Annotated in this window: 38 protein-coding genes and 1 pseudogene; 14 read left to right on the top strand and 25 right to left on the bottom strand. The window is 46.0% G+C overall.

From position 1 onward, the window contains the following. Positions 1 to 999: 999 nt before the first annotated feature. Together R8O11_RS20945 and R8O11_RS20940 are read left to right on the top strand one after the other, a co-directional pair. Positions 1000 to 2571, top strand: a complete 1572-nt coding sequence (locus tag R8O11_RS20945; protein ID WP_064354390.1) for an ABC-F family ATP-binding cassette domain-containing protein — start codon at positions 1000 to 1002, stop codon at positions 2569 to 2571. After that, positions 2568 to 3725 carry an MFS transporter gene (locus tag R8O11_RS20940; RefSeq protein ID WP_213900090.1) on the top strand — a complete coding sequence of 386 codons (1158 nt, stop codon included), beginning with the start codon at positions 2568 to 2570 and terminating at the stop codon, positions 3723 to 3725. Before R8O11_RS20945 ends, R8O11_RS20940 begins: the two co-directional genes overlap by 4 nt. 74 nt (positions 3726 to 3799) lie before the next feature. Here R8O11_RS20940 and fis read toward each other — a convergent pair whose 3' ends face one another. The 9 genes from fis to R8O11_RS20895 all read right to left on the bottom strand — a co-directional run bounded on the left by fis (position 3800) and on the right by R8O11_RS20895 (position 13594). Continuing rightward, positions 3800 to 4096 (bottom strand): DNA-binding transcriptional regulator Fis, encoded by a 297-nt coding sequence (gene fis, locus R8O11_RS20935; protein WP_000462885.1) that lies wholly within the window; start codon positions 4094 to 4096, stop codon positions 3800 to 3802. Positions 4097 to 4119: 23 nt separating this feature from the next. Continuing rightward, entirely contained in the window at positions 4120 to 5088 is a 969-nt protein-coding gene (gene dusB, locus R8O11_RS20930) for a tRNA dihydrouridine synthase DusB (RefSeq protein ID WP_005382505.1), read from the bottom strand. Between the two features lie 139 nt (positions 5089 to 5227). Next, entirely contained in the window at positions 5228 to 6115 is an 888-nt protein-coding gene (gene prmA / locus R8O11_RS20925; protein WP_005382507.1) for a 50S ribosomal protein L11 methyltransferase, read from the bottom strand. Between the two features lie 165 nt (positions 6116 to 6280). Then, complete coding sequence (accC, locus tag R8O11_RS20920) at positions 6281 to 7624, bottom strand: acetyl-CoA carboxylase biotin carboxylase subunit (RefSeq protein WP_005382509.1); 1344 nt, start codon at positions 7622 to 7624, stop codon at positions 6281 to 6283. A gap of 14 nt (positions 7625 to 7638) precedes the next feature. After that, complete coding sequence (accB, locus tag R8O11_RS20915; RefSeq protein ID WP_005386355.1) at positions 7639 to 8100, bottom strand: acetyl-CoA carboxylase biotin carboxyl carrier protein; 462 nt, start codon at positions 8098 to 8100, stop codon at positions 7639 to 7641. A gap of 61 nt (positions 8101 to 8161) precedes the next feature. Next, on the bottom strand, positions 8162 to 8611 hold the full coding sequence (gene aroQ / locus R8O11_RS20910; RefSeq protein WP_005382360.1) for a type II 3-dehydroquinate dehydratase: 450 nt from the start codon (positions 8609 to 8611) through the stop codon (positions 8162 to 8164). A 303-nt stretch (positions 8612 to 8914) separates the two neighbouring features. Further along, complete coding sequence (gene acs / locus R8O11_RS20905) at positions 8915 to 10867, bottom strand: acetate--CoA ligase (RefSeq protein ID WP_005386359.1); 1953 nt, start codon at positions 10865 to 10867, stop codon at positions 8915 to 8917. Positions 10868 to 11104: 237 nt separating this feature from the next. Continuing rightward, positions 11105 to 11734, bottom strand: a complete 630-nt coding sequence (locus tag R8O11_RS20900) for a 3'-5' exonuclease (protein ID WP_005382363.1) — start codon at positions 11732 to 11734, stop codon at positions 11105 to 11107. A 33-nt stretch (positions 11735 to 11767) separates the two neighbouring features. Continuing rightward, on the bottom strand, positions 11768 to 13594 hold the full coding sequence (locus R8O11_RS20895) for a DUF294 nucleotidyltransferase-like domain-containing protein (RefSeq protein ID WP_318194405.1): 1827 nt from the start codon (positions 13592 to 13594) through the stop codon (positions 11768 to 11770). 233 nt (positions 13595 to 13827) lie between these two features. Between R8O11_RS20895 and R8O11_RS20890 the strand changes: the two genes are divergently transcribed. Beyond that, the gene (locus tag R8O11_RS20890; protein ID WP_053307400.1) at positions 13828 to 15015 is read left to right on the top strand and encodes a 3-phenylpropionate MFS transporter; all 1188 of its coding nucleotides are present in this window, start codon (positions 13828 to 13830) and stop codon (positions 15013 to 15015) included. Positions 15016 to 15150: 135 nt separating this feature from the next. After that, positions 15151 to 18582 (top strand): PAS-domain containing protein, encoded by a 3432-nt coding sequence (locus R8O11_RS20885; RefSeq protein WP_213885815.1) that lies wholly within the window; start codon positions 15151 to 15153, stop codon positions 18580 to 18582. Positions 18583 to 18672: 90 nt separating this feature from the next. Here R8O11_RS20885 and R8O11_RS20880 read toward each other — a convergent pair whose 3' ends face one another. From R8O11_RS20880 to R8O11_RS20860, 5 genes are all read right to left on the bottom strand, one after another. After that, the gene (locus R8O11_RS20880; RefSeq protein ID WP_213885816.1) at positions 18673 to 20058 is read right to left on the bottom strand and encodes a class II fumarate hydratase; all 1386 of its coding nucleotides are present in this window, start codon (positions 20056 to 20058) and stop codon (positions 18673 to 18675) included. Positions 20059 to 20075: 17 nt separating this feature from the next. Continuing rightward, on the bottom strand, positions 20076 to 20453 hold the full coding sequence (locus R8O11_RS20875) for a hypothetical protein (RefSeq protein ID WP_005382370.1): 378 nt from the start codon (positions 20451 to 20453) through the stop codon (positions 20076 to 20078). 199 nt (positions 20454 to 20652) lie between these two features. Beyond that, positions 20653 to 21135, bottom strand: coding sequence for a hypothetical protein (locus R8O11_RS20870; RefSeq protein WP_005382371.1), 483 nt, complete (start codon positions 21133 to 21135; stop codon positions 20653 to 20655). Positions 21136 to 21243: 108 nt separating this feature from the next. Further along, positions 21244 to 22971, bottom strand: coding sequence for a sodium:solute symporter family protein (locus tag R8O11_RS20865; protein WP_005382372.1), 1728 nt, complete (start codon positions 22969 to 22971; stop codon positions 21244 to 21246). A gap of 12 nt (positions 22972 to 22983) precedes the next feature. Then, positions 22984 to 23247 carry a DUF4212 domain-containing protein gene (locus R8O11_RS20860; RefSeq protein ID WP_005382373.1) on the bottom strand — a complete coding sequence of 88 codons (264 nt, stop codon included), beginning with the start codon at positions 23245 to 23247 and terminating at the stop codon, positions 22984 to 22986. 520 nt (positions 23248 to 23767) lie between these two features. Here R8O11_RS20860 and R8O11_RS20855 point away from each other — a divergent pair. Then, on the top strand, positions 23768 to 25519 hold the full coding sequence (locus R8O11_RS20855) for a potassium/proton antiporter (RefSeq protein WP_005382374.1): 1752 nt from the start codon (positions 23768 to 23770) through the stop codon (positions 25517 to 25519). Here the strand turns inward: R8O11_RS20855 and R8O11_RS20850 are convergent. The 4 genes from R8O11_RS20850 to aspA form a co-directional block, all read right to left on the bottom strand. After that, positions 25516 to 26145 carry a response regulator gene (locus R8O11_RS20850; protein WP_005382375.1) on the bottom strand — a complete coding sequence of 210 codons (630 nt, stop codon included), beginning with the start codon at positions 26143 to 26145 and terminating at the stop codon, positions 25516 to 25518. The two genes, R8O11_RS20855 and R8O11_RS20850, sit on opposite strands and share 4 nt — an antisense overlap. Before the next feature lie 194 nt (positions 26146 to 26339). After that, complete coding sequence (locus tag R8O11_RS20845) at positions 26340 to 28172, bottom strand: protein-disulfide reductase DsbD (RefSeq protein ID WP_318194404.1); 1833 nt, start codon at positions 28170 to 28172, stop codon at positions 26340 to 26342. 161 nt (positions 28173 to 28333) lie between these two features. Beyond that, a complete protein-coding gene (locus R8O11_RS20840; protein ID WP_213885817.1) occupies positions 28334 to 29641 on the bottom strand; it encodes an anaerobic C4-dicarboxylate transporter in 1308 nt (435 codons plus the stop codon). 176 nt (positions 29642 to 29817) lie between these two features. Then, on the bottom strand, positions 29818 to 31269 hold the full coding sequence (gene aspA, locus R8O11_RS20835) for an aspartate ammonia-lyase (protein WP_005382379.1): 1452 nt from the start codon (positions 31267 to 31269) through the stop codon (positions 29818 to 29820). A 430-nt stretch (positions 31270 to 31699) separates the two neighbouring features. Here aspA and R8O11_RS20830 point away from each other — a divergent pair, with 430 nt between their 5' ends. Then, positions 31700 to 32218: an FxsA family protein gene (locus R8O11_RS20830; protein WP_137282424.1), complete on the top strand. Its 519-nt coding sequence runs from the start codon at positions 31700 to 31702 to the stop codon at positions 32216 to 32218. 70 nt (positions 32219 to 32288) lie between these two features. Here the strand turns inward: R8O11_RS20830 and trmL are convergent, their stop codons facing one another. The 4 genes from trmL to R8O11_RS20810 form a co-directional block, all read right to left on the bottom strand. After that, on the bottom strand, positions 32289 to 32768 hold the full coding sequence (gene trmL, locus R8O11_RS20825) for a tRNA (uridine(34)/cytosine(34)/5-carboxymethylaminomethyluridine(34)-2'-O)-methyltransferase TrmL (RefSeq protein WP_025768811.1): 480 nt from the start codon (positions 32766 to 32768) through the stop codon (positions 32289 to 32291). 136 nt (positions 32769 to 32904) lie between these two features. Continuing rightward, positions 32905 to 33513, bottom strand: coding sequence for a superoxide dismutase (locus tag R8O11_RS20820; protein WP_005382382.1), 609 nt, complete (start codon positions 33511 to 33513; stop codon positions 32905 to 32907). A gap of 174 nt (positions 33514 to 33687) precedes the next feature. Beyond that, positions 33688 to 35082 (bottom strand): envelope stress sensor histidine kinase CpxA, encoded by a 1395-nt coding sequence (gene cpxA, locus R8O11_RS20815; protein ID WP_054579327.1) that lies wholly within the window; start codon positions 35080 to 35082, stop codon positions 33688 to 33690. After that, positions 35082 to 35771 (bottom strand): response regulator, encoded by a 690-nt coding sequence (locus tag R8O11_RS20810; protein ID WP_005382384.1) that lies wholly within the window; start codon positions 35769 to 35771, stop codon positions 35082 to 35084. Before R8O11_RS20810 ends, cpxA begins: the two co-directional genes overlap by 1 nt. 190 nt (positions 35772 to 35961) lie before the next feature. Here R8O11_RS20810 and R8O11_RS20805 point away from each other — a divergent pair, with 190 nt between their 5' ends. From R8O11_RS20805 to pfkA, 3 genes are all read left to right on the top strand, one after another. After that, positions 35962 to 36474 (top strand): CpxP family protein, encoded by a 513-nt coding sequence (locus tag R8O11_RS20805; RefSeq protein WP_047104268.1) that lies wholly within the window; start codon positions 35962 to 35964, stop codon positions 36472 to 36474. A 111-nt stretch (positions 36475 to 36585) separates the two neighbouring features. Further along, a complete protein-coding gene (gene fieF, locus R8O11_RS20800) occupies positions 36586 to 37494 on the top strand; it encodes a CDF family cation-efflux transporter FieF (RefSeq protein WP_025768809.1) in 909 nt (302 codons plus the stop codon). A gap of 283 nt (positions 37495 to 37777) precedes the next feature. Beyond that, entirely contained in the window at positions 37778 to 38740 is a 963-nt protein-coding gene (gene pfkA / locus R8O11_RS20795; RefSeq protein WP_005381521.1) for a 6-phosphofructokinase, read from the top strand. A 92-nt stretch (positions 38741 to 38832) separates the two neighbouring features. Here pfkA and R8O11_RS20790 read toward each other — a convergent pair whose 3' ends face one another. Continuing rightward, on the bottom strand, positions 38833 to 40215 hold the full coding sequence (locus R8O11_RS20790) for an MATE family efflux transporter (RefSeq protein WP_318194403.1): 1383 nt from the start codon (positions 40213 to 40215) through the stop codon (positions 38833 to 38835). Positions 40216 to 40455: 240 nt separating this feature from the next. Here R8O11_RS20790 and R8O11_RS20785 point away from each other — a divergent pair, with 240 nt between their 5' ends. From R8O11_RS20785 to R8O11_RS20775, 3 genes are all read left to right on the top strand, one after another. Next, on the top strand, positions 40456 to 40746 hold the full coding sequence (locus tag R8O11_RS20785; protein ID WP_005381516.1) for a co-chaperone GroES: 291 nt from the start codon (positions 40456 to 40458) through the stop codon (positions 40744 to 40746). 77 nt (positions 40747 to 40823) lie between these two features. Next, positions 40824 to 42470, top strand: coding sequence for a chaperonin GroEL (gene groL, locus R8O11_RS20780; RefSeq protein WP_318194402.1), 1647 nt, complete (start codon positions 40824 to 40826; stop codon positions 42468 to 42470). 313 nt (positions 42471 to 42783) lie between these two features. Next, complete coding sequence (locus tag R8O11_RS20775) at positions 42784 to 43347, top strand: VC2662 family protein (protein WP_318194401.1); 564 nt, start codon at positions 42784 to 42786, stop codon at positions 43345 to 43347. 100 nt (positions 43348 to 43447) lie between these two features. Here the strand turns inward: R8O11_RS20775 and R8O11_RS20770 are convergent, their stop codons facing one another. Together R8O11_RS20770 and epmB are read right to left on the bottom strand one after the other, a co-directional pair. Continuing rightward, positions 43448 to 43945, bottom strand: coding sequence for an MgtC/SapB family protein (locus R8O11_RS20770; protein WP_005381504.1), 498 nt, complete (start codon positions 43943 to 43945; stop codon positions 43448 to 43450). Positions 43946 to 44040: 95 nt separating this feature from the next. Beyond that, positions 44041 to 45063: an EF-P beta-lysylation protein EpmB gene (epmB, locus tag R8O11_RS20765; RefSeq protein ID WP_053307395.1), complete on the bottom strand. Its 1023-nt coding sequence runs from the start codon at positions 45061 to 45063 to the stop codon at positions 44041 to 44043. 32 nt (positions 45064 to 45095) lie between these two features. Here epmB and efp point away from each other — a divergent pair, with 32 nt between their 5' ends. After that, a complete protein-coding gene (efp, locus tag R8O11_RS20760; RefSeq protein WP_005381500.1) occupies positions 45096 to 45662 on the top strand; it encodes an elongation factor P in 567 nt (188 codons plus the stop codon). Between the two features lie 266 nt (positions 45663 to 45928). Further along, positions 45929 to 46957 (top strand): annotated as a pseudogene (locus R8O11_RS20755) (SPFH domain-containing protein); the annotation flags it as partial. Between the last annotated feature and the right edge of the window lie 47 nt (positions 46958 to 47004).

Below are 47004 nucleotides of genomic sequence, written 5' to 3'. Positions count from 1 at the left end.
GGTAGTTCAGTTGGTTAGAATACCGGCCTGTCACGCCGGGGGTCGCGGGTTCGAGTCCCGTCCACTCCGCCACTTATATTAAGCCTCAGTCGAAAGACTGAGGCTTTTTTCGTTTTGGTTACCCGACTTACCTTAAACCCACTTTCATATTGAAACCTTGCATCGAGAGGCCGGCTTCCCTCTGGCGATGCTTTCTAAGCCCTGTTATGAGTGAAGTGGAACTCAGTTTTGTGTGGTTTCTGCAGTCTCGAGCGCTAGTTTTGAGCCCCTGTGCTTAACTTACCAAAGCTTCCTTTATTATTACCTGGAGAATTTATTCACTAGGTTATGTTATTTTCGGGGGAGATTTCTCTGCTTTAGATGTTTTGATTTAGCCATAGGCGCTTATTAATATAAACTCAGCGCATTTAAAACTTTCCAAACATGGATTTTGTTTTGTCGATCTATTTAAGCCAGTGTCTTAAAGTGTATTCGCTACTTCTTCCCTCTAACCCTCTCCAACCTACAAAGCCACCACTACATTCGTATAACGTGAGCGGTATAGGTGCTCTCATAGCTGTGTTTGCTGAGTAAGTCGTTCACCTAGCACATTGACTGAGGAAAAGTCTTCTTTCAGTGGACCTTCGTGTAAGTCACGATAGTTTTAATAATTATCTGGTACTTTTTATTCTAAAGGTGTACGCTTCACATCGAATATTTTTTCGACAGTAAATCATGTTATATCTCTTGTTTAAAAGCTTTGTAAGAAGGCTGAACTCCATGCAAAAAACGCGATGAAGTGTTGCTCGGAGTCTTAAATTAATCTTCATCAGGTGTTTTATGTGTGGGTAGCTTCGCTGAAGTTATACGCAGGCGTCTGTACACCTGATAAAAGAGAAGAGATGGCCGGTGATATTTCATCATCGGCCTTTTTGTATCTGTTAAGCAGCTACAAAGCATTATCCAGTATTGAAATAAGGGCCGGTATTGATCACCGGCCCTTTTTATTTGGTTAAAAGCATGAGTATTTTACAAGTTAAAAATTTGTCTTATCAGATCGCTGATAAGAGTTTATATAACAACGCGACATTTCGAATTAACGTGGGAGAGAAAATAGGTATCACTGGAGCGAATGGCGTTGGAAAAAGCACCTTATTAAAACTGCTTATTGGTGAATTATCTGCAGATAAGGGCTGCATTGACTGGTTACCAAACCTTGAGGTGGGGTATTTAGAGCAACATTTTAAGATGGATAATGCGCTGACGGTTTATGAATGCTTAAAGAGTGCTTTTGAGAACTTATACGCTGCCGAGCAGAAGCTTTGGACTTTGTATCAGGCGATGACCGAGTCTCACTCTACATCTCTTTTAAGCCAAGTCGCTCGGCTACAGGCATATTTAGAAGATGAAGACTTCTATGCAATTAATACCAAAATTGAACGAGTTGCTGTAGGTCTTGGTATTTATCAATTTGGCTTAGATACACCGCTTGTCTCGCTAAGTGGCGGTCAAAGACACAAAGTCCTTTTAGGCAGGTTGTTACTTCGCAACCCCGATGTGTTAATTCTTGATGAGCCGACAAACTATCTTGATGCTCCGCACATTGAATGGCTAGTCACGTTTCTCAATGATTACATTGGCACAGTTTTACTGGTTTCTCATGATGTTGATTTCCTTAATCAAGTAGCGACCAGTATTTGTGATATTGATTATCAAACGGTTCGAAAATACAGCGGTACTTATGTCAAAGCAATGCAGCAAAAGCAGCACGACGGTGCTTTATTAGAAAAGCAATATAAGGCTCAGCAAAGTGAAATTCGAAAGCTAGAGCAATTTATTGCCAAAAATGGTGCAGGAGTTAACGCGAGTCTTGCTAAAGGGCGTAAGAAAAAACTGGATAAAATCGAACGTATTCAACTGAATAATGTAGAGAAAGTATCGACGTTTGACTTTGCTTACCAGCCCATTGAGCAACCGAATGTGGTTGAGGCAAAAGCGTTGATGATCGGTTATCAGCAGCCTCTGCTTCCAGTATTTGATATCACGTTAGCGCGCGGGGAAAAGTTGGTTGTTGCTGGCTTTAACGGCGTGGGTAAGTCGACCTTACTTAAAACCCTGATGGGGGAGATCGAGCCACTCTCTGGTGAGGTGGTATTGGCAAAAGGTGCAATGATTGGTTATTTTTCTCAAGATTTGTCTTGGCGCCATCCTCAGAACACGCCTGAACAGGAGCTGTGCTCTTGTGCGCCAACAATCTCAAGCAAAGAGTCACGCAAGCTATTAGCTCGCTTTGGGATCTCGGGGGATAAGACGCAGCGCCACTTAGATACATTGAGCGGTGGTGAGCAAACTCGGGTGAAACTGTGTTGTTTATCGGTTCAGAAATGCAATGTTTTGCTGTTGGACGAACCAACAACACATTTGGATAGCAGCAGTAAAAATGCGCTTAAAGAGGCTCTCCAGCGCTTTTCCGGTAGCGTGATTGTGGTATCTCATGAGAAGGCATTTTTGCAATCTTGGCCTGATAGAGTTTTAGATATTTCGTTGCTCACTTGTGCTGAATCGGAAACAGAACAGGAGGTGGAGCTATGATGCAGTCCATGGTCCTATTTCTCGTTGCTTTTCTTGTTGGTGTTGATGAGTTGATGCTTGGATCTATTCTTGAACCCATCGGAAATGATTTAAGTGTTCAACCGAGTCAGGTTACCTTATTTATTACGGCATATAGTTTAGCCATAGCAATTTGCGCTCCTTACTTGGGCCGTTTATCAGACCGAGTTGGGCGTATTCGTATCATGGTGCCTGCTTGCTTTGTATTTGGGGTTGCGTCTATTACGACGGGCATAGTTCATGATTTTGAACTTGCTATTGCAACTCGAGTGATCACTGGTATTGCAAGTGCAGGCATGTTGCCAATTGCATTCGCGTTAGCGGGAGACGCGAAGGGTAATAGAGCGATGCGTCAAATTGTGATGGTTCAGGCGGGATTAACGCTAGGTATGATAACTAGCCCTGCGATCGGAGCATTGTTGACCCAGCTTTTATCATGGCGTGCCGCTTTTATTATTTTGGGCGTTGCGGCTCTTCTTGTCAGTGCTATGAGCGTAGTGTTCATGAATGACCAGCATGATGAGTCCAAAATGTCAGATGCTCTGCCACCTATAACAGGTGTAATTCATGTTCCTGGCGCGTTGAGGGCGATTTTAGCGATGTGTTTAGGTCTAGGGGGAGGTATTGGTGTATTTAACCTGATAGGCCTTCATATTCGAGATACCAGCGATTTGGCGCTCGGTTGGGTGGGCGCTATTTATGCAGCTCTAGGGATCGTGAGTGTGGTTGGAAATATGTGCGTGGCGAGAGCTTCTCGCTGGCTTGGTAGCTCTCGAGCCGTTATGCGAGTGGCTTTAATGGTGTGCATACCTTGCAGTGCATGGGTGTTCTCAAATGAGATGAGTACGGTGACCGCTTATCTTCCAGCTCTAGTGCTCTGGTCTCTTGCTGGAGGGGTTGGTTCTCCGGCATTACAAGCACATATCGCAAGCTTATCTGATGAATATCGAGGTGTGTTAATGTCTTTTGGAATGAGTATGATGCACTTTGGTGTCGCGATTTGGTCTGCCTTGGCGGGCTTCGCGTATTCTGTAGGCAATGAATGGGTCGCTTTCGTGGCTTTCCTATTGTTTGGCTCAGCAGTAGTTATCTTAAAGCCAGTTGGTAATACTGAACAAAGTGAGCGTTATTCGTAGTGTTTTAGTAGATAAAGAAAAGCCGTTACCTAAAAAGGTAACGGCTTGTTCCAAATACTTTTTGAAAAACGGTCTTAGTTCATGCCGTATTTCTTAAGTTTCTTGCGAAGAGTACCGCGGTTGATACCCATCATAGTTGCTGCGCGAGTTTGGTTACCGCGAGTGTACTGCATGATAGTATCTAGTAGTGGCTGTTCAACTTCAGCTAGAACTAATTCGTATAGTTCTGTTACTTCCTGGCCGTTTAGTTGAGCAAGGTAGTTTTTAAGAGACGCTTTAACAGAGTCACGTAAAGGCTTCTGAGTAATCTGGTCTTGTGACGTTACTGTAGTTACTGTTAATGCTTCTGAAGTCAGATTTTGTTCGAACATATTCGGTCTAGCTCTTCTCTTAATTATGATGCAACGTTATCAAAATAACCTTCTAACGCCTCAATTTGCAGCGGAGCTGCGTCGATAGCGTTGAAGGTACGGCGAAACTCACTTGCCTGTTCATGCTCTTTCAGGTACCACCCAACGTGCTTGCGCGCGATACGTGGACCTAAGAACTCCCCATAAAACTCATGCAGAGCATTTACATGACCAAGCATAATGGTTTTCACTTCCTCAGTTGGAAGTTCCTCCATTGTGGTGCCGTTTTCCAAATAGTGATGGATTTCCTGGAAAATCCAAGGACGACCCTGGGCAGGGCGTCCAATCATTAAAGCGTCCGCACCGGTGTACTCCAGTACAAATTTGGCTTTCTCCGGGCTATCGATATCACCGTTCGCGATAACCGGAATTGAAATCGCCTCTTTTACCGCTTTAATGCTGTCATATTCGGCCTCACCTTTGTACATACATGCTTTCGTTCTGCCATGCAGAGCAAGAGCTTGTATGCCGCAGTTTTCGGCTAATTTAGCGATCTGGACACAGTTCTTGTTGTCTGTATCCCAGCCAGTTCGAGTCTTTAACGTTACAGGAACGTCCACTGCATTCACGACCGCTTTCAAAATCTCTTCGATAATGTTTGGGTATTGAAGCAGAGCAGAGCCCGCTAGCTTCTTATTCACTTTTTTTGCCGGGCAGCCCATGTTGATGTCGATGATTTGTGCACCGTTCTCAACACTGAATTGAGCTGCGTCCGCCATAAGCTGTGGATCGGAACCCGCAATCTGTACAGAGCGAATGCCCGATTCGCCCTCGTGTACCATGCGCTGTTTCGACTTTGACGTTCCCCATAGTTTTGGGTTAGCAGACATCATTTCACTGACGGCCATTCCCGCACCATAGCGAAGACACAACTCGCGAAACGGTCTATCCGTTACACCAGCCATAGGGGCTACGATTAGATTGTTCTTAAGTTGATAGTTTCCGATTTTCAAAACGTCATCACAGTTCTGTACCAGCAAGGGCGCGCATTTTACGCATTTTTTCACTGCGTGAAAAGACTAATATTTGAGCATTTACAAATTGTTTTTGTAAATTGTATGAATTTCAAACAATTAGCTCTGAAAACCTTGTCTAGCCTTGCTTACGACCAGAGATGCGACACCATTCACTTTGCTCAACAATCGGGTCAATGTGAAGCTCGTCACGGTAATAGTTCGCAACATCTTCAGCTTGAGTGTCTAATACGCCGGACATAGCGAGGTCGCCATTTGGCTTAACTAGTCCTTTGATGATAGGTGCAAGTTCACGTAAAGGTCCCGCAAGGATGTTGGCCACAACGACGTCAGCGACGAGACCTTCTGGTTGATTTTGCGGTAAGTAAACTTCTAGTTTGTCTGCAACGCCATTACGCTCAGCATTGTCTTTTGAAGCAAGCAGGGCTTGAGGATCAATGTCGATCCCTATCACTTTTTCAGCGCCCAGTTTGATCGCTGCGATCGCAAGAATACCTGAGCCACAACCGAAGTCGATAACGGTCTTACCGCTTAAGTCCATGCTTTCTAGCCACTCAAGACAAAGTGCTGTTGTAGGGTGAGTACCCGTACCGAATGCAAGGCCTGGATCCAACATAACATTAACAGCGTCAGGATCTGGAATGTCGCGCCAGCTTGGACAAATCCATAAGCGTTCACCAAATTTCATTGGGTGGAAGTTTTCCATCCATTCGCGTTCCCAGTCTTTATCTTCAAGCTGTTCTACTTTGTAAGCAAAATTGTCAGCCAGCATATTGCTCGCTTTAATTTGGTCGATGATGAAGTTAGTGTCTGCTTCTGCATCATACAGTGCCAGAATATCAGTATCGCCCCATAAGCGAGTTTCGCCAGGTAGAGGTTCGAATACAGGTGTATCCTGCGCGTCTAAGAATGTAACAGACAGCGCGCCAGTCTCTTCCATTAGCATATCGCCGATTTGCTCAGCGTTTTCATTGGTCGCGTTGAGTTTGATTTGAATCCAAGGCATTGGTTTTTGCTCTTAAAGTGAATGAAGTGGCGCAGAGTTTACCAGAACTCTACGATTTGTTTGAGTATATACCCAAATAAGCCGATTTATATGTTGAGCCCTTCGCGTACATATAAAACAAAAATGCCCACGGGAGTGGGCATTTTTTAAGACGTTTGCTTAGGCTTATTGTAAGCCAAGCTTCTTCTCTAGGTAGTGGATGTTTGCACCACCGTGTTGGAAGTTTTCGTCATTCATAATGGAGAATTGCAGTGGCACGTTAGTTTTGATGCCTTCGATGATCATCTCACCCAGTGCGTTCTTCATACGTGCAATCGCTACATCACGGTTCTCACCGTAAGTGATCAGTTTACCAATCATTGAATCGTAATGAGGTGGTACTGTGTAGCCTGTGTAGATATGAGATTCCCAACGTACACCCATACCGCCAGGAGCGTGGAAACGCTCGATCTTACCCGGAGATGGTAGGAAGCGCTCAGGGTCTTCTGCGTTGATACGACACTCAATCGCATGGCCACGGATCTTAATATCATCTTGAGTGAATGACAGAGGCTGACCCGCTGCAACGCGAAGCTGTTCTTTGATTAGGTCGATGCCAGTAACCATCTCTGTTACTGGGTGCTCTACCTGAATACGAGTGTTCATTTCGATGAAGTAGAACTCACCGTTCTCGTATAGGAATTCAAACGTACCTGCGCCGCGGTAACCGATCTCGATACATGCACGAGTACAGCGTTCACCGATGTACTTACGCATTTCTTCGGTGATACCAGGTGCTGGAGCTTCTTCCACTACTTTTTGGTGACGACGTTGCATTGAACAGTCACGCTCACCAAGGTGGATTGCGCCGCCTTGACCGTCAGCAATAACCTGAACTTCAACGTGACGAGGGTTTTCTAGGAATTTCTCCATGTAAACCATGTCATTGTTGAACGCCGCTTTTGCTTCAGCACGTGTCATTGCAATAGCTTGGATAAGGTCTTTCTCTGCGCGAACAACACGCATACCACGACCGCCGCCGCCGCCAGATGCTTTGATGATTACTGGGTAACCAATGCGCTTAGCAAATGCTTTGTTTTTCTCTTCGTCATTGTCTAGAGGGCCGTCAGAACCCGGTACACAAGGAACGCCTGCTTTCTTCATTGCATTGATAGCAGATACTTTATCGCCCATTAGGCGGATAGTGTCTGCCTTTGGGCCAACGAAGATGAAACCACTGCGCTCAACTTGCTCTGCGAAGTCTGCGTTCTCAGACAGGAAGCCGTAACCTGGGTGGATAGCCACAGCACCAGTCACTTCTGCTGCAGAAATGATGCGTGGAATGTTTAGGTAGCTGTCGATACCACGAGCAGGGCCGATACATACGGTTTCGTCTGCGAGTAGTACGTGCTTAAGATCGCGATCCGCTGTTGAGTGAACAGCGACGGTCTTAATACCTAATTCTTTACAAGCGCGAAGAATACGAAGTGCAATTTCACCTCGGTTCGCGATGACTACTTTGTCTAGCATAAGGCAAGCCCCGCTTATTCGATTACAACAAGAGGTTGGTCGAATTCAACTGGTTGGCCGTCTTCAGCTAGGATTGCTGTAACAACGCCAGATTTGTCCGCTTCGATTTGGTTCATCATTTTCATTGCTTCAACAATACATAGAGTATCGCCAGCATTTACTTTCTGACCCACTTCTACGAATGCTTTAGAGTCTGGGCTTGGAGAGCGGTAGAAAGTACCAACCATTGGAGAAAGAACTTGGTGACCTGCAGGTGTTGCTGCTGGAGCTTCTGCTGCTGGCGCTTCCGCTACTGGTGCCGCTGCTACTGGAGCAGGTGCCGCCGCTGGAGCTGCTGCGTAGTGAATTGGTGCTTGAGGAGCTGCAGTGCCATGACGGCTGATGCGCACTGACTCTTCACCTTCAGAGATCTCTAGCTCAGCAATGCCAGACTCTTCAACTAACTCAATTAGCTTCTTGATTTTACGAATATCCATCTTTTCTTTCTCTTTTATCTTGTGATTAAGACAACCCTCGTAGGGTTGCAGAGTGTTAGGGTTACTTTGCCTGTAGCTTATTGATCGCTGCAGACAGAGCAAATTCATAACCTTGTGCGCCTAAACCGCAAATCACACCCTCTGCTTTATCTGACAGATAAGAGTGATGACGGAATGGTTCACGTGCGTGCACATTTGATAAGTGCACCTCAATAAATGGGATGGCGACGCCAAGTAATGCATCTCGCAGCGCCACACTAGTATGAGTGAAAGCCGCTGGATTGATGATGATGAAGTCAATCTTGCCATAGGCAGCGTGAATGGCTTCAATCAGTTCGTACTCACGATTTGATTGTAGGTGTTCCAGTTCTACCCCAGCGTTATGGGCTTGCTCTGTAAGAGTATCCACAACTTGAGCTAAGGTACTGTGACCATAGTGTGTCGGTTCGCGCAGACCCAATAGATTAAGATTTGGTCCGTTTAGAACAAGAATCCGTGACTTTGCAGACATTGTGTTGCTATCTTCCCTTATCGTGAGTGGAACGTTTATATTCCCAAATATACGATAGTTCAGCACGATTTTTTTGTTAAAACCGAGCAAATTTTAAAAAATCGACCAAGATTATAGCTAATTCATAGCAATTAGCAGCAATTTACTGGTCTAATCTCCTAATAGCCACTCTCGTTTCTGTAACCAAGTTAACAAAAACAACATAATTGCCATATTTTTTTTGTGGCCAATTTGTGCACTAAAGCAAAAAACCGCCATGAGTGATGGCGGTTTTTAAAGTGCTTTTAAAACAGTTGGTTGAATTTATGCCAATTCTGCTTTCTCTGCGATAAGCTTGTCTACCACGCTCGGATCGGCAAGCGTTGACGTGTCTCCGAGGTTGCTTGTATCGCCCGTTGCAATCTTACGCAGGATTCGACGCATTATCTTACCAGAACGAGTCTTCGGTAAGGAATCCGTCCAGTGCAGTACATCTGGTGTTGCAATTGGACCAATCTCTTTACGCACCCAATCTTTCACTTCTTTGTGTAGCTCTGCTGACGGGAATTCACCATCGTTCAAGGTAATGTAAGCGTAGATAGCTTGGCCTTTGATATCATGCGGAATGCCCACAATAGCGGCCTCAGCAATTTTATGATGTGCGACAAGAGCCGATTCTATTTCAGCGGTACCCATGCGGTGACCCGACACGTTTAGTACGTCATCAACACGGCCCGTGATCCAGTAGTAACCGTCTTCGTCACGACGAGCTCCATCACTAGTAAAGTACATTCCCTTGAAGGTTGAGAAGTAGGTCTGTTCAAAGCGTTCGTGGTCGCCATAAACAGTACGCATCTGACCTGGCCATGAATCAAGGATCACCAAGTTACCTTCTGCTGCGGTTTCTTCAATGATGTTGCCCATGTTATCAACCAGTGCAGGTTGGACTCCGAAGAATGGTCGAGTTGCTGAGCCTGGTTTTAAGTCTGTTGCGCCTGGTAGTGGTGCAATTAAGATACCGCCGGTCTCTGTTTGCCACCAAGTATCAACGATAGGCGAGCTCTCGTTACCAATCGTTTTGTAGTACCACTCCCACGCTTCAGGGTTGATAGGCTCACCTACTGAACCCATCACACGTAAGCTTGAACGAGATGTCCCTGCTACCGCTTCGTTACCTTTTGCCATTAGTGCACGAATAGCGGTTGGCGCAGTGTAGAGAATGTTCACTTGGTGCTTATCAACCACTTCACTCATACGAGCCGTGCTTGGGTAGTTTGGAACACCTTCAAACAGAATGGTTTTGGCCCCGTTCGCTAGTGGACCATAAATTAGGTAAGTATGGCCTGTAATCCAGCCCACATCCGCGGTACACCAGAAGGTTTCACCTGGTTGATAATCGAAGACATATTTAAAGGTCATTGCCGCGTAGACGAGGTAACCGCCTGTAGTATGTAGTACGCCTTTAGGTTTACCTGTCGAGCCAGATGTGTAGAGGATGAACAGCGGGTCTTCGGCTTTCATCTCTTCTGGTGGGCAAACGTCAGAAACGTTGGCTGTTGCTTCGTGCCACCAAACATCACGGTGTTCATGCCATTCAACATCACCACCTGTACGTTTAAGCACGACGACTTTATTGATGGTTTTTACGTCTGGGTTGGTTAGTGCTTCATCCACGTTCTTTTTCAGTGGAACAGCGCGTCCGCCACGTACGCCTTCGTCTGCGGTGATCACGACTTTAGCGTCAGAGTCGATGATACGGCCGGATAGTGCTTCTGGTGAGAAACCGCCAAATACTACGGTGTGAACCGCACCAATACGGGTACAAGCGAGCATAGCCACTGCAGCTTCTGGCACCATTGGCATGTATAGACACACCACGTCGCCCTTGCGTACGCCTTGCTCTTTCAATGCGTTGGAGAATTTACACACTTCTTTGTGCAGTTCGTTGAAAGTGAGTGTTTTGTCGTCGGCTGGATCATCGCCTTCCCAAATGATGGCGACGTCATCCCCGTGTTCTGCAAGATGACGGTCAATACAGTTAGCCGAGACGTTCAGTGTGCCATCTTCAAACCAGCGAATATCAACATGGCCAGTGTCGAAAGAAGTGCTTTTTACTTTGGTGAAAGGTTTGATCCAATCAACGATTTTGCCGTGTTCGTTCCAGAAGCCCTCTGGATCGGTTACCGACTGCTGATACATGGCTAAGTAAGTATCATTATCCGCGTGTGTATGAGTTTTAATATTTTCTTTTACCGGATAAACGTGGGCTTCGCTCATGGCTTCTCTCCTTGTGCCTTATTTCTCGGCCTTACACCAATCTAGATAAGATTTTGAATATATTTTTGTAGGGCTGTTTTTTGGTTCTAAATAACTTGGTCGTGGTAATGACGACGTTGTGCTTATAACTGTCAGTCACCGCGCGTATTTCCACAATTAGACTTTAGGATGAGAGTGATAGAAGCGCCGGGAAATCGCTGAAACAAAAGTATTTCTGGGAGCTAGGTCAACTGATTTTTATGTATACGGTGCGGTTAGGTTGGGTAAATCGCCTTTCGTTAAGCGGACAAAGACCAAAGCGGCAGAAATCGCGTCTTGCAAGGCGTCGTGTTTGTCTTGGATAGGAAGTTCGAGGTGTTTACAAATGGCATCCAGACTTAAGTCGAAATAGGCATTCGGCAAATGTCGTTCCAACTTATCGTGATAAATCTGACTGACCTCGATGAGTGGGTTAGGAAGTGGGAAGCCAAGTTGCCTCAGACAAGCAAGGTCTAAGATCTTTTTATCGTAACGAATGTGATAGCCCACAAGTGGTCGGTTGCCGATAAAGTCGAGCAGCTCGAGCAGCGCCTCTTTTTCACTGATGCCATCGACTAAGTCTTGGTGGCGAATTCGATGGATCTTGACCGAGCCAGAGTCGAGCGATTGCGGCGCGCGTAAGCGGACTTCAAATGGTTGACTGGTGATGATGCGGTTGTCGATGATCTTGGTGGCTGCAATAGTCACCAGCTCGGCGCGATTTGGGTCAAGGCTGGTGGTTTCGCAGTCAAGAGAGACGTATTCTGTTTTATCTGGCGTGCAAAACAGCGACTGATAAGGCGAGCCTTTCAATTTGTAATGCCAGTATTTGCGTTGTAACCAGTTCATTGCTTACGCCTCTGTGATTTATGAAAATCAGGGTTAATCACGAATTTGATAATGGAAGCCTAAAAATTGCTTAAATTTCTTCACCACATGTAAGCTGTGGCGAAGCAAATCACGCTCAGTTCTATCCAGTTGTTTAATATCAATGTTATTCAACGCTTCTTGCTTTTTGAGTTGCTGATTGAGGCGAAGTTTAAAGAACAATTTCAGTGCTTCGTTGAGATTATCTGCCGTTTCGGATTCTAAGATGCGCTTATTTCTCAGAGCTTCAATGCGCTCAAACGTGTTCTTCTCCTCAATGGCATATTCCAAAGACAAGGTGCGAATGCCGTGTACAATTGGGAAAATACCGCCGCGTTTAATGTCCAATCCGTCTTTAGCACTTTTTACGTTGCCAAATAGAGTTAGGGGCACAGAAAACTGCAAGGCAGGGCGAGTAAAATCAGACAATATCAACATGCGATCTTTCATTGTGTCACGAAGATGCGCCGCAATTGGAGCCAGCAGCTCGCAATTCCCAGCAACAGCATGGGCGTCACTGAAAATGGCTAAGTCCATGATTTGTTCTGGTTCGGCTTTAGCTATCCAGTGGTTTAGGGTGCTTATCCATTCTTGCTGTGTTTTGACCCACTTCGGGTTGTTAACCATCACTTTGCCAAGGCAAAGTGGATAACCGAGCTGTTGTAGGGTGTGTGTGAAGGATTGCATCACTTGTTCGCAATGAGGCCATTCCAGACCATCTTGAATAATCAGGGCATTGTCTTGATCGGTTTTGAGAATTTGCTCTCCTCGGCCTTCAGAGCCGAGTACGATCAAGCAACAATGGTCGTGCAAGGCTGGTGGTATCACTAACTCGAACGCTTTCTCGATAATTTGTTCGTTTACGGCTGAGATAAGCTCCATGATGAAGCGAGTGCGGATGCCGTTTTTCAATAAGCTCTCGACCAATTGACGTTGGCGGTTTGAGGCCAAAGCGAGCTCTTCCACGCTGCTTGCTCGAGCAATACTGAGCGTTAACACGTGAGAGTGGGTTGAGAACGCGCTGAGAATTTGGGTCATATCCAGCATGCCGACGGCTCTGTTGCCTTCACATACCATGAGGCGTTTCATTCTATTTCTGGTCATTGTGATCATGGCGTTGAATAGAAAGTCACCATCATCAACGTGATAAACAGGAAAGCTCGCGATCTCACCCACTGGTGTGTCGAGCGCGCAACCATCTATCATCACAGAATGCAGCATATTAGTACGAGTCACTATTGCGTACGGGTGGGCTGATGGCCATTTTTCCAATCGTGGATCATCGCCATGGAGTTGAACCAATGCAGCGTCAATCCCATTTTCTTTTAAGGCACGCGTTACCTCGTGAATTGGTGTATTTGGTTCAAGGATCATCGGTGGGTGATAAATGCTGCGGTCAACTTTAGTGAGAATAAACTCCGCTAAGTTTTGCTGTTGATGGGCCGCTTCGATGAGCTCTTGCCGTTTCGATAAATTGTTATCGAAATAGGCTGCAAACTGGCCATTTTCGTTGTAAAGGGCAAGGAAAACTTCTTTCGGCAGTAGGTAAGAGAGCGTGTCCTCAAGCGCGATGTAGTGATGACGTACCTTGTCTTCAAGTAACGAGCGTACATCGAACATATCGTCGTTGGCATAATGTGCGAACACTTCCTGTTGATCGTTGGAGCGCTCTTCTACCGCGCCTTTGATCAGAATATGTAAGTGGGGGTTCTTCTGTCCGCAGGATAAAATAACATCTCGAGCTCGATAGTAGGCGACGTCCAGAGAAGATCGCAGTCGCGTTTGTTGTGCTTCAGTTAAGCGATCGAACGGTGGAGATTGCATGTTTAATTTGTCAGGCATGAGAACACCCAATAATGATGGAAGGAACACTCTCTAAGTCTGACAAATTTCTTACCGGAAGCCAGACGACTTTGGTCTAAATTACGATGTTTTCGCTTGAAGATGCCAAATGTCGCAAAGTTAGTATTCCATCGAGGAAACGATAAGTTTCTTATTCTTCCCTTTTTATAATACGCATGGCGATCCATAATTCCCGGCTCGAACGTTGGTGTTCCCGTTTTAGGATATTAGTAATGTTGAAACCTTCTCCGTATGGCTGGATTTCCCAGTACTTTCTCGGATTCTTCTTTGCGTATGGCGTGTATCTGCCATTTTGGTCACTTTGGTTTAAGGATCAGGGCGTATCTTCGACAGATATCGGTTTGCTGGTCGGGTTAGGCCTTGCGACACGTTGTGTTGCCAATATCGTGATCACCCCACGAGTACACAAAGTCGAACATCTTATGCCTGCTTTACGTTGGTTGAGTTTCGCTGCCCTCCTTTTTGTTGGATTTCACTTTTTTACGGGTGGTAGCTTTTGGTTAATGGCACTAGCGACAGTGTTGTTCAATCTTTGTTGTGGACCGATTATTCCGTTGTCGGACGCGATGGCAAATTACTACGCTCGCCTGAAAATGCTCGATTATGGCCGCACGCGGCTATGGGGTTCGATCGCCTTTATCGCAGGCTCGACGGCAGTGGGCTACCTGGTGGCTGAATTTGGCTCCGATATGATCTTGTACACTGCGATGTTCGGCGTGTTTATCTCGTTGCTGTTTGCTATGCGACCGACTAACCCAATGCCTGTAACGCACGGTGGGCAAAGCGCAGAACGTCCAAAGCTGACCGCTCTTTTGACCGACAAGCCGATACTAAAATTCTTAGTGTTGGTGTCACTAATTCAGGGCAGTCATGCGGCTTACTACGGCTTTAGTGCGATTCACTGGAAGGCCGCTGGTCACTCGGAAGATGTCATTGGCTACTTGTGGAGCTTAGGAGTGGCCGCAGAAGTGGCAGTGTTTGCATTGAGTAAGCGCTTATTCGTAGGTTGGTCAATACGCGCGCTGTTTATTGCTGCTGCCGTTGGTGTAATGATGCGTTGGGGTATTACGGCGTCGACAACATCAATTATTGCTTTGGTGGTTGTTCAACTATTGCATGGTGTGACTTTCGCTACCGCACACATTGCCGCGATCCAATATATCCAAAACTCCGAAGAAAATAAGATCGTAGCGTTGCAAGCGTTGTATAACGCGATTCCGTTGGGCGCATTTATCGCGTTAATGACCGTATTGAGTGGCTGGGGTTATGAGCACTGGGGACCGCTTGTGTTCTGGGGCATGGCCGCGATGGGGTTATTGGCTCTGTTCATCAAGCTTGATTCGCAAGACCCACATCAGGTGGTTGATGTATCAGACAAGCCACTTGAAACACAGAATTAGACTTATGTAACAAAGGTTAAAAACTAAGCTTTGTCTCCGTTATCAAAGCAGTGTTAAATGAAACCTCTCCCTCATGGAGAGGTTTTTTTATTCTCTTGCTTTAAAAGTAGCAAGAAAGGCAAGAAAGGATATCGGATGCAAGGATGGCTGGTGGTTCCCGTTTCTTTAGCGTATTTGGGAGCTTTATTTATCATCGCGTGGTACGGCGACATTCAGAAAAGGTGGCTAGCGCGCTGGCGGCCTTGGATTTATAGCCTTTCCATTGCGGTGTACTGTACATCGTGGACCTTCTACGGCACGGTCGGGCAGGCCAGCAGTAATCCTTGGTCTTTCTTACCCATCTATATTGCTCCCATTTTAGTGTTTACCATCGGATGGCGCGTTTTAGCTCGGCTTATTTTGATTGCTAAACGGGAACACATCACGTCGATTGCTGACTTTATCGGAGCACGCTACGGTAAATCCCAAGGTTTGGCCGTGGTTGTTACGCTCATAGCGGTTGCGGGAATTTTGCCGTACATCGCTTTACAGCTGCGTGGTATCACTATGGGGCTTGAAATTATTGCTCCGGAGCTGGCTACTGATTTTGGTTATCAAAACGATAGCGTGTCGTGGTTTGTTGTGGTCGCATTGGCGATTTTTACGATGCTATTCGGTACCCGCCACATTGATAACACGGAACACCATCGTGGGATGATGATGGCAATTGCCTTCGAATCCATTATCAAACTGCTGGCTTTTTTAGTGGTTGGTGTCTTCATTGTTTGGTTGGCGATGAACACCGAGAATTTGAGCTTAATTGATGTTGCCGCACAGACGTATCAGTCACCAAATATCCCGACTATATTGATTCATACTGTACTCACGATGCTGGCGATCGTTTGCCTTCCGCGACAATTCCATACGATGGTGGTGGAAAATGAACGTGCTCAAGATTTGCATGTGGCTCGTTGGTTGTTCCCCATTTATCTGATCTTAATGGGGATTTTTGTTTTACCTATTGCGTGGGTAGGGCAAGGTCTCTTGAGTGGCGCTTCGCCTGATACTTATGTCATCAGTGTGCCGATGTCGGTAGGGGCGAGTGAAATCGCCTTGCTTGCGTTTCTAGGCGGTACTTCAGCGGCAAGTGGCATGGTTATCGTATCGACGATTGCCTTAGCGATCATGGTCTCGAATGACTTGGTTATGCCATTGCTATTGCGTCGCATGCGACTGACGCAGCGTAACCATCACCATTTTTCTGAATTATTACTGCGGATCCGCCGTGGTTTGATTTTAGTTTTGTTGATTGGCGCGTGGTGTTTCTATCAAGCGTTGGACACCATTCATTCACTTTCTGCTATCGGCTTTCTCTCGTTCGCGGCTATCACGCAATTCGCTCCTGCGCTGGTTGGCGGTATGTATTGGCGTCAAGGGAATAAGAAAGGTGTGTATGTTGGCCTCGCGGTGGGTTTTGCTACCTGGTTGATTACGTTAATGAGCCAAACAGACATGCTTGCCGGAGACGCCAGTAATAACTTCCTGATCTGGTTGATTACGCCACCAGAGGTATTGGCTAGCTTTGATATCGCGATTTCAGATTGGGGGATGATCCTCAGCGTGGTCGCTAATGCAGTGTGTTTTGTTGTGGTTTCTATGGCTACCCGACCAAGCCTAAGTGAGCGCTTACAATCGGCATCATTCGTTGGTACACCGTTGCCTGAAAGCGAAAATATGAGTCTGTACCAGAGCCGCGTTACGGTTGCAGAACTGGAAATGCTAGCGTCCAGATTTGTAGGACGAACGCGAGTTAAAGCGGCGTTTCAAGCCTACTGGAGCCAGCAACGAGAAGAGTTGATGCCGAATCAACAAGCGCCATCTTCTCTGATTCGGCATACGGAGCGTGTGCTAGCAGGGGTATTTGGTGCATCTTCTGCTAAGTTAGTACTCACTTCGGCTCTGCAAGGCAGAAACATGCAGCTTGAAGAGGTGGCGACTATCGTCGATGAAGCCTCTGAACTGTACGATTTTAGTCGGGGTTTACTCCAAGGCGCGATTGAGCATATTGGACAAGGTATTGCGGTCGTCGATAAGCAACTACGCTTGGTAGCGTGGAACCAACGCTATTTAGAACTCTTTGAATTTCCGCCAGGCCTGATTCAAGTAGGTCGACCGATTGCGGATGTGATTCGGCACAATGCAGAGCAGGGGTTGTGTGGCCCTGGTGACCCTGATGACCACGTCCGTCGCCGTGTTTATCACCTTGAGCAAGGGACTCGGCACACCTCTTCTCGGGTTCGTCCCGATGGTCGCGTGATAGAGGTGCAAGGTAACCCAATGCCAGGTGGTGGCTTTGTGATGAGCTTTACCGACATCACCGTATTCCGTGATGCAGAGCAAGCACTGAAAGACGCCAACGAGACATTGGAAGAAAGGGTACGTCTGCGGACTCGAGAATTAGAACAACTTAACAAGCAGCTGGTGGAAGCGACGCAGCGCTCGGATTTGGAATCGAAGTCCAAATCACGGTTCTTGGCGGCAGTAAGCCATGACTTGATGCAACCGCTCAACGCGGCGCGTCTATTTGCATCTTCACTATCGGAAGTCGCCAAAGACAGCGAAGCCAAAAAACTGTCAGCACACATTGAAAGTGCTTTAGAGGCTGCCGAAGACTTAATTGGAGATTTGCTGGATATCTCGCGTTTGGAATCGGGCAAGTTGGAAGTCAACGTGCACAGCTTTGCGTTAAATGATGTGTTGTCGAATTTGAATGCTGAGTTTAGTGCGTTAGCCAAACAGCAAGGTATAGAGTTCACCATGATTCCGTCCTCACTCATGGTTAAGTCGGATCCCAAACTGCTGCGCCGTGTGGTGCAAAACTTCCTGACCAATGCGTTTCGTTATAACCCGAATGGCAAAGTCGCACTCGGTGTTCGCCGCGTGAAAGGGCGAGTGCGTATAGATGTATGGGATAATGGAGTGGGGATTGAAGAAGAGAAGCAGCAAGAGATTTTTGAAGAGTTTAATCGCGGAACTCAAGTTCGTTCCGACCAAGGTCTCGGACTTGGTTTGGCGATTTCGAAAGGAATTGCTCAGGTACTTGGGCATGAAATTTCGATGCGCTCTTGGGTTGGAAAAGGCAGTGTTTTTTCCATCACCCTAGATAAAGCTGATCATGTTCAGCTTCATCCAGTTCACGTGGCAATGAGTAAGCAATCTGAACTTGGTCATCTGAGAATCCTTTGTGTCGATAATGAGCCTGACATTCTAGTCGGCATGGAAAACTTACTTTCCCGATGGGGTTGCGATACACGAGTTGCGATTGATTTAGTTGAAAGTCTACAAGCGCTTGAGGATGGTTGGATTCCGGATGTAATTTTCTCCGATTACCGACTTGATGATGGTCGTACTGGTTTAGAAGTGCTACAGCAATGCCGCCTGAGATTAGGCCACAGCTTTGAAGGCGTCATCATCAGTGCAGATCGTACCGATGATATGCTTGATGGCATCAAAGCAAATGGGTTCAGCTTTATTGCTAAGCCAGTTAAGCCGCTTAAGTTGCGTTCGGTGCTCAATCGAGTCGCTTAGGATTGGAGTGTTTGAAAAATCGCTATAAAAGAGACCTCCGAATGGAGGTCTCGATGTTTGTAATCTTAGTTGATAGGCTGAGTTTGCCGTTTATTCTGCGACGCCGCCTTGGGTCAGTTTGGCTGGATTAAGCAATCGCTCTAGTGTAGCTCTATCCAAATCAGTTTCTTCTTCCGCGACATCAATAATCGCGCGTCCCTGTTTGTAGGCTTTTTTCGCGACTTCTGCCGCTTTTAGGTAACCAATGACCGGGTTGAGAGCCGTGACCAAAATTGGGTTTTTGGCGAGTGCTACATCCAAGTTATCTTGGCGAACTTCAAACGTCGCAATGGCTTTGTCAGCTAAAGCGGTTGCGCTGTTAGAGAGTAACTCGACGCTCTCCAATACGTTATGAGCAATAACTGGCAGCATGACGTTAAGCTGGAAGTTGCCCGCTTGGCCTGCGACGGTAATGGTGGTGTCATTACCAATGACTTGCGCTGATGCCATAGCTGCGGCTTCTGGGATCACAGGATTTACTTTGCCAGGCATGATGGAAGAACCCGGTTGCAAGCCTTGTAATTCAATCTCACCTAAACCAGCCAATGGACCTGAATTCATCCAACGAAGATCATTTGCGATCTTCATGATCGCAACTGCTGCTGTTTTGAGCTGTCCCGACAGAGCGACGATCGCATCTTGACTGCTTAAATTGAAAAAGAAGTTATCACTGGCCGTGAACTGAATACGAGTTGACTGGGTTAGGTTGCTAGCGAATAAGTCTGCAAAGCGTGGATCGGCATTGATCCCCGTTCCAACCGCCGTACCACCTTGGGCTAAGGCTTTTACAGCAGGAAGTGTTTGTTCAATCGCTTGTTTTGCATGCTCGATTTGGAACTGCCAACCGCCAAGTTCTTGAGCAAAGGTAATTGGCATCGCATCCATTAAGTGGGTGCGACCGGTTTTTACAACATCTTTCAATGCTTGTTGCTTAGACTCTAGTGTTTGGCTTAGGTGTGACAGGGCCGGGAAGAGCTGTTTTTCAATGGCTAATGCTGCGCTAACTTGAATGGCCGTCGGTACCACATCGTTGCTGCTTTGTCCCATGTTGACGTGATCATTAGGGCTGACAGTGCCGCCTAGATGCTGGGAGGCCAGTGTTGCAATTACTTCATTCGCATTCATATTTGAGCTAGTGCCAGATCCCGTTTGGAACACGTCAATTGGGAATTGCTCAATATGATTGCCTTCGATAATTGCTTGAGCTGCGTCAGCAATCGCGTTGGCAATATCTCCCTCAAGCAGCCCTAGCTGTGCGTTGGTGAGTGCCGCAGTCTGCTTGATGTGTGCTAACGCTTTGATAAAACCAGATGGCATTTTATGTTGACTGAATGAGAAGTTATCGACGGCGCGTTGAGTCTGGGCTTGGTAGAGAGCATCTGCAGGGACCGTTACTTCGCCCATACTGTCAGTTTCTATGCGGAATTCGGTGCTCATGGTAGGGATCCTTTTGGTTAATCGAGTGAGATTTGAATCAGGCGTAATTGTTGTTGTAGTGCGAGAAATTTCACGTCGCCTTGTTCAAACTGGTAGTAATAGCGTTTGAGGCAAAATAATGGCGTATGGATAGAATCGAGACAGACACGACGGAAGATACGACTGCGAGTTGAGTCTTGAATTGCGTCTAGTAAATGGAAATAAACCTGACGTAAAAACAGCTCACACAACAATAGATTTTCTTCATCGGCATCGTGTTCATAACAAGAAGACAACACCATTCCCCAATGAATATAGTCATGAATCACGTCTGGCTCAAAGCCATGTGGTGCGGCGAGAAGGAATCTATCTTGGGCTTTAAAAAATGCGTTAAAGATGTCCCGTTTGTTGTCCATAACCACCTCTCATTAAATGTAATGATAATTATTATCAATTAAGTTGTGGGTTGGCAACCCTTTTTAGAGTAAGAGGTTGTTGAAGAAAGACTTACGGAAACAAAAGCCGACGCAAAGGCGTCGGCTGAGTAGGAATTCATTTATGCTGAGTGAAACTAAGTCGCTGTCGTTTGAATACCGGTGAATTAGCTTGTCGCCGTTATTCAGTAAATAAGGTTTCGTACTTCACAAATGCGGTTTGCGTTTCACCATAATACAGTGTGCCGCCTGATTGAATGACGACTCTTAACCAGCTTTCTGCAGATGCAGGCTTTGGTAAGGTGATGTACCAGCTTTGGCCTGCTTGATCGGCGGGCTTCATATCAATCGGTTGAGCGTTTTTCTCTTTGTCACTCACAATAGAAACTTTAACACCTTCGAGTGGGTAAGCGGCGTTGAGTGACAATTCTAAGTTATTTTTAGTGAGTTTTTCCGAGCGAAATTTCACTTTAAAATCGCCATTTTCCATATCACACAGACCACTGGTGTAACGACAATTAGACTTACTCGCGAGTTTGTAAGTTTCCCCTTCTTGCGCCGCGTGGGGCTTCTCGCTGAGGGCCATATCGGTACCGAAGTAAGCGATCAAAGAGAGAACTGGCGCAATCAGTAGAGCGAGAATAAAGTGCTTGTTTTTGAACATCTTGGCTTCCTTGCAACGACATACTGCGAATATGGTAACTGAAAAGTGAGAATAAAAAAGCCCCGGACGGCTGGTTCCAAACGGGGCTTTTGTGGTTTTGATTAGTTTTTAGTGATCCACTGCACTACCAGCACCTACTGGCACGCGAACGTGTTCGACTAGGTCTTTTACTTCTTGTGGCGTTTCTGCTGTTACTTTGGAGACAGCGAATGCGACGATGAAGTTAAATAGTGCGCCAATAGCACCAAACGCGTTTGGCTCAATACCCAGGAACCAGTTTGTTCCCCAACTTTCTAGATATTTCCAATCAGCAACGAAAAGAATGCCTTTGTGTTGGAATACGTAGAACAGCGTAATACTGATACCCGCAATCATACCGGCGATTGCGCCTTCTTTGTTGATGCTCTTGCTGAAGATGCCCATCATCAATGCAGGGAAGATGGATGAAGCGGCAAGACCAAAGGCGAGTGCTACCGTACCTGCGGCAAATCCAGGCGGATTTAAACCGAGATAGCCTGCGGCTGCTATCGCTACTGCCATTGATATTCGACTAGCAAGTAGCTCTTTTTTCTCGGATATGTTCGGATTGATAACCCCTTTGATTAAGTCATGGGAAATAGCTGAAGAAATGGCGAGTAGTAAACCTGCTGCGGTAGATAGTGCAGCTGCAAGACCACCTGCTGCCACAAGTGCGATCACCCAGTTTGGTAGTTTAGCGATCTCTGGGTTAGCCAATACCATGATGTCGTTATCAACGCGCAGTTCGTTGGTGGACGCATCTGAAGTGTATTGGATATTGCCATCGCCATTTTTATCGTCAAAACCGAGTAGTCCAGTTGTTTCCCAGTTTTTGAACCACGCAGGACGCTCGTCATACGCTAGGTGCTGACCCGGAGCTGGATTTACCGTATTCATTAGGTTGAGACGAGCCATCGCTGATACCGCTGGTGCTGTAGTGTAAAGGATTGCGATGAAGATCAGAGCCCAGCCTGCTGATGTACGTGCGTCGCGAACCTTCGGCACGGTAAAGAAACGGATAATTACGTGTGGTAGACCGGCAGTACCAATCATCAGTGACATGGTGTAGACAAACATATTAAGTGTGTCGCCACGTACTTGGGTCGTGTATTCACTGAATCCGAGTTCGGTCACCACTTGGTCAAGCCGATCGAGTAGATAGACATCGGTACCAGCCATGGTACTCCCCAGACCAATTTGTGGGATTGGGTTACCAGTGAGTTGCAGAGAGATAAAGATTGCAGGGATAGTGTAAGCAAGAATGAGTACGCAATATTGAGCAATCTGCGTGTAAGTGATGCCTTTCATGCCGCCAAGAACCGCGTACATGAAAACGATACACATACCAATTAATAGGCCAGTGGAGTAGTCCACTTCTAAGAAGCGACCAAACGCAACACCTACGCCTTTCATCTGACCGATAACATAAGTCACTGATGCGATGATAAGACAAACAACCGCTACGATACGTGCGGTGTTGGAGTAAAAGCGTTCACCAACAAACTCTGGCACCGTAAACTTACCAAATTTGCGTAGGTAAGGCGCTAGCAACAGCGCAAGCAGAACGTAACCACCAGTCCAACCCATTAGAAATACTGAGCCGCCATAGCCCATGAAGGCAATTAAGCCTGCCATTGAGATAAAGGACGCTGCGGACATCCAATCGGCTGCGGTTGCCATACCGTTTGCAATCGGGTTTACACCGCCACCAGCAACATAAAACTCTTTGGTTGATCCGGCGCGAGCCCAAATAGCAATCCCGATGTACAGGATGAACGTGGCGCCAACGACCAGGTAGGTAATAGTTTTCAAATCCATCTGAGTGACTCCTTATTCGTCCACGCCGAATTCACGGTCAATTTGGCGCATCTTCCATGCGTAATAGAAAATAATTCCTAGGAACGCATAGATGGAGCCTTGTTGAGCAAACCAGAAACCGAGTTTGTAACCGCCTAGTTGAAATTGATTTAGTACGTCGACAAATAAAATGCCGCAGCCGAAAGACACGACGAACCAGATGACCATTAGGCCGATCATGAGCTTCACGTTTTTGTCCCAATAGGCTTTGGCTCTTTCTTCGCTTTCAAATGCCATTGCCGTCTCCTTACGATTGGTATTGTTGTTAATGAAATGTTTCAATATGTACATTAGCAAGGTGTTGGCAATAACTCTTTTCAACTTTAGTCGGGGTGTTAAAAATGAAGAACCCCCATATTATGGGCTTTTGCAGCGAACAAAGGGGTAAAACGTTATGTTAATAAACTGTTAAGTTAGCCAAAGGTCTAAAGGTTGATTGGATAAACAGGCATGATTAAGACGGGCCATTAATCTTTTCTTCATTGAACTTGGAGATGCTGTGTAAGTATTGGTGGTGATCTTGTGGCTCTTAAAGAGAGAAGGCGTAGATAAGAAAGCTCACAAGTAATTTATTTACATAAAGTTTTCGCATCAAATCACCGTTTTAACGCACAATAAAGTAATATAACTGAGTCATTCTCGTACAACCTCGCATTTTGAGACGGTGTAAAGGGGAGGCAGATTAGGGCATTACCTCATTAACGAAGTAGCCTTGCTCATCACAATTATTATCGTTTTTCATTAAGGGAGGGTGAGAATGGACGCAGACACCATTAACAGTTTTTTTCTAATAGGTGCGTTGTTAATCGCACTTAGCGTTCTTTTAAGCCCAGTGTCTTCTAAGTTGGGGATCCCAATTCTTTTGGTATTTTTAGCCGTTGGAATGCTGGCGGGGGAAGACGGCTTAGGCGGCATCTTATTCGATAACTTTTCGATCGCTTATTTGGTTAGTAACCTCGCATTAGCCATCATTTTGCTTGATGGTGGGATGAGAACGCGGGTCGCCAGCTTTAGGGTTGCGTTATGGCCCTCGGTCTCTTTGGCGACATTTGGCGTTGCGATCACCACCATTTTGACCGGGCTGATGGCAACGTGGTTATTCGACTTAGATTTATTGCAAGGCATATTGGTTGGTGCGATTGTTGGTTCCACCGATGCTGCCGCGGTCTTCTCTCTACTCAAAGGTCGTAGCCTGAACGAACGTGTTGGTTCAACGCTGGAAATTGAATCCGGCACCAATGACCCAATGGCGGTGTTTCTGACCGTAACTCTGATTGCTATTTTAGCGAACCCTGGCGCTGACTTAAGTGCGGGCTTTTTGGCGTTCAGTTTTCTTAAGCAGTTTGGTATCGGCGCGTTACTTGGCTTCGCTGGTGGCTGGATCTTATGGAAAGTTATCAATCGCAATCAATTACCAGATGGGCTGTATTCTATTTTAACGGTCAGTGGTGGCTTGCTTATTTTTGCTTTATCTAACACTTTGGGTGGCAGTGGTATTTTGTCGATTTACCTCGTTGGTCTTTTATTAGGTAACCGTCCAACACGCAGCCGACACTCTATTCTTCATGTTTTAGATGGTATGACGTGGCTAGCTCAAATTGGTATGTTCTTGGTGCTTGGCTTGTTGGTTACACCATCTAATTTACTCTCTATTGCGTTGCCAGGTCTTGCGCTTGCCTTCGGGATGATTTTGTTTGCCCGACCAATCTCAGTTTGGATTGGTTTACTGCCATTCAAGAGTTTCACGCCACGTGAAAAGTGGTTTGTCTCTTGGGTAGGATTGCGTGGCGCTGTACCTATCATCCTCGCGGTATTTCCGATGATGGCAGGGTTGCCAGATGCTCAACTGTACTTCAATTTGGCATTCTTTGTAGTAATGGTGTCTTTGATAGTACAAGGGGGCACGTTGACTAAGGCGATGTCTCTTGCAAAGGTCGAGCTACCTTCTAAGCCTGAGCCAATTTCGCGTACGGGTGTAGAGATTTACCCGACCAGTGAGTGGGAGCTGTTTATCTATAGACTTAAAGCAGATAAATGGTGCATTGGTGAGCCATTACGTAGTCTTTCGATGCCGGAAGGAACGCGTATCGCCGCTGTATTTCGCAGTAAAGAGCTATTGCACCCATCCGGCAGTACGCGTCTTGAGGAAGATGATACCTTGTGTGTATTAGCACAAGAAAAGGATTTAGATGCACTGAGCTTACTGTTTAGTGAAGCCCCAGAGAAAGCGTCGCTAGCGCGATTCTTCGGTGACTTCTTCCTCGATATTGAAGTGAAGCTTGCCGATATTGCCGTGATGTATGGTTTGAATCTGGGGGATGAACCGCTGGATAAAAGTTTGAGAAACCTTGTCGAAGAGCAATTAGGTAGCACGCCAGTATTGGGAGACCATTTCGAGTGGCAAGGTTTGCATTGGATCGTCGCTGATGTTGTTGATCAGCAGGTCACTAAAGTCGGTATCCGATTGCCAAACGAAAAAAGTAAGTCTGACGATAAGACGTCAATCTAGTCGCTCATTTCCGTCAGCATAATCACGGCTTGCGTGCGGTTCTTTACACCGAGCTTACGGAAAATCGCTGTCATGTGCGCTTTTATGGTGGCTTCTGAAACATTCAATTCGTAAGCGATTTGCTTGTTCAGCAAGCCATCGGACAACATTCCCAACACTTTATATTGCTGTGGTGTTAGCGCAGCAATCTTTTCCGCTAAGTCATTACATGCCGCGTTATTGGTGATCAGCCCTTCAGGGAAATATGGGTCGCCATTCAGCACTTGATTGAGTGCGTTCACTAATTCGCGCATGTCGCTGGACTTGGGAATAAAACCAAATGCACCATGGCTTTTCACCTGCGTCACGATCGCCGGCTCTTCACTCGCTGAAACGACGACGATAGGTAAATCTGGATGCTCTGCTCGCAAATGAATCAAGCCAGACATACCATTTGCTCCTGGCATTTTGAGATCCAATAGCACTAAATCTGGCTCTTCCTCTCGCTCCAACAAAGCCAGAAGTGCGTCGAGTGAGTCCGCTTCCAGCAAATTTGCACCACTAATAGCCATGTGGATAGATTGAAACAAGGCATTCCGGAAGAGTGGGTGATCATCTGCAATAATGATGGTGTAGGTCGAATCCATGACGTTAAACACTTTTGACTATTTCGTTAAATTTATTATTGTCCAGCTTTGAGAGAGTGGACAATATTTATTCGCTAAAAGTCTGAACCAAATCGACTTTTATTAGGAAAATTGCATATAAACGCAATGTTCTTATTCAAATCTGAGCAATAAAAAACGCCAGTGGACATCACTGGCGTTTGAATATCTGGTTATCAGAACTGCTTGATATGCTCTAAGAAAGGCTCGGCTTGCATAAAGCCCGTCAAACGAGCGTTTGAAACGTGTTCACCACTGGCATCCCAAAACTCAATTGTTGGTAAACCAAGCACACTCATGTGCTTCAGTAGTTCGATGTCTTGCACTTGGTTTTTGGTCACGTCCGCTTGCAGAAGAACGAAGTCTTGCAGTTTGGCTTCGACGCTTGGGTCATGGAAGGTGTACTTTTCAAACTCTTTACATGCTACACACCAATCGGCGTAGAAATCGAGCATGACGGGTTTACCTGCCGCTTTCGCAAGTGCCAGTTGTTCTTCAAGCTCCGCCACGTTAGCAATGCGAGTAAAGCTAACAGTGGCTTGCTGAGTTTGTGTTGTGCTGTTGCCAAACCAGTAATTTAAGATAGGTTGTGCTGAGGCTAGCAAACCTAAGACGGCGATTATGCCCACGGCACTTTGTTTCCAGCCACCAAACTCTAGACTGTTTTTGATGTGGTATAGCCAACCAAAAGCAGCAATACCCAGTGCTGACCACAGAATCGTTGACCACATTTCTGGCATGATACGCTCTAGTAAGAAGATAGGTGCGGCAAGCAGAATAAAGCCGAACAGCGTTTTCACGCGGTCCATCCAACCGCCGGCTTTTGGTAGCAACTTGTTGCCAAATACCGCTACAAGGATCAACGGAATACCCATGCCCATCGCTAGCGCGTAAAGGGCGACCCCACCGGTGAGTAAGTCGCCACTTTGTGCGACGTAAAGCAGCGCACCAGAGAGTGGGGCGGTAGTACACGGAGAACAAACCAAGCCAGATATTGCCCCCATTGCAAACACGCCAGCACTGCTACCACCTTGCTGCTTGTTACTTAAGTTATTCAGCCACGTTTGCACGCTGCTTGGTAGCTGTAATGAGTACAGACCAAACATAGAAAAAGCGAGTGCGATGAACAGTACGCTCAAACCAATCAGCACATAAGGGTGTTGCATTGCCGCTTGGAACTGCATGCCAGCAGACGCGACCACAAGGCCGAGTAGGGTGTAAGTCAGCGCCATGCCTTGCACGTAGACGAATGACAAGCCTAGCGCGCGGCGTTGGCTTAGTTTGCCACTGCCAAGCACTATGCTGGTCAGAATTGGGTACATCGGCAGCACACAAGGTGTAAACGCCAAGCCCACACCAAGCGCCAAGAACAGAAGTGGTGTCCACCAGTTATCAGCAAGGTTGGCTGCAAGGCTATCTTGCTGTGTTACTGGCGCTGATGATGTGTCACCAGACGTAGATGATTGCGCCGCTGGTGGCGTTGCTGTTAGTGCCTGTTCTGCTTTTGATGCAGTTGTCGCCGTTGTTGAATCTGAGTTCGACGAAGTAAACGCGCTGATAGGAATCACGCGAGTTTCTGGCGGGTAACAGAAGCCTGCTTTCGCACAACCTTGGTATTGCACGACTACGCGAGCACCGTCTTGCCAATCATGCATTGGTACATTAACGAAGAGAGGTTGAGTATAGATATGCACGTCACCAAAGAATTCATCTTTATGCGGTGTGCCGTCTTCCATTTGCAGTTCGCCTAGCGATACTTTCTCACCAGCTACAGACAAGCGCTCTTGATATAGGTAGTACCCGTCACGTACCTGCCAATCGAGCATCAATTTGTCATCTTGTTGGTAGAAGTTAAATGGAAACGCCTGATCAACAGGAACAAAGCTGTCGCTGCTGCTACCAAAACTGTTGTTCTGGCTACTGTTAAACTGGTCTTTGCCAAATAAAGCTAAAGACGGAGTGGAAAAGGTAATGAGCCCTAAGAGTAAAACGGAAAGTAATGCGCGCATAAAAGAGTCAATTCATCTTAGATAATTGCCGTTAGTGTAACTCAATCAGACCCGGAGGCGAGTCAATAAGTTTCATGAAAATGAAGATTTATTGAGCATAAATCAAGACAACAGGCAATAAAAAAGGGAGCCGAAGCTCCCCGAGTAAGACTCTGTTTCTACTAGATCAGTAGACCACCGAATGCGAAGCCAAGTGCTACCGCAGAAGCGATGGTTACCACACCAGGTACAAAGAATGGGTGGTTGAATACGTACTTACCGATACGAGTTGAACCCGTGTCGTCCATCTCAACCGCGGCAAGTAGCGTTGGGTAAGTTGGCAGCACGAATAGCGCACTTACTGCTGCGAAAGATGCAACTGCGGTAAGTGGTGCGACACCGATTGCTAGTGCTGCTGGCATCAGCGCAACAGTGGTTGCACCTTGTGAGTAAAGCAGCATTGAAGCGAAGAATAGAACAAGTGCTAGCATCCATGGGTAGTCTGCTAGTAGCGCACCAGCCACTTCTTTGATGCCGTCAACGTGCGCGTTAACGAATGTAGAACCTAGCCATGCCACACCAAGAACACACACACACGCTGTCATACCAGAGCGGAATGTTGCTGCTCCTGGGATTTTGCCAGCATCGATTTTACAGCTCATTACGATAGCTGCTGCAGCTGCGAGCATTACTGTCATGATAGCTTCGTTACGGCCTAGAGCAGGGTTCTCGATAAGACCTACTGAGCCAGAAATTGCTGCTGCGTAACACACGACAAATGCGATTGCGCCTAGGAAGATGAAGGTTGCTTTCTTCGCTGTTGGTAGGATTTCGCGTTTTGCTTCTGTATTTAGCTTGATTAAGCCTTTTTCTAGACGCTCTTGGTATTCAGCATCGTCTTTTAGCTCACAGCCCATGAAATTCGCCACGAACGCACCGATCATGCACGCGATGAACGTCGTTGGAATACAGATTGCTAGTAGTGTTAGGTAGTCAACGCCAAATGGGTGCAGCATTGCCGCGAACGCTACAACAGCCGCTGAGATTGGTGATGCGGTGATAGCGATTTGCGATGCCACGACCGCGATAGACAGTGGACGAGAAGGGCGCACGCCTTGGCCTTTCGCTACTTCTGCAATCACTGGCAAAGTAGAGAATGCCGTGTGGCCAGTACCCGCCATTAATGTCATTAGGTAAGTTACGATAGGCGCATAAAAGGTGATGCGCTCAGGATGCTTGCGCAAAAAGTTTTCAGCAACTTGCACCATCCAGTCTAAACCACCAGCTACTTGCATTGCTGCGATAGCGGTGATTACAGACATGATGATCAAAATTACGTCAACGGGAATGTAAGCTTGGCTTGTTGGTACGCCCAAGATCAAAGACAACGCAATGACCCCAGCACCACCGGCAAAACCAATGCCGATACCACCGATTCTTGCCCCCAAATAGATGAAGAGCAGAACCACGAAGAGTTCGACCATGACCATATTGATACCTCTTTAGTTTTTTATTTGATTCTGATTTTTTGAACACTCAGGAACAGGAGTAAATGCTCAGAGAATGAGAACCTAGTGGTTTAGCGGCAATAAAAGTATATAAAAAATGTGGTTAACCGTATGAGAGCCTAAAAAAGGGGCCTGAGTGGCCCCCTTCGGATTCGTTATTACTCGTAACGTTTTGCTTTGTAAGTAGGATGCATGAAGTTTTCTACTGACAAGATTTCATCAAGCTCCTCTGCTGTAAGCAGACCGCGCTCTAGCACGACTTCACGAACACTCTTACCAGTTTCTGCACAAATCTTACCTACGATGTCACCTTCGTGGTGGCCGATGTATGGGTTTAGGTAAGTGACGATACCGATAGAGTTGTAAACGTAGTTTTCGCAAACTTCTTTGTTCACAGTGATGCCGTCGATACATTTATCACGTAGGTTCACACACGCGTTGTGTAGTAGAGAGATAGACTCAAACACACTTTGTGCGATCACAGGTTCCATTACGTTTAGCTGTAGCTGACCGCCTTCTGCTGCGAAAGAAACCGTGTTGTCGTTACCGAGAACTTTGAAGCAAACTTGGTTTACTACTTCTGGGATAACTGGGTTTACTTTAGCTGGCATGATTGAAGAGCCTGCTTGCATTTCAGGTAGGTTCAATTCATTTAGACCCGCACGAGGACCAGAAGAAAGTAGACGAAGGTCGTTACAGATCTTCGATAGTTTCACTGCTAGGCGTTTTAGCGCGCCGTGAGTCATTACGTATGCACCACAGTCAGACGTTGCTTCGATAAGGTCTTCTGCTGCAACAACGTCAAGGCCTGTTACTTCCGCTAGGTGTTTTACTGCAAGCGCTTGGTAGCCAGTTGGTGTATTTAGACCAGTACCGATTGCGGTTGCGCCTAGGTTGATTTCTAGGAGAAGTTTAGATGTGTAATCTAGAGCACGAATCTCTTCGTTTAGTGTTACCGCCCATGCATGGAACTCTTGACCTACTGTCATTGGTACTGCGTCTTGAAGCTGAGTACGGCCCATTTTCAGTACATCTTTAAACTCAACGGCTTTAAGTTCGAATGCGCCTTTTAGGTACTCAATTGCTTCCATTAGCTTGTGTACGCTGTTGTATACCGCAATACGGAAACCTGTTGGGTACGCACAGTTGGTTGATTGGCTCTTGTTTACATGGTCATTTGGGTTAACAAATTCGTATTGGCCTTTCTCTTTACCCATCAACTCAAGCGCAACGTTTGCGATCACTTCGTTCGTGTTCATGTTAACTGAAGTGCCTGCACCGCCTTGGAATACGTCTGATGGGAACTGATCCATACACTTGCCAGTTTCTAGGATCAAATCACACGCTTCGATGATGTAGTTTGCAACGTCTTTTGGAATAGCGCCAAGTTCTTTGTTTGCTAACGCTGCTGCTTTTTTGGTCATTACCATGCCGCGTACAAATTCTGGTACGTCAGAGATGGTCATATTAGAGATGTTGAAGTTCTCGATCGCACGTAGCGTATGAATACCGTAGTACGCATCTGCAGGGACATGACGTTGACCTAATAGATCTTCTTCAATACGAGTGGCTGGGTTTGCTGTTTTTGGAGCATCAGATAGGGTAGCCATAGCAGGATCCTTAGATGATAATTCTGATAATAAAGTTATTTATTAGCCATTTCTGCAATCTAGAATCCATTCATCAGAATTTTTGGCTGGAAAATCCGTCCTGACTTATGTGGCACATGATACTGCACCTAGCGCATAAAAATAGTAACTAGATCACCTTTTTCGTTTTTCATGAGTCAATAATTTGCAAAGTATGAACGGGTTATTAATAACCCTTTATGGGTACTCGATTTTCCTCGACAAACATGAGTTTTTAGAGTTCGAAATTAGCACTTTAAAAGCACGAAAAAATCGGTATGCAATTGAATGAACGCGCTCCCGCTACTTTGTCTAAAAGAGAAGGAGACCAGTATGAACACGCTTTTTTACAACGATTCGTTTGAGCTTAGTCTGCTTTTACCATTACACTGAATTAAACAAAGGAGGGCGTGTGTTTCCTATCTTATTATTAGCGTTTATTTTTGTTCCGATCATTGAAATCGGCTTATTTATTCAGGTGGGCGGCTTTTTAGGTTTATGGCCGACCATTGCACTAGTCTTAATCACGGCATTTGTTGGTGCATCGTTGGTTCGTAGCCAAGGTATACAAACACTGATGTCAGTACAGGGGCGTCTTGAACAAGGTGAAATTCCAGCCCAGCAAATTTTTGAAGGCGTAATGCTAGCGGTGGCTGGCGTGCTACTGTTAACCCCGGGCTTTATGACCGATGCCCTTGGTATGTTGGTGTTGCTTCCTGCGCCACGCGCCGCGATAGCTAAATACTTGATGAGCAAAATGGTGGTGAAAACCATGCATGGCGGTGGCTTCCAAGGTGGTTCCTCTAACCAGGGGCCATTTGAGCAAGACCCGTTCCGTCGTGACCCATTTGATTCCCAGTCAGATAATGGCAAGACCTTCGAAGGGGAATACGAGCGTAAAGACGATGATGATCGCAACAATCTCAACTGATTGAGTTAGACAGTAAAGAAAACAAAAGGGCGCACCAAGCGCCCTTTTCTGTATTTGGAATTCGTGCCGCTTACAATGCGCCTTCAAAGCCCATTTGACGCCATGCTTCAAAAGCAATGATCGCAACGGCATTCGAAAGGTTTAGGCTGCGCGCATCTGGCATCATTGGAATGCGAATACGCTGCTCCATTGGCAAGCTATCGATGATTTCAGCAGGCAAACCACGAGTTTCTGGGCCAAACATCAAAACATCACCCGTTTGGTATTGTGCATCAACGTGGTGACCTGTGGTTTTGGTGGTGCAGGCAAACAATCGGTAGTTACCTTGCTTCTCTTTCTCTAAATATTCTAAGAACGCTTGATAGTTTTTATGACGCGTTACGCGAGCTAAATCATGGTAATCCAAACCAGCGCGGCGGACTTTTTTCTCTTCAAGATCGAAACCCAGAGGTTCAATTAAGTGAAGGTTTGCACCGCAGTTGGCGCATAGTCGAATGATGTTGCCGGTGTTCGGCGCGATTTCTGGTTCGTATAAAGCGATATCAAACATGGTATTGAAATAGAGTTGGTCAAAGAGAGGGGCAGTATATACCCAAGTCACCGAAATATGCGAGATTCAGCAAGATTGACCTGGGTATGAAAGTAGGCATTAGCGCGGATGTTAATACCGTAAGTATCGATGCTCTTTATAAGAGAGCGTGAGCATAGTTTTCTTCAACTGCTCGCCAGTTGACGACGTTCCACCACGCATCAATATATTCTGGGCGACGGTTTTGGTAACTGATGTAATACGCGTGCTCCCACACGTCTAATGCGAGGATTGGTTCACCGCGCACATCCACTACGTCCATCAGAGGGTTGTCTTGATTACTGGTGGACGTAATGTGAATCTCACCATCTTTTACGATCAGCCATGCAAAGCCAGACCCAAAGGTATTGATGGCTGCTTGGGCAAACGCCTCTTTAAATTGCGCAAAGCTACCAAATTTATCGTTAATTGCTTGAGCAAGCGCGCCTTGAGGCTCTCCGCCACCGTTTGGTGACATGCAATTCCAATAAATGATGTGGTTGTAATAGCCGCCACCATTATTACGTACTGCTGGACTGAGCTTAGAGATATTGTCAAAGATCTCGTCTAATGACTGAGTTTCGAGCTCACTCCCTTCAACGGCATTTACAAACTTATCAAAGTACGTCTTGTGGTGTTTGCTGTAATGCACTTCCATGGTTTTCGCGTCGATGTACGGCTCTAGTGAATCGTACGGGTAAGGCAGAGCGGGAAATGTATGTGACATAGTAAATCCTCCTTAATTGGAAAATTCACTTTAATGCTAACGATAATTATTATCAACTTTGATCTTTGTAAGGGTATTCTAAGAAGCCTCACCAATTTCTAAAGTGAGGGTGGGGCTGTGAATCACTCACTCTAGAAATATGGTGCGAATTATTGTTAGTTCATCAAATTGAGACTAACAATTGATCGGTAAGGTGATACTCATACGCAATCCGCCTAAAGGACTTCGGCTGGCTGCGATCGTGCCACTGTGCTGGCGAATGGCACTTTCGGTAATGGTTAGGCCGAGACCTGTGCCGCCAGAGTGGCGATCGCGTGCCGTGGAAACGCGATAGAACGGGCGAAAAATCGCGGCCAGTTCCTCTTCTGGTACACCTTCTCCATTATCGTCAACCGTGATACGAAGCGTATCGTCATCGGCTTTGATGTCGATTTGTACCTCATCTTTTCCGTAGTAAATGGCGTTACGAACGATATTTTCCACCGCACTCATCAGCAGTTTAGGGTTACCGGAAATATTGCGCTTAGGTAATTCTGAATAGTGTAGCTGTTTGCCCATTTGCTCTGCTTCAAACTGCGCATCTTTAATGATTTCTTCCCATAAACTTTCTAGTGGCTGTGTTTCGCGAGTCATATGACTGTTCGCCTGCATGCGAGAAAGCTCTAATAGTTCGCTGATCATCTGTTCCAAGCGCTGCGCTTCGGTATCGATACGAGTCAGTTCTGGGCTTTCGCCTTGTTTACGCGTCGCTAATGCGCTTGCCATGCGCAGACGAGTTAAAGGTGAGCGCAGCTCGTGAGAGATATCGGATAGCAAACGTTGTTGTCCTGAAATCATTTGATTAACCGCTTCGACCATCTGGTTGAAGCTGCTGCCTGCTTGACGAAATTCCGCCGTACCTTTTTCTAAATTTGGGTCTGTGACAAATTCACCTTTCGCCACACGTTGAGCAGCGGCTTCAAGACGACGTGCAGGCTGACTCAAAGCCCAAGCAAGCCATAACAGCAATGGTGTACTAACCAGCATGACCGCAAGCAAGAGCTGGAATGGGTGATCAAACAGACGCAGGAGTAGAGGTGGTGGCTCATTCCACTTGAAGCCCACGTACATCAAGATATCGGAACCTGCCAAAGTGATAGGAATTGGGCCCGCAATCATGTATCGACCATACAGCTTCTGCTTTGGATTATTGTAATCTTCGATACTGGTGACAAAGTTTTGCATGGCACGCAATTGAAAATTGCTGCGTTTTTCTGTCGTAAGAACATTACCGCTGTAGTCAGAAAAAAAGACTCGTGGGCGAGGGTCGTGCTTGCCGTGGCGGTTGCCCTCGATACGAAAAAGTATGCGGCCTAAATCAGTTTGCTGGCTGTATTTTTGTTGGATTGAGTCACGCGTTTCTACCATACGTTTGTAGTGTTCTTCTGGAATATCGCGAGCTTTGCGTGGGTCCAAATGTGGCAGTGATAGCACGGCTATCAATACTAATAACATGGTGAACCAAAAAATGGCAAAGATGCGTCCATACAGGCTATTGATGTTTGGCAGTTTGATGCGTGATAGGTGCATTAATCCTCCTCAAGCAGCATGTAGCCACGACCACGCAGGGTTTTAATTCGCGGCTTGCCATTGCTTTGATCTGGTAATTTTTTACGTAAGTTCGAGACATGCATATCGATAGCGCGATCAAAAGCAGCGAGTCGTTTACCAAGCACATCTAAGCTCAGTGTCTCTTTGGTCAGCACTTGTCCTGGGTTTTGTACGAAGTGGGTGAGTAGCGCAAACTCGGTTGCCGTGAGGTCGAGTAGCTGTTGCTCACAATACGCTTCTTGCTTACCGGGATAGAGGCGGATTTCTTGATACTCAATGCAATCGCTGTTTTTGGTATTTTTTTGTGTGCTGCTAGTGCGGCGTAAAATCGCACGGATACGCGCCAACAGCTCTCGGTCACTAAAAGGTTTTGGTAAATAATCATCCGCGCCCAGTTCCAAGCCGATCACGCGATCAATTTCTTCCCCTTTAGCGGTCAGCATCAAGACGGGAGTTTCCCAATTTTCACGTAAGCGTTTCAGCGTTTCCATGCCATTGAGTTTTGGCATCATGACATCCAACAAAATCAAATCAATCTTATCATTGATCGCGGCTAAGCCGGCTTCACCGTCATTTGCTTCGCTGACGTCAAACCCTTCGAAACTGAGTACTTCTTTTAATAAGCTGGTTAGCTCGATATCGTCATCGATTAAAAGAATGTTTGCCATGGGGGCACCTATAGTAAGTTACCGATAGCCTAATATTACATTGGAATGATGCGCAACGAAGAGGAGAAAAATCACTCTTTACGATTCTTTACGCTCCCTATACGTCGCTTTACCTAGTGGGTCGTATTCTATACTCAAGCGCTGTGAGAACAGCTCAGAAGAACCACTCACCTGTGTAAGGAATCGTATTATGAAGTCTGCAAAAAAACTTGTGTTAGCTGCTGTTGTTCTACCTCTTACTCTTGGCGCCGCAAGCGCATTCGCTTACGGTGGTAAAAACCATCATAAAGGTCCTCGTGACGAATGCGGCATGGGTATGGACCGAGGTGTCATGCGTCAACTAGACCTGACTGATGCACAAAAAGATCAGCTAAAAGAAATGCGTGAAGCAAACAAAGCAGAAATGAAAGCAAAATTCGCTGATGGCAAAGAAGCACGTATGGCTGAGCGTCAAGCGCATCACGCAAAAGTGCAATCGCTTTTGCTGGCGGATAATTTTGATGAAGCTCAAGCTACCGAGTTAGCAAAAGAGATGGTTGAGCGCCAAACGGAACGTCGCGTGCAAATGCTAGAAAGAAAGCACCAAATGCTTAGCGTATTAACACCTGAGCAGAAAGCGAAATTTGTTGAGCTACAAAATGAACGTATGCAAGAGTGTGGCGACAGAATGCACAAGCGCATGGAAAAGTCGCGCAATAATTAAGTCATGAATTGATGTTATATAAAGAGGCAGCCATTGGTTGCCTCTTTTTGATCTGGTTATTTCATGGTCATTCAATATACTCAACGTATGGTTTTAGTTAACTCTTTGATTATGAAACAGCAATACGCACGTTTAGTTACGACCGCCGCTTGGACTGCAACCATTGTGGCGACGCTTCTTCTGATAGTAAAAGTCATCACGTGGTGGGTAACCGGCTCAGTGAGCTTATTGGCGTCATTGATTGACTCCATGTTAGATATCGCGGCTTCAGTTGTGAATCTTGTGGTGGTTCGTTACGCCTTACAACCGGCAGACCGCGAACATACTTTTGGGCATGGTAAAGCTGAGTCCTTAGCGGCCCTAGCCCAAGCAATGTTTATTTCGGGCTCGGCAGTATTTTTGATTCTTAACGGGATTGACCGATTTTTCCGCCCGCATGCTTTACACGCACCGGAGTTAGGTGTGTATGTATCGCTGTTTGCGATTGTGGTCACACTTGGCTTGGTGATGTTCCAAAAACATGTGGTTCGCGTGACGGGGAGCCAAGCAATAGCGGCGGATTCTCTGCATTATCAGACTGACTTGTATATGAATGCTGCGATCATGGTGGCTCTGGGACTCAGTTATTTTGGAGTGACTCAAGCGGATGCTGTGTTTGCGATTGGTATTGGTGTCTTCATTCTTTATAGCGCTTTCAAAATGGTCAGCGAAGCGATTCAAACCTTACTTGATAGAAAGTTGCCCGATGAAGAACTTGAGCAAATTAACCAAGCTTGTTTGAGCGTAAAAGGGGTATTGGGTGTGCATCAGTTACGCACACGAATGTCAGGACCGACGCGCTTTATACAGTTGCATTTAGAGCTAGACGATAACTTACGATTAATTGAGGCGCATTACATCGCTGATAAAGTGGAAGATAATTTATTGGCTCTGTTTCCTGATGCGGATGTATTGATCCATCAAGATCCATTGTCTGTCGTTTTCGGACCTGAGAAAGAGCAGAAAGCGCAAGATTGGTAGGCTTGAAAAATCCATCAGTGCCCGACGACAAACAGGTACTTATTGACTATCTTTCCATCAATACTTATTAAGATTCGTGATCCTGATATGAATCAACAAAGTTTCATAGAGAAACTGTAATACTCTTACATAAGTAGAAAAGTTACATAAAAAAGTGCGTTTTCATTGGTAATCCTGTAGAGGAAATGTAACATAACGCACAGTTCTGGATTATGCAGGTTGCTTGGTAACAAGGGGCCTAAAAGAAAATTAAATAATTGATTGCCAAAGATCGAGGGTGAGCATGATTAAGAAGATCGGTGTTTTAACAAGTGGCGGTGACGCACCTGGTATGAACGCTGCGATACGCGGCGTAGTACGTACAGCACTATCCGAAGGATTGGAAGTATTCGGTGTGTACGACGGCTACCTAGGCCTATACGAAGGCCGCATCGAGAAGCTAGATCGTTCTAGCGTTTCAGATGTGATCAACAAAGGTGGTACGTTCCTAGGTTCTGCACGTTTCCCTGAATTTAAACAAGTGGAAGTTCGTGAAAAAGCGATTGAGAACCTGAAAAAACATGGTATCGATGCACTAGTGGTAATCGGTGGTGATGGTTCGTACATGGGGGCGAAGAAACTGACTGAAATGGGTTACCCATGTATCGGTCTTCCGGGCACAATCGACAACGATATCGCAGGTACGGATTACACTGTGGGCTACCTAAGTGCACTAAACACCGTTATCGATGCAATCGACCGTCTACGTGATACTTCTTCATCTCACCAACGCATTTCAATTGTAGAAATCATGGGCCGTCACTGTGGTGATTTGACTCTGATGTCTGCAATTGCGGGCGGTTGTGAATACATCATCACTCCGGAAACTGGTCTAGACAAAGACAAGCTGATCAGCAACATCCAAGATGGTATCGCTAAAGGTAAGAAACACGCGATCATCGCGCTTACTGAGCTAATGATGGATGCTAATGAACTAGCACGTGACATCGAAGCCGCGACAGGTCGTGAAACTCGTGCAACAGTACTTGGTCACATCCAACGTGGTGGTCGTCCAACTGCATTTGACCGCGTACTAGCATCTCGTATGGGTAACTACGCTGTTCACCTATTGATCGAAGGTCATGGTGGTCGTTGTGTAGGTATCGTGAAAGAGCAACTTGTTCACCACGATATCATCGACGCAATCGAAAACATGAAGCGTCCAGTACGCAACGATCTATACAAAGTTGCTGAAGAGTTGTTCTAAGTAAGCTTGAAATAGATAAACAAAACCGCGGCTTTCCGCGGTTTTTTTTGTATTTGAGAATCAACAAAAAAGAAACTAGCGATAGACGAGTGCTAAGACACGCTGCTCTGCTCTATGAGCGTTAATTTTCGCTCGCGCAGCGCAAACAAGTAGCCCAGTAGCCCACCCAACGTATTTCCAACCGCGATACCGATAAACAAGCCTTCAATGCTGTAGATTTGGCTCCCGATCCACGCCGATGGCAAGGTAAAAATGAACAGCCGCATAAAGCTCCACTGGAATGCACGCAATGGCTTGTGCATCGCATTCAAACCACTGACTAACATCATTACGATGCCTTGGAAGCCATAACTAAATGGCACCACCAGTAAATAATGCCAAAGCAGTTTTTTCACCGCATCTTCCTGAGAAAATAGCGCAGCCAGAGGAATGCTCAGCGGTACCATCATCAAGAAGATAAACCCTTGGAATACCACTGCAAAACGCATGCTAATAAATAAACCGGAAAAGGCTCGTTGCGGTTGTTTGGCTCCTAAATTTTGTGCCATAAACGGTGTGAGGGCAGAGGTCAGCGACATCAATACTAAAATCAATATGGACTCAATACGCTGCGCTGCGCCGTAAGCAGCAACCGCCGCCGTACCGTGGTTGGATAACAGCATCATCAGAATGGCACCGGACAACGGATTCATCGCGTTTGATAGCGCTGCAGGGGTACCAATTTTTAGTGTCTGTTGCCAGTCTTGTTTCAGCAAAGCCCATTGGGGTTGAGCAAGCAATTTTTCCCGTTTAATTAGCACATAGAATGAGCCACACAAAGCACCTAACCAGCTAAAGGCACTTGCTATGGCTGCGCCTTGAATGCCAAGTTCCGGAAAAGGGCCATAACCGAAAATCAACAATGGATCGAGCATGCCATTAATCAAACCAGCCAACATCATGACTTTTGCTGGTGTTTTTGTGTCGCCAGTAGCTCGGATAGCACTGTTGCCCGCCATTGGGATCACTAGCAGAGGAATGGTGAGATACCAGACCTGCATATATTGCTCAATAAGAGGGATGAGATCATCAGACGCACCAAGAAAACGAAACAATGGCGCAATGGTGGTAAAGCCAATAGAAGACGCGATAGCCACAAGTAACACGGCTAACAACAAACCGTGGGTGGTGAACCGAGCAGCTTGTGGTGCATGACCTTGCCCAAGCAAGCGACCAATATTGGTCGATAGTCCCATCCCAATCCCCATCGTAATGCAGTTAACCGCAAAGGTGACAGGGAAGGTATAGCTGATAGCTGCTAGCGCTTGAGTGCCAAGCAACGAGATAAAAAACGTGTCCACCAAGTTAAACATCAAAATTGCGATCATGCCCATGGTCATGGGTACGGTCATTTTCCGCAGCGTTTCAGGAATGGGTGCGGTCAACAAACCATGCTTATCGGTCGCTTGGGGTTCCAGCTTGTTATTTTCCTGCATGTGTGACAACTATCTGGTGAGCAAACTGCAAGGATACAAGAAAGCGAGATGCCGAGCGAGTGAGCATTTCTAACGCAAACCGTTGCCTAGTTGTTCGTTATTTTAACTAAGTCACAAAAATTTTGTGCCACCCCCTTGGGATCGCTGCTTCGACCCCTTATATAGGGATCACGTGTCTGGGGCTACAGTCCCTAAGGACAATTATCAAATAAACATGGAAATTTTCAGGAGAGACGACCGATGAACATTCGTCCATTACATGACCGAGTTATCGTTGAACGTAAAGAAGTTGAATCTAAGTCTGCTGGTGGCATCGTTCTGACTGGTTCTGCTGCAGAAAAATCGACTCGCGGTGTTGTTCTAGCTGTGGGTAAAGGCCGCATCCTAGAAAACGGCACCGTACTGCCACTAGACGTTAAAGTCGGTGATACCGTTATCTTCGCTGAAGGTTACGGTACAAAAACTGAAAAAATCGACGGTAAAGAAGTGCTTGTCATGTCTGAAAACGACATCATGGCTATCGTTGAATAATAGCAATCATTGAGTAATTTTTTGCTCAGATTCAATTACGAAATTACACACAAAGAATTTTAGAAAGGAAATCAAAGATGGCTGCTAAAGACGTTAAATTTGGTAATGACGCACGAGTTAAAATGCTGGAAGGTGTAAACGTTCTGGCTGACGCAGTAAAAGTAACACTGGGTCCTAAAGGACGTAATGTCGTTCTAGACAAATCTTTTGGTGCACCAACTATCACTAAAGATGGTGTATCAGTAGCGCGTGAAATCGAGCTGGAAGATAAATTCCAGAACATGGGCGCACAAATGGTTAAAGAAGTTGCGTCTAAAGCAAACGACGCAGCGGGTGACGGTACAACAACAGCAACAGTACTAGCGCAATCTATCGTTAACGAAGGTCTAAAAGCAGTCGCAGCGGGCATGAACCCAATGGATCTTAAGCGTGGTATCGACAAAGCTGTTGCCGCGGCAGTTGAGCAACTAAAAGAGCTTTCTGTTGAATGTAACGACACAAAAGCGATCGCGCAGGTTGGTACTATCTCTGCAAACTCAGACGCAAGCGTAGGTAATATCATTGCAGAAGCAATGGGGCGTGTGGGTCGTGATGGCGTTATCACGGTTGAAGAAGGTCAGGCGCTACAAGACGAGTTAGACGTAGTAGAAGGTATGCAGTTCGACCGCGGTTACCTGTCTCCTTACTTCATCAACAACCAAGAATCAGGCAGTGTTGATCTAGAAAACCCATTCATTCTTCTAGTAGACAAGAAGATCTCAAACATTCGTGAGCTTCTTCCAACGCTAGAAGCTGTCGCGAAAGCATCTCGTCCACTGCTTATCATTGCAGAAGATGTAGAAGGCGAAGCGCTAGCAACATTGGTTGTGAACAACATGCGTGGCATCGTAAAAGTTGCAGCTGTGAAAGCACCTGGCTTCGGTGACCGTCGTAAAGCAATGCTACAAGACATCGCTATCCTAACTGGCGGTACTGTGATTTCTGAAGAGATCGGTCTAGAGCTAGAAAAAGTTGCACTAGAAGATCTAGGTCAAGCGAAGCGTGTTTCTATCACGAAGGAAAACACGACTATCATCGATGGTATCGGTGAAGAAGAGATGATCTCTGGCCGTGTTGCTCAGATTCGTCAACAAATCGAAGACGCAACTTCAGACTACGACAAAGAGAAACTACAAGAGCGTGTTGCTAAACTGGCTGGCGGTGTTGCAGTAATCAAAGTCGGTGCAGCGACTGAAGTTGAAATGAAAGAGAAGAAAGACCGTGTAGAAGATGCGCTAGCCGCAACTCGTGCAGCGGTTGAAGAAGGTGTTGTTGCTGGTGGTGGTGTTGCACTTATCCGCGCGGCATCTAAGATTGCTCACCTAACGGGTGATAACGAAGAACAAAACGTTGGTATCCGCGTTGCACTACGTGCAATGGAAGCGCCAATCCGTCAAATCACGAAGAACGCAGGTGAGGAAGACTCAGTTGTTGCGAACAACGTGAAAGCGGGTGAAGGTAGCTACGGCTACAACGCGGCAACAGGCGAATACGGCGACATGCTAGAAATGGGTATCCTAGATCCAACTAAAGTTACTCGTTCTGCACTACAATTCGCAGCATCGGTTGCAGGTCTGATGATCACAACTGAAGCGATGGTTACTGACCTACCGCAAAAAGACGCGCCAGCGATGCCTGACATGGGCGGCATGGGTGGCATGGGCGGTATGGGCGGCATGATGTAAGCCAGCTTATCTCATCGCTCTAGGGAAACCTTATAGCGGAAAGATAACCGACCAAACCCTTAAAAGTCGAGGCAGATGCCTCGACTTTTTTATGCGTGTCACCTGAGAAACATGACGTTCTGGTGTGGCTTATCATGAAATTTTTGAGCGTAAAAAGCGCCATTTCAGAAGCAAAAAATCGAAGAGAAATATTTTTTCTTTTGAGTCAGATGGTTAAATCTGACCTATTGCTAACACTTTTTGAACGGGGACAGAGCAAAATCTGAACATTACACTATGTTGTAAATTGTTGCTTCCCATCATGGAGATGAAAATGAAAAAGCTTATGACGTCATTGGCGGTTGCAGCCGCTATCGCATCACCTGTTGCTTTTGCCGACAGTACACCTGTGATGTTCTCTACTATCGATAACACAAACGCACCCTCTAATTCTTCAGTAGGTGGCGTTCGTTTAGCTGTGTTGCATGGGCAGGTAAATGAGGTTAAAGGTGTCGACTTTTCACTGCTTGGTATGTCAGAAACGGATCGTACGACAGGTGTGAACTTCGGTCTGTTTTTTGGTGCAGCAAAAGTAAATCAAGAAATGAAAGGCGCGTCTTTAGGCTTAGTTAACTGGAACCAAGGTCAGACGACGGGTGTTAACTTGGGTGCTGTTAACATTACGAACAACGTAAAAGGCTTGAACTGGAGCGCGGTGAACTATTCTGAAGGCTACACCATGGCGGATGTGGGCTTAGCGAGTATCTCTAAGAAGTCTAATTTCCAGTTTGGTTTCTTCAACATGACCTATCAAATCGATGGTGTGCAAATTGGTCTTTTGAACTGTGCGGATAACGGTTTCTTCAAGTGTTTCCCACTCATCAACTTTGCTAAGTAATCCCTGAGAAAGTCAGAATCTTTATATACAGAAAGCCCTCGATGTTCGTCGAGGGCTCTTTAATTACTGATGAGATGAAGCGAGTTTCTCGGAGCGTTAACTATTTAATTAATCGTGATGAAGTTTTGCGTTGTTGAATTCTTTGATGAACACCGCGGCGTAATGCTTTGATGTGGTTTTCTGCTTTATCCACACCTAACAACACGGTTAATGTCAGGAGAGTAATAACCACCGACTGCGTTAAATAACCCAAACCTATCATCAAACCTAAACCTGCTAGCACCCATATTACAGCCGCGGATGTTACGCCATGGATTTTTCCATCAAGTGTCATCATAACGCCAGCGCCTAAGAAGCCGACGCCAGTAATGATCTGACCAAGCACTCGTGCTTGATCAAGAGTATTTGGCGATAACGACACTGCCATCGACATAAACAGGTAGGTGCCTGAAATAATTAATATTGCTGTGCGAATGCCAACCGGTTTACCACGAGTTTGGCGCTCTATACCGATCATGAGCCCATTAATGGCGCAGCATAGTAGGGCAGGCCAACTGAATGGGCCAAGATCGAAAATTTGTTCGAATGCTGTATGCATCTTGACCTCCAAAAGTGCGGAGTATGCATAGACTTACCGTGCAAAGCGAACAAAAATAATCAATCTAGACGACAAATTTAATTGAGTGTCAGAGCTTATTCTAAATGCAAATCCAACGGCGTTTTACTTGGCCTGCCACCAACTTCTCGTGTGAGTTTTGGTACCAGATAACCCGATACACGCGTGATGAGTCCGCGCATAATAGCTTTCGCTTCTTCGTCCGAAATAAAGTAGTGCGCTGCGCCTTGCACCTTATCAAGAACGTGGAGGTAATAAGGCAAGATACCCGCGTCAAATAAGGCCTCACTTAACGCCACTTGAGCTTCTACCGAATCATTCACGCCTTTCAGCAGAACGCCTTGGTTTAGAAGCGTAACGCCCGCTCTTTTGAGCTTGAACATCTGTTCAGCAAATTCGTCATTGATTTCGTTGGCATGGTTGATGTGAGTGACGAGGATGATTTGTAACCTTGATGCTTGCAGAAGTTGGCATAGTTCATCAGTGACTCGAGCTGGAATCACCACAGGTAAACGGCTATGAATACGCAGACGTTTGATGTGAGGAATGTGAGCAATGTGCTCTAAAAGCCAATGAATCTCATCGTCTTTTGCCATTAATGGATCACCACCTGAGAAGATGACTTCGTTCAACTCTGGTTGTTGTGCCATGTACTCTAAGCACTTGGTCCAGGCTTGTTTCCCGCTTTTGTTCTCTTGATAAGGGAAGTGACGACGAAAGCAGTAACGGCAATTTACCGCGCAGCCACCTTTGACAATCATCAGGGCGCGGTTGCGATACTTGTGTAGCAGGCCAGGGACTTCATTGTCCTGCTCTTCCAATGGATCATTGGAGTAACCCGGATGCACCTCAAATTCGTCGCTTAGTGGTAAAACCTGACGTAAAAGAGGGTCTTTAGGGTTGCCTTTCTCCATCCTATCGACAAAACTTTGCGGTACACGCTGTGCAAACAGCTTGCGCGCGGCAAACCCGTCTTGCCACGGTGAAGGATCAATTTCCAGTATTTCGAGCAATTTTGCAGGATCAGAGATCCCATTCGCCAACTGTTTGAGCCAGTTTTGCTCAACAGATTCGACTTTTCGGGTTATTATGTGCGGCATTGAATTTAGCTCTAAGAATGTAAGAGGAAAAAATGGCTACAGTTAGCACCAATGAATTTAAAGGCGGTCTTAAGTTAATGCTTGATAACGAGCCTTGTGTAATTCTGGAAAACGAATACGTTAAACCAGGTAAAGGCCAAGCGTTCAACCGTGTTAAAATTCGTAAACTTCTTTCTGGTAAAGTGCTAGAGAAAACATTCAAGTCTGGTGACACTTGTGAAGTGGCAGACGTAATGGATATCGACCTAGATTATCTATATTCAGACGGCGAATTCTACCACTTTATGAACAGTGAAACGTTTGAACAGATCGCAGCGGATGCAAAAGCGGTAGGTGAAAACGCTAAGTGGTTGGTAGAAAACAACACTTGTATGATCACTCTTTGGAACGGTAACCCAATTACTGTTACTCCACCAAACTTCGTTGAGCTAGAAGTTGTAGACACAGACCCAGGCCTGAAAGGTGATACTCAAGGTACTGGCGGTAAACCAGCGACGCTATCAACTGGCGCTGTTGTTCGTGTTCCTCTGTTCATCTCAATTGGTGAAGTGATTCGCGTAGATACTCGTACTGCTGAATACGTAGGTCGTGTGAAGTAAGCACTTTATATGATTGTTAGAAAGGTCGCTTCGGCGGCCTTTTTTATTGCCTGTGATTCTTCTCTTTTAATCCCTCTGCGTAAAACATCGATATCCTCCGCAAATTTTTGATGATTTTGTATTATTCGTAAAAATCTTATTTATTCCATGAATCTGTCGATTATTCCTTAATGTAACATTTTGATACATTAGTACTTGTCGCTGAGTTGCATAGCAATCTGATTTTTATCGATTTAACTCAGTAACAATCCAAAAAGGAGAACAAAATGGAAAGCAGAGGTTTAGGAAGGGGTTTAAAGGTGGAAGAAAGACGTCAGTTACTACATAAAGGATTAAAAGCAGCCGTATTTGGCGTACCGCTGTTGGCAATAGGCTTAACGATTAATAGCTCGGTGCTGATGACCGATGCGGGTTACAGCTACGTGCATCAGAATAATATTACTGGTGAGTTGGATGTGTTTACTGAACCTGGCATTCATTTTCGTATGCCATTTCTGTCCAAAATCACCAAGTATGACCAAGTGATCACCGTGTCATTCGGTAACAGCAAGGGCGAAGATTTTTATCAACGTCTTGATGCGATTCAGGTTCGATTTGCCGACACCTATATTGGTCAGATCCCCGTAACATTCCGCTTTAAGCTCAGTAATGACCCTGAAGCGGTGAAGAAGATGCATAAAGAGTTCCGCAACAACAGTAACTTGATCGATGCGCTGCTTGTAAAGAACGCACGTAACGTAACGGTGATTACCGCAACCCAATACACGGGTGAAGAGTTTTTCCAAGGTGGTTTGAACCAGTTCAAATCGAAACTTGGCGATCAGTTACGAGAGGGGATTTATCTAACAGAGCGACGTCAGGTTGAAGTGGAAGAGTTGGATCTTGCGCCTGTTGGGGTGAATCAAGCTAATCCGAACCAATTACAGCGCACCAATCAACTGGTATGGAAAACTGTGCCAGTCGTAGACAAAACCGGGCAACCAATTCGTCAAGACAATCCGTTACAACAATACGGTATTCAAGTGACGCAGGTGACCATTGGTGACCCGCAACCAGAAAAGCAATTAGATCAGCTATTGGCAGATAAAAAGCGTTTAGTGGCGGATCGTATTCGCGCGATTCAGGAACAAGAAACGTCGAAAGCACAGGCAGAGACCGAGCAGTTACGCAAAGAGATTCAACGAACACGTGAGGTGCAAGACGCCCAGCGTGGTAAAGAACTCGCAATTATTGCTCAACAAAAAGAAGTGGAAGTGGCGCGTCAGATGGCTATGTTCCCTTTAATTGTTGCTGAAGACTTAACATCCTGTTTTCATTAAGTTCTTCAGTAACTTCCATGTAA

Source organism: Vibrio sp. 1288 (genome assembly GCF_033344475.1).
Note: the sequence above shows the minus strand (reverse complement) of the source record. Positions and strands in the feature narration are given on the sequence as shown.

Excerpts from the sequence above, each read along its gene's own strand:
- R8O11_RS20790 (WP_318194403.1), bottom strand. The coding sequence starts at position 40,215 with ATGCAGGAAAATAACAAGCTGGAACCCCAAGCGACCGATAAGCATGGT.
- aroQ (WP_005382360.1), bottom strand. The coding sequence starts at position 8,611 with ATGTCTGCAAAGTCACGGATTCTTGTTCTAAACGGACCAAATCTTAAT.
- R8O11_RS20860 (WP_005382373.1), bottom strand. The coding sequence starts at position 23,247 with ATGGCATTTGAAAGCGAAGAAAGAGCCAAAGCCTATTGGGACAAAAAC.
- R8O11_RS20850 (WP_005382375.1), bottom strand. The coding sequence starts at position 26,145 with ATGGATTCGACCTACACCATCATTATTGCAGATGATCACCCACTCTTC.
- R8O11_RS20820 (WP_005382382.1), bottom strand. The coding sequence starts at position 33,513 with ATGTCACATACATTTCCCGCTCTGCCTTACCCGTACGATTCACTAGAG.
- fieF (WP_025768809.1), top strand. The coding sequence starts at position 36,586 with ATGAAACAGCAATACGCACGTTTAGTTACGACCGCCGCTTGGACTGCA.
- R8O11_RS20775 (WP_318194401.1), top strand. The coding sequence starts at position 42,784 with ATGAAAAAGCTTATGACGTCATTGGCGGTTGCAGCCGCTATCGCATCA.
- R8O11_RS20855 (WP_005382374.1), top strand. The coding sequence starts at position 23,768 with ATGGACGCAGACACCATTAACAGTTTTTTTCTAATAGGTGCGTTGTTA.
- R8O11_RS20770 (WP_005381504.1), bottom strand. The coding sequence starts at position 43,945 with ATGCATACAGCATTCGAACAAATTTTCGATCTTGGCCCATTCAGTTGG.
- R8O11_RS20890 (WP_053307400.1), top strand. The coding sequence starts at position 13,828 with ATGTTGAAACCTTCTCCGTATGGCTGGATTTCCCAGTACTTTCTCGGA.
- prmA (WP_005382507.1), bottom strand. The coding sequence starts at position 6,115 with ATGCCTTGGATTCAAATCAAACTCAACGCGACCAATGAAAACGCTGAG.
- R8O11_RS20785 (WP_005381516.1), top strand. The coding sequence starts at position 40,456 with ATGAACATTCGTCCATTACATGACCGAGTTATCGTTGAACGTAAAGAA.
- accC (WP_005382509.1), bottom strand. The coding sequence starts at position 7,624 with ATGCTAGACAAAGTAGTCATCGCGAACCGAGGTGAAATTGCACTTCGT.
- accB (WP_005386355.1), bottom strand. The coding sequence starts at position 8,100 with ATGGATATTCGTAAAATCAAGAAGCTAATTGAGTTAGTTGAAGAGTCT.
- R8O11_RS20940 (WP_213900090.1), top strand. The coding sequence starts at position 2,568 with ATGATGCAGTCCATGGTCCTATTTCTCGTTGCTTTTCTTGTTGGTGTT.
- R8O11_RS20895 (WP_318194405.1), bottom strand. The coding sequence starts at position 13,594 with ATGCCTGACAAATTAAACATGCAATCTCCACCGTTCGATCGCTTAACT.
- R8O11_RS20870 (WP_005382371.1), bottom strand. The coding sequence starts at position 21,135 with ATGTTCAAAAACAAGCACTTTATTCTCGCTCTACTGATTGCGCCAGTT.
- R8O11_RS20885 (WP_213885815.1), top strand. The coding sequence starts at position 15,151 with ATGCAAGGATGGCTGGTGGTTCCCGTTTCTTTAGCGTATTTGGGAGCT.
- R8O11_RS20865 (WP_005382372.1), bottom strand. The coding sequence starts at position 22,971 with ATGGATTTGAAAACTATTACCTACCTGGTCGTTGGCGCCACGTTCATC.
- efp (WP_005381500.1), top strand. The coding sequence starts at position 45,096 with ATGGCTACAGTTAGCACCAATGAATTTAAAGGCGGTCTTAAGTTAATG.
- trmL (WP_025768811.1), bottom strand. The coding sequence starts at position 32,768 with ATGTTTGATATCGCTTTATACGAACCAGAAATCGCGCCGAACACCGGC.
- epmB (WP_053307395.1), bottom strand. The coding sequence starts at position 45,063 with ATGCCGCACATAATAACCCGAAAAGTCGAATCTGTTGAGCAAAACTGG.
- R8O11_RS20845 (WP_318194404.1), bottom strand. The coding sequence starts at position 28,172 with ATGCGCGCATTACTTTCCGTTTTACTCTTAGGGCTCATTACCTTTTCC.
- fis (WP_000462885.1), bottom strand. The coding sequence starts at position 4,096 with ATGTTCGAACAAAATCTGACTTCAGAAGCATTAACAGTAACTACAGTA.
- R8O11_RS20875 (WP_005382370.1), bottom strand. The coding sequence starts at position 20,453 with ATGGACAACAAACGGGACATCTTTAACGCATTTTTTAAAGCCCAAGAT.
- R8O11_RS20810 (WP_005382384.1), bottom strand. The coding sequence starts at position 35,771 with ATGGCAAACATTCTTTTAATCGATGACGATATCGAGCTAACCAGCTTA.
- acs (WP_005386359.1), bottom strand. The coding sequence starts at position 10,867 with ATGAGCGAAGCCCACGTTTATCCGGTAAAAGAAAATATTAAAACTCAT.
- cpxA (WP_054579327.1), bottom strand. The coding sequence starts at position 35,082 with ATGCACCTATCACGCATCAAACTGCCAAACATCAATAGCCTGTATGGA.
- groL (WP_318194402.1), top strand. The coding sequence starts at position 40,824 with ATGGCTGCTAAAGACGTTAAATTTGGTAATGACGCACGAGTTAAAATG.
- R8O11_RS20880 (WP_213885816.1), bottom strand. The coding sequence starts at position 20,058 with ATGAGCACCGAATTCCGCATAGAAACTGACAGTATGGGCGAAGTAACG.
- R8O11_RS20840 (WP_213885817.1), bottom strand. The coding sequence starts at position 29,641 with ATGGTCATGGTCGAACTCTTCGTGGTTCTGCTCTTCATCTATTTGGGG.
- R8O11_RS20900 (WP_005382363.1), bottom strand. The coding sequence starts at position 11,734 with ATGAACTGGTTACAACGCAAATACTGGCATTACAAATTGAAAGGCTCG.
- R8O11_RS20945 (WP_064354390.1), top strand. The coding sequence starts at position 1,000 with ATGAGTATTTTACAAGTTAAAAATTTGTCTTATCAGATCGCTGATAAG.
- R8O11_RS20805 (WP_047104268.1), top strand. The coding sequence starts at position 35,962 with ATGAAGTCTGCAAAAAAACTTGTGTTAGCTGCTGTTGTTCTACCTCTT.
- pfkA (WP_005381521.1), top strand. The coding sequence starts at position 37,778 with ATGATTAAGAAGATCGGTGTTTTAACAAGTGGCGGTGACGCACCTGGT.
- aspA (WP_005382379.1), bottom strand. The coding sequence starts at position 31,269 with ATGGCTACCCTATCTGATGCTCCAAAAACAGCAAACCCAGCCACTCGT.